General features: G+C 63.4%; 49 protein-coding genes and 1 pseudogene (2 of these 50 running past the window's edge). 14 read left to right on the forward strand and 36 right to left on the reverse strand.

The window, feature by feature from the left end; translation table 11 throughout:
• A protein-coding gene (sppA, locus tag ACB037_RS03570) for a signal peptide peptidase SppA (RefSeq protein ID WP_160838084.1) crosses the window boundary here: on the forward strand, positions 1–1,784 show its 3' portion. The gene continues 61 nt to the left of window position 1, outside the view; 1,784 of the gene's 1,845 nt are visible here — the last part of the coding sequence; its start codon lies beyond the left edge, outside the window; its stop codon occupies positions 1,782–1,784.
• A 62-nt stretch (positions 1,785–1,846) separates the two neighbouring features.
• Here the strand turns inward: sppA and ACB037_RS03575 are convergent, their stop codons facing one another.
• Both ACB037_RS03575 and ACB037_RS03580 read right to left on the reverse strand, forming a co-directional pair.
• Positions 1,847–2,404: an NUDIX domain-containing protein gene (locus ACB037_RS03575; RefSeq protein ID WP_041212486.1), complete on the reverse strand. Its 558-nt coding sequence runs from the start codon at positions 2,402–2,404 to the stop codon at positions 1,847–1,849.
• A complete protein-coding gene (locus ACB037_RS03580; RefSeq protein WP_042865069.1) occupies positions 2,401–3,204 on the reverse strand; it encodes a DUF2989 domain-containing protein in 804 nt (267 codons plus the stop codon). The genes ACB037_RS03575 and ACB037_RS03580 overlap by 4 nt, the downstream gene beginning before the upstream one ends.
• Positions 3,205–3,415: 211 nt before the next feature.
• Here ACB037_RS03580 and ACB037_RS03585 point away from each other — a divergent pair, with 211 nt between their 5' ends.
• Both ACB037_RS03585 and ACB037_RS03590 read left to right on the forward strand, forming a co-directional pair.
• Positions 3,416–4,849, forward strand: coding sequence for a glyceraldehyde-3-phosphate dehydrogenase (locus ACB037_RS03585; protein WP_043154263.1), 1,434 nt, complete (start codon positions 3,416–3,418; stop codon positions 4,847–4,849).
• A 60-nt stretch (positions 4,850–4,909) separates the two neighbouring features.
• Positions 4,910–5,203, forward strand: coding sequence for a YeaC family protein (locus ACB037_RS03590; protein ID WP_010675423.1), 294 nt, complete (start codon positions 4,910–4,912; stop codon positions 5,201–5,203).
• A 249-nt stretch (positions 5,204–5,452) separates the two neighbouring features.
• On the opposite strand, the gene ansA is transcribed toward ACB037_RS03590, so the two are convergent.
• Positions 5,453–6,460 carry an asparaginase gene (ansA, locus tag ACB037_RS03595; RefSeq protein WP_010675424.1) on the reverse strand — a complete coding sequence of 336 codons (1,008 nt, stop codon included), beginning with the start codon at positions 6,458–6,460 and terminating at the stop codon, positions 5,453–5,455.
• A 489-nt stretch (positions 6,461–6,949) separates the two neighbouring features.
• Here ansA and gltS point away from each other — a divergent pair, with 489 nt between their 5' ends.
• Positions 6,950–8,149, forward strand: a complete 1,200-nt coding sequence (gene gltS / locus ACB037_RS03600; protein ID WP_041212483.1) for a sodium/glutamate symporter — start codon at positions 6,950–6,952, stop codon at positions 8,147–8,149.
• 225 nt (positions 8,150–8,374) lie between these two features.
• Here gltS and ACB037_RS03605 read toward each other — a convergent pair whose 3' ends face one another.
• Positions 8,375–10,246 carry a methyl-accepting chemotaxis protein gene (locus ACB037_RS03605; protein ID WP_049636568.1) on the reverse strand — a complete coding sequence of 624 codons (1,872 nt, stop codon included), beginning with the start codon at positions 10,244–10,246 and terminating at the stop codon, positions 8,375–8,377.
• A 252-nt stretch (positions 10,247–10,498) separates the two neighbouring features.
• Between ACB037_RS03605 and prfB the strand changes: the two genes are divergently transcribed.
• Both prfB and lysS read left to right on the forward strand, forming a co-directional pair.
• Positions 10,499–11,597 (forward strand): peptide chain release factor 2 gene (gene prfB / locus ACB037_RS03610; RefSeq protein WP_102948437.1). Its coding sequence is split into 2 segments (ribosomal slippage): positions 10,499–10,573 and positions 10,575–11,597, totalling 1,098 coding nucleotides; the frame shifts between segments, so codons are not numbered across the junction.
• 20 nt (positions 11,598–11,617) lie between these two features.
• Positions 11,618–13,153: a lysine--tRNA ligase gene (gene lysS / locus ACB037_RS03615; RefSeq protein ID WP_371174882.1), complete on the forward strand. Its 1,536-nt coding sequence runs from the start codon at positions 11,618–11,620 to the stop codon at positions 13,151–13,153.
• Positions 13,154–13,259: 106 nt separating this feature from the next.
• Here lysS and ACB037_RS03620 read toward each other — a convergent pair whose 3' ends face one another.
• Positions 13,260–14,072, reverse strand: a complete 813-nt coding sequence (locus ACB037_RS03620; RefSeq protein WP_371174883.1) for a PhzF family phenazine biosynthesis protein — start codon at positions 14,070–14,072, stop codon at positions 13,260–13,262.
• A gap of 198 nt (positions 14,073–14,270) precedes the next feature.
• Between ACB037_RS03620 and ACB037_RS03625 the strand changes: the two genes are divergently transcribed.
• The 3 genes from ACB037_RS03625 to ACB037_RS03635 are packed head-to-tail and all read left to right on the forward strand — an operon-like array spanning position 14,271 to position 18,566.
• The gene (locus ACB037_RS03625; protein ID WP_198497689.1) at positions 14,271–16,058 is read left to right on the forward strand and encodes an assimilatory sulfite reductase (NADPH) flavoprotein subunit; all 1,788 of its coding nucleotides are present in this window, start codon (positions 14,271–14,273) and stop codon (positions 16,056–16,058) included.
• Complete coding sequence (cysI, locus tag ACB037_RS03630; RefSeq protein WP_043154273.1) at positions 16,058–17,770, forward strand: assimilatory sulfite reductase (NADPH) hemoprotein subunit; 1,713 nt, start codon at positions 16,058–16,060, stop codon at positions 17,768–17,770. The genes ACB037_RS03625 and cysI overlap by 1 nt, the downstream gene beginning before the upstream one ends.
• The gene (locus ACB037_RS03635) at positions 17,760–18,566 is read left to right on the forward strand and encodes a phosphoadenylyl-sulfate reductase (RefSeq protein ID WP_045525747.1); all 807 of its coding nucleotides are present in this window, start codon (positions 17,760–17,762) and stop codon (positions 18,564–18,566) included. The genes cysI and ACB037_RS03635 overlap by 11 nt, the downstream gene beginning before the upstream one ends.
• 97 nt (positions 18,567–18,663) lie before the next feature.
• Here ACB037_RS03635 and proX read toward each other — a convergent pair whose 3' ends face one another.
• From proX to ACB037_RS03670, 7 genes are all read right to left on the reverse strand, one after another.
• Complete coding sequence (gene proX / locus ACB037_RS03640) at positions 18,664–19,665, reverse strand: glycine betaine/L-proline ABC transporter substrate-binding protein ProX (protein ID WP_371174884.1); 1,002 nt, start codon at positions 19,663–19,665, stop codon at positions 18,664–18,666.
• Positions 19,662–20,810, reverse strand: coding sequence for a glycine betaine/L-proline ABC transporter permease ProW (gene proW / locus ACB037_RS03645; protein ID WP_319894124.1), 1,149 nt, complete (start codon positions 20,808–20,810; stop codon positions 19,662–19,664). Before proW ends, proX begins: the two co-directional genes overlap by 4 nt.
• Positions 20,807–22,003 carry a glycine betaine/L-proline ABC transporter ATP-binding protein ProV gene (gene proV, locus ACB037_RS03650; protein ID WP_214002461.1) on the reverse strand — a complete coding sequence of 399 codons (1,197 nt, stop codon included), beginning with the start codon at positions 22,001–22,003 and terminating at the stop codon, positions 20,807–20,809. The genes proW and proV overlap by 4 nt, the downstream gene beginning before the upstream one ends.
• 473 nt (positions 22,004–22,476) lie before the next feature.
• On the reverse strand, positions 22,477–22,968 hold the full coding sequence (gene folA / locus ACB037_RS03655) for a type 3 dihydrofolate reductase (protein WP_342040941.1): 492 nt from the start codon (positions 22,966–22,968) through the stop codon (positions 22,477–22,479).
• A 23-nt stretch (positions 22,969–22,991) separates the two neighbouring features.
• Positions 22,992–23,459, reverse strand: coding sequence for a threonine/serine exporter family protein (locus tag ACB037_RS03660; protein WP_010675437.1), 468 nt, complete (start codon positions 23,457–23,459; stop codon positions 22,992–22,994).
• Positions 23,456–24,253, reverse strand: a complete 798-nt coding sequence (locus tag ACB037_RS03665; RefSeq protein WP_342040942.1) for a threonine/serine exporter family protein — start codon at positions 24,251–24,253, stop codon at positions 23,456–23,458. Before ACB037_RS03665 ends, ACB037_RS03660 begins: the two co-directional genes overlap by 4 nt.
• A gap of 232 nt (positions 24,254–24,485) precedes the next feature.
• A complete protein-coding gene (locus tag ACB037_RS03670) occupies positions 24,486–24,824 on the reverse strand; it encodes a DUF3135 domain-containing protein (protein WP_010675440.1) in 339 nt (112 codons plus the stop codon).
• A 407-nt stretch (positions 24,825–25,231) separates the two neighbouring features.
• Between ACB037_RS03670 and mog the strand changes: the two genes are divergently transcribed.
• On the forward strand, positions 25,232–25,762 hold the full coding sequence (mog, locus tag ACB037_RS03675; RefSeq protein WP_041212474.1) for a molybdopterin adenylyltransferase: 531 nt from the start codon (positions 25,232–25,234) through the stop codon (positions 25,760–25,762).
• Between the two features lie 31 nt (positions 25,763–25,793).
• On the opposite strand, the gene ACB037_RS03680 is transcribed toward mog, so the two are convergent.
• Both ACB037_RS03680 and ACB037_RS03685 read right to left on the reverse strand, forming a co-directional pair.
• Positions 25,794–26,141 carry a DUF2541 family protein gene (locus ACB037_RS03680; protein WP_029314779.1) on the reverse strand — a complete coding sequence of 116 codons (348 nt, stop codon included), beginning with the start codon at positions 26,139–26,141 and terminating at the stop codon, positions 25,794–25,796.
• Positions 26,142–26,348: 207 nt separating this feature from the next.
• A complete protein-coding gene (locus ACB037_RS03685; protein WP_151028191.1) occupies positions 26,349–27,104 on the reverse strand; it encodes a DNA/RNA non-specific endonuclease in 756 nt (251 codons plus the stop codon).
• A gap of 642 nt (positions 27,105–27,746) precedes the next feature.
• On the opposite strand from ACB037_RS03685, the gene ACB037_RS03690 reads away from it, so the two are divergent.
• Positions 27,747–28,472, forward strand: a complete 726-nt coding sequence (locus tag ACB037_RS03690; RefSeq protein ID WP_371174885.1) for a carbonic anhydrase — start codon at positions 27,747–27,749, stop codon at positions 28,470–28,472.
• Positions 28,473–28,545: 73 nt separating this feature from the next.
• Here ACB037_RS03690 and ACB037_RS03695 read toward each other — a convergent pair.
• From ACB037_RS03695 to ACB037_RS03745, 11 genes and pseudogenes are all read right to left on the reverse strand, one after another.
• Positions 28,546–28,644: pseudogene (locus ACB037_RS03695) on the reverse strand (pseudouridine-5'-phosphate glycosidase); the annotation flags it as partial.
• Between the two features lie 117 nt (positions 28,645–28,761).
• Positions 28,762–29,670 (reverse strand): pseudouridine-5'-phosphate glycosidase, encoded by a 909-nt coding sequence (locus ACB037_RS03700; RefSeq protein ID WP_043154288.1) that lies wholly within the window; start codon positions 29,668–29,670, stop codon positions 28,762–28,764.
• Positions 29,664–30,755: a PfkB family carbohydrate kinase gene (locus ACB037_RS03705; protein WP_042014421.1), complete on the reverse strand. Its 1,092-nt coding sequence runs from the start codon at positions 30,753–30,755 to the stop codon at positions 29,664–29,666. Before ACB037_RS03705 ends, ACB037_RS03700 begins: the two co-directional genes overlap by 7 nt.
• Before the next feature lie 144 nt (positions 30,756–30,899).
• Positions 30,900–31,253: a nitrite reductase small subunit NirD gene (nirD, locus tag ACB037_RS03710; RefSeq protein ID WP_202044096.1), complete on the reverse strand. Its 354-nt coding sequence runs from the start codon at positions 31,251–31,253 to the stop codon at positions 30,900–30,902.
• Between the two features lie 47 nt (positions 31,254–31,300).
• Entirely contained in the window at positions 31,301–33,883 is a 2,583-nt protein-coding gene (gene nirB, locus ACB037_RS03715) for a nitrite reductase large subunit NirB (protein WP_371174886.1), read from the reverse strand.
• A 26-nt stretch (positions 33,884–33,909) separates the two neighbouring features.
• A complete protein-coding gene (locus tag ACB037_RS03720; protein WP_010675449.1) occupies positions 33,910–34,731 on the reverse strand; it encodes an ABC transporter ATP-binding protein in 822 nt (273 codons plus the stop codon).
• Positions 34,732–34,762: 31 nt separating this feature from the next.
• Positions 34,763–35,722, reverse strand: coding sequence for an ABC transporter permease (locus tag ACB037_RS03725; RefSeq protein WP_371174887.1), 960 nt, complete (start codon positions 35,720–35,722; stop codon positions 34,763–34,765).
• A 17-nt stretch (positions 35,723–35,739) separates the two neighbouring features.
• Positions 35,740–37,092 (reverse strand): CmpA/NrtA family ABC transporter substrate-binding protein, encoded by a 1,353-nt coding sequence (locus tag ACB037_RS03730; protein WP_371174888.1) that lies wholly within the window; start codon positions 37,090–37,092, stop codon positions 35,740–35,742.
• Positions 37,093–37,436: 344 nt separating this feature from the next.
• Positions 37,437–38,021, reverse strand: coding sequence for an ANTAR domain-containing response regulator (locus ACB037_RS03735; protein WP_010675452.1), 585 nt, complete (start codon positions 38,019–38,021; stop codon positions 37,437–37,439).
• Positions 38,022–38,146: 125 nt separating this feature from the next.
• Entirely contained in the window at positions 38,147–38,905 is a 759-nt protein-coding gene (gene cobA / locus ACB037_RS03740) for a uroporphyrinogen-III C-methyltransferase (protein WP_010675453.1), read from the reverse strand.
• Positions 38,906–38,933: 28 nt separating this feature from the next.
• Complete coding sequence (locus tag ACB037_RS03745; protein WP_319910418.1) at positions 38,934–41,558, reverse strand: nitrate reductase; 2,625 nt, start codon at positions 41,556–41,558, stop codon at positions 38,934–38,936.
• A gap of 286 nt (positions 41,559–41,844) precedes the next feature.
• Between ACB037_RS03745 and ACB037_RS03750 the strand changes: the two genes are divergently transcribed.
• Positions 41,845–42,348, forward strand: a complete 504-nt coding sequence (locus tag ACB037_RS03750; RefSeq protein WP_128313969.1) for an RNA methyltransferase — start codon at positions 41,845–41,847, stop codon at positions 42,346–42,348.
• 105 nt (positions 42,349–42,453) lie between these two features.
• Here the strand turns inward: ACB037_RS03750 and ACB037_RS03755 are convergent, their stop codons facing one another.
• The gene (locus ACB037_RS03755) at positions 42,454–43,197 is read right to left on the reverse strand and encodes a hypothetical protein (RefSeq protein ID WP_042016889.1); all 744 of its coding nucleotides are present in this window, start codon (positions 43,195–43,197) and stop codon (positions 42,454–42,456) included.
• 194 nt (positions 43,198–43,391) lie between these two features.
• On the opposite strand from ACB037_RS03755, the gene ACB037_RS03760 reads away from it, so the two are divergent.
• Complete coding sequence (locus ACB037_RS03760) at positions 43,392–43,823, forward strand: universal stress protein (protein ID WP_041212463.1); 432 nt, start codon at positions 43,392–43,394, stop codon at positions 43,821–43,823.
• Positions 43,824–43,992: 169 nt separating this feature from the next.
• Here ACB037_RS03760 and ACB037_RS03765 read toward each other — a convergent pair whose 3' ends face one another.
• The 6 genes from ACB037_RS03765 to gpt form a co-directional block, all read right to left on the reverse strand.
• The gene (locus ACB037_RS03765) at positions 43,993–44,628 is read right to left on the reverse strand and encodes a murein L,D-transpeptidase catalytic domain family protein (protein ID WP_042016892.1); all 636 of its coding nucleotides are present in this window, start codon (positions 44,626–44,628) and stop codon (positions 43,993–43,995) included.
• A 156-nt stretch (positions 44,629–44,784) separates the two neighbouring features.
• A complete protein-coding gene (locus ACB037_RS03770) occupies positions 44,785–46,041 on the reverse strand; it encodes a glutamate-5-semialdehyde dehydrogenase (RefSeq protein ID WP_262512438.1) in 1,257 nt (418 codons plus the stop codon).
• 32 nt (positions 46,042–46,073) lie between these two features.
• The gene (proB, locus tag ACB037_RS03775) at positions 46,074–47,177 is read right to left on the reverse strand and encodes a glutamate 5-kinase (protein ID WP_048207022.1); all 1,104 of its coding nucleotides are present in this window, start codon (positions 47,175–47,177) and stop codon (positions 46,074–46,076) included.
• Positions 47,178–47,322: 145 nt separating this feature from the next.
• A complete protein-coding gene (crl, locus tag ACB037_RS03780) occupies positions 47,323–47,715 on the reverse strand; it encodes a sigma factor-binding protein Crl (protein ID WP_039040346.1) in 393 nt (130 codons plus the stop codon).
• Between the two features lie 62 nt (positions 47,716–47,777).
• Positions 47,778–49,046, reverse strand: coding sequence for an esterase FrsA (gene frsA / locus ACB037_RS03785; protein ID WP_010675462.1), 1,269 nt, complete (start codon positions 49,044–49,046; stop codon positions 47,778–47,780).
• 174 nt (positions 49,047–49,220) lie between these two features.
• The gene (gpt, locus tag ACB037_RS03790) at positions 49,221–49,688 is read right to left on the reverse strand and encodes a xanthine phosphoribosyltransferase (protein WP_039040347.1); all 468 of its coding nucleotides are present in this window, start codon (positions 49,686–49,688) and stop codon (positions 49,221–49,223) included.
• A gap of 926 nt (positions 49,689–50,614) precedes the next feature.
• Here gpt and ACB037_RS03795 point away from each other — a divergent pair.
• Complete coding sequence (locus tag ACB037_RS03795; protein ID WP_201894393.1) at positions 50,615–52,066, forward strand: aminoacyl-histidine dipeptidase; 1,452 nt, start codon at positions 50,615–50,617, stop codon at positions 52,064–52,066.
• Between the two features lie 629 nt (positions 52,067–52,695).
• On the opposite strand, the gene ACB037_RS03800 is transcribed toward ACB037_RS03795, so the two are convergent.
• From ACB037_RS03800 to ACB037_RS03815, 4 genes are all read right to left on the reverse strand, one after another.
• A complete protein-coding gene (locus ACB037_RS03800) occupies positions 52,696–53,697 on the reverse strand; it encodes a dipeptide ABC transporter ATP-binding protein (RefSeq protein WP_323946594.1) in 1,002 nt (333 codons plus the stop codon).
• Between the two features lie 94 nt (positions 53,698–53,791).
• Positions 53,792–54,829: an ABC transporter ATP-binding protein gene (locus ACB037_RS03805; protein ID WP_324030323.1), complete on the reverse strand. Its 1,038-nt coding sequence runs from the start codon at positions 54,827–54,829 to the stop codon at positions 53,792–53,794.
• A 25-nt stretch (positions 54,830–54,854) separates the two neighbouring features.
• On the reverse strand, positions 54,855–56,672 hold the full coding sequence (locus ACB037_RS03810; protein ID WP_216987650.1) for an extracellular solute-binding protein: 1,818 nt from the start codon (positions 56,670–56,672) through the stop codon (positions 54,855–54,857).
• Positions 56,673–56,754: 82 nt separating this feature from the next.
• Positions 56,755–57,671, reverse strand: partial view of an ABC transporter permease gene (locus tag ACB037_RS03815; protein WP_164882952.1) — the 3' portion only. 127 nt of this gene lie beyond the right edge of the window; the window shows 917 of its 1,044 coding nt (coding positions 128–1,044); the start codon falls outside the window, past its right edge — the gene reads right to left on this strand; its stop codon occupies positions 56,755–56,757.

Below are 57,671 nucleotides of genomic sequence, written 5' to 3' on the forward strand. Positions count from 1 at the left end.
CCCGCTTGATGCTGGTCAACCTGCTGTTTCTTCTCGTCGTGCTGGTCATTGTCTTCAGCGTCAGCCAGAGCGAGACCCCAAGCACCCCCATCGAGGGGGCGCTCACCCTCAATCTCTCCGGTGTGCTGGTAGAACAGCGCACCCAGACCGATCCCACGGTGCAACTGCTCAGGCAGATGGACAAGGGGGACGAGCAGCCAAGCGAAATCGTCCTCTCCGATCTGCTGTGGGCCATCAAGAGCGCGGGGAATGACGATCGCATCAAGGCGCTGGTGATCAAGCCCCAGGGTCTGCAAGGAGCCAGCCTCTCCAAACTGCAGGAGGTGACGGCCGCCATCGACGCCTTCAAGGAGAGCGGCAAGCCGGTCATCGCCATGGCGGACTACTACAGCCAGGGGGCCTATCTGCTCGCCGCCCACGCCGACCACGTGCTGCTCAACCAGAGTGGTGCCGTGCTGATCGAGGGGCTGGGTGTCTACCAGACCTACTTCAAGTCGGCACTGGAGAAGCTCAACATCACCCCGCACGTCTTCAAGGTCGGCACCTACAAGTCCTTCGTCGAGCCCTACACCCGGGACGAGATGTCCCCCGAGAGCAAGGAGGCGAACCAGCGCTGGCTGGATCAGCTGTGGCAATCCTATGTGGCCGACGTGGCGGAGCAGCGGGAGATCGAGCCTGATGCCGTGGCACCGAACAAGGATCACTTCCTCGAACTGCTGCGCAAGGCCGGTGGCAATGCGGCCAGCTACGCCCTCGACAACGGTCTGGTGGATCAGCTCGCCACCCGCGACGAGATGACCCAGGCGGTGATCAAGGAAGTGGGCGAGGCCGATGATCACGGCTGGAAGGGCGTGGGCCTGAAAGAGTATCTGGCCGCCATCCCGGAGCAATACCCCCAGAGCGGCAAGGATGAGGTAGGCCTCATCACCGCCAGCGGCGCCATCATGGATGGCGTCCAGCCTGCCGGCACCATCGGCGGCGACAGCCTTGCCGATCTGCTGGCCGAAGCCCGCCGTGACGATCAGGTGAAAGCCGTGGTGCTGCGAGTGGACAGCCCGGGCGGCAGCGCCTTCGCCGCCGAGCAGATCCGCGCCGAATTGCTGGCCCTGAAACAGGCAGGCAAGCCGGTGGTCATCTCCATGGGCAGCTACGCCGCCTCCGGTGGCTACTGGATCTCCGCCGATGCGGACAAGATCTTCGCCTCCCCCACCACCCTCACCGGCTCCATCGGGGTGTTCGGCATGTTCGCCACCATCGACAAGGCGCTCTCCCAGTACGGGGTACACACCGACGGCGTCGGCACCACCGACTTCGTGGGGGTCGGGCTGACCCGTGCCCTGCCGGATCACGTGGGTGAAGCCATTCAACTGAGCGTGGAAGACACCTATCAACGCTTTGTCGGCCTGGTGGGCAAGGGCCGGGGCCTTAGCCCGGAAGAGGCGGAAAAAGCCGCCGAAGGCCGGGTCTGGACCGGGCAGGATGCCAAGGCACTGGGGCTGGTGGACGAGTTCGGCAATCTGGATGACGCCCTCAAGGCGGCCGCCGATCTCGCCAACCTCAAGAGCTGGCAGGTCACCCCCATCGCACCGGAAGAGTCTGCCAGGGACAAGTTCCTGCGCGAGCTGTTTGACAGCAGCGCCCAGGCGCTGGCCCCGCACCTGCAAAGCTGGCTGCCCGCCGGGCTTGGCAAGGCGCTGCTGGAGATGAACCGCACTCTGGACCCGCTGACCCGCTTCAACGATCCCCAGGGTACCTACGCCTTCTGCCAGGTCTGTCTCCCCTGACGCCGGGGACAGCCATAAAAAAACCGCCGACAGGCGGTTTTTTTATGGGGCAAGCGGCCTTGTCAGGTCAGCAAGCCGGACGCTTGCCAGCGGTGCAACTCTGCCAGCACCCGGGTCTCTCGCGCCGTCCACTGGGGACAGGGACCCGCCAGCTGGGTCTTGTTGGTTTGCAGTGCCTCGGCCAGGGGGAACCAGCCCGGCGTAAAGCCGAGCCGGATCTCGTAGGGCTGGGGGCGCGGTGCACTCCAGTCCTCCCCGACCCGGCAGAGGTAATAGGACGATCGGATGCAGTAGGCATCGTAATCCGGCTCGCGCGCGGCACGATACTCCCGGGTCTCTCCCAGCAGGGGGCCCACGGCCACCAACTCGGCGCCACACTCTTCCCGCAGCTCCCGGGCCAGGGCCGCATCGTGCGCCTCCCCGTGCTCGATGCCGCCACCGGGGAACATGAGATCCCCGTTGACGCTGGAGTGCACCAGCAGCAGTCGATCACCACGCATCACCACGGCCCTCACCGTGGCCCGTTCAAGCACCCTGTCCTCGCCGCGGATCTGGCCGTGGACGAGACGGATATCGAAGGGATGGGCCCACTCCCGGACCTCTGTCAGGGTCGGATTCATGGTGTGCGGTAGCTCCCCTGCCTGAGTGCATCGACGATGGTGGCCGCCTGGTCGTCCAGCGTCTCCTGCTCCTCCTTGCCGATGGCATGGTAAATGCCGAGCCGGGTGGCGGAGACCTCGGGGCTCTCCTGGAATGACTCGCTCACCTTGCCCCACAGATAGGCCTGATCAAATCGCTTCTGCCCCATGTAGAGGGTGCTGAGGGCGGTGAGGATCCGGCTGTTGACCTTGTCCCCCTCCCGATAGAGAGAGAGCGCATGGTGCATCAGCCTGATGGCCTTCTCGGGCTCGCTCTTGGCATAAATGCCGCCGAGCGCCAGTTGCAGCTCGGGCTCCTCGAGGCTCGGCGTCCCCTCCTGCGCGAGGAAGCTGGCGCGGGCCTCGGGGCTGGTGTTGTTGGTCCAGTGCCAGAGCAGCAGGTAGGGATCCCGGGAGCCCCGGGTCTGTGCATCCAGTTGCTCCAGTTGACGGCCGGCGGCCAGCATCCCTTCCACTCTGGGGCTCTTCTGCTCCCTGGCCCGCTTGTACTCGATGTTGGTGGAGTGCTCGGCGCATTGCAGATAACGCTCCAGGCCGCGCATCAGATCGTACTTGCGCCTGTCCGTCCCCTCTTCCTGGAGATAGTAACGACCGCGAATGACGTCGCTGCGCTCATAGCGACACCAGCCATCGTCCACCAGGTCCGCGCACAGGGCGGGATATTGGGAGCAGATGTTGTGGATCCTGTCGTCGTCGCAGGCCGTCAACGTCAGGCAACAAGCGAGGGAAAGCAGTAACGGACGCTGTGAGAATAGGGTCATGGTTCACATCTGGTTGATAACAATCGCAACCCGCACCGGCCACCGCCAACTAGCAAACAGGCTACATATCCATTACAATGCGCGCGCCGTATAAGGCCGCGATTGCAGAATAATATAACGAAACCATCAGCCCTACACTGATCTGCCTTCGACGAATTTCAATTTGCCCAGGCAACTTGCTTCAACAACGTGAAATAAAAGGATCTGGTTAATGACCCACGAGCACTACTTGCAGGCGTGGCAGGAGAGCCAGGAGCTCGCCGAAGCCATGCAACCCTTGATAGGTCGCCTCTACCGACAGCAAGGGATAGAGATCACCCTCTACGGACGCCCCCTGCAAAACGCCTCCACCATCGATATCCTCAAGGCCCACCGGGTCGTTCGCCGCCACCAGGGCACCCCGCTGCCCATCCAGCAAAGCTTCCCTCTCCTGCGCGCCATCGTCGCCCTGAACCCCACCGCCGCCGAAGTCGATCTCGGCAAACTGGCCGTGGGCTACTGGCAGGATCACCAGGATGAAGCCGGCATCGAGGACTACCTGCGCGCCAAGCTGGCACCGGCCCTGAACCGCAGTGCCGTGCCCGCCCCGACCGACGTGGTGCTCTACGGCTTCGGTCGCATCGGCCGCCTGCTGGCCCGTCTGCTCATCGAGCGCACCGGCGCCGCCAACTCCCTGCGCCTGCGCGCCATCGTGGTGCGCGGCGGTCGCGACGGGGATCTGGAGAAGCGTGCCAGCCTGCTGCGCCGCGATTCGGTGCACGGCCCCTTCAACGGCTCCATCGAGGTGGATGTGGAACGCAGCGCCATCATCGCCAATGGCACCTTCATCCAGGTGATCTACGCCAACAGCCCGGCCGACATCGACTACACCGCCTACGGCATCGACAATGCGCTGATCGTTGACAACACCGGCGTCTGGCGTGACGAGGCGGGCCTGTCCGAGCACCTCAAGGCCCGCGGCGCCGCCCGGGTACTGCTGACCGCCCCCGGCAAGGGGGAGATGAAGAACGTGGTGTTCGGGGTCAACCACGAGGTGATAGGTCCGGATGACAAGATAGTCTCCGCCGCCTCTTGCACCACCAACGCCATCACCCCGGTGCTCAAGGTGATGCAGGACAAGTACGGCATCCGCCACGGCCACGTGGAGACGGTCCACTCCTATACCAACGATCAGAACCTCATCGACAACTATCACAAAGGCGAGCGCCGCGGTCGCAGCGCAGCCCTCAACATGGTGATGACCAGCACCGGTGCCGCCAAGGCGGTGGCCAAGGCGCTGCCGGAGCTCAAGGGCAAGTTGACCGGCAACGCCATCCGGGTGCCCACACCCAACGTGTCCCTGGCCATCATCAACCTGTCGCTGGAACAGACCACCGATCGGGAGAGCCTCAACGCCTATCTGCAGCAGATGGCGCTGAGCTCGGCCCTGCATCGCCAGATCGACTTCAGCGCCAGCACCGAGCTGGTCTCCTCCGACATGGTGGGCTCCCGTTTTGCGGGCATCGTCGACTCCCAGGCCACCATCGCCGAGGGGGATCACTGCGTGCTCTACGTGTGGTATGACAACGAGTTCGGGTACAGTTGTCAGGTAGTGCGGGTGATGGAGCAGATGGCTGGCGTAGTCCGCCAGGATCTACCGGTATAGTCCGACAGGATCTGCCCGCCTGAACCCGTGTTCATGGCTCAATTTTCAAGGAGAGGCCGGATGTCGTCTCAGCAAGTGACGTTTCAACAAGCGATAGCGCAGATGCCCAAAGAGGTGTACGAGCGGCTCAAGACTGCGGTCGAGCTCGGCAAATGGCCGGATGGCAAGCCCCTCACCGAGGAGCAGAAGGCCACTTCCCTTCAGGCCGTGATGGCCTGGCAGGCGATGCACCTTGAGAACCCCGAGCACATGAACATCGGCCGTGACGGCGAGATCGTGATGAAGAGCAAGAGCGAGCTCAAGCGCCAGTATCGCGATGAGGAAGAGATAGTGCGGGTCGACCTTAGCCACTGAGGCAGGCCGCACGTCACCTATCGCGGTAACGAAACGAAAGAGGGGAGCCATAATGGCTCCCCTCTTTTTTCCTCTCTATGCAGGATGACTCATCCCCCTCATCCCCGGCCCTTCTCCCACCAAGGGAGAAGGGAGCTGGCACGCACCTGCGAGCAGTCAGCGGGCCACCTGCCGGCGATCTTCATGGCAAACCTCGCCACCTCGATCTATCCCCTCTCCCGCTGGGAGAGGGTTAGGGTGAGAGGGAAGTCAGGGGGTCAGCTCCCCGCGCAGAGACTGCTGCATCAGCTCGCGGATGCGCGGCGCCGGCAGATCCTGGCTCAGCAGGAAGTGCAGCTTGGTGAGCGCCGCCTCGGCGGTCATGTCAAAGCCCGAGATGACTCCCGCACGGGAGAGGGCGTTGCCGGTGGCATAGCCCCCCATGTTGACCTTGCCGTGCAGGCACTGGCTCAGGTTGACGATGATGACGCCCCGGGCAGATGCCTCGGAGAGCAGCGCCAGCATGGCCGGGTTCTGGGGCGCATTGCCCACCCCGAAGGAGAGCAGGATCAGCGCACGCACCGGCTGTTGCAGGATGTTCGCTATCACCTCCGCCGATATCCCCGGATAGAGGGTCACCACCCCGATGGGCTGGGGGGTGATGTCGTGCAGCACCAGGGGGCGATCGCACGGCACGCCCAGCTCACCTGCCTCCAGGGAGATGGCGATACCGGCATTGAGCAGGGGCGGGTAGTTGGGCGAGTCGAAGGCGTGGAAGCCGTCAGCATGCACCTTCTTGCTGCGGTTGCCGCGATAGAGCTGATTGTTGAAGAAGAGCGTCACCTCGTGGATCGGGTAGTTGGCCGCGATATAGAGGGCGTTGAGCAGGTTCTGCTGACCGTCCGAGCGCAGCTCAGCCAGGGGGATCTGGGAGCCGGTGATGATGACCGGCTTGTGCAGATCTTCGAGCATGAAGGAGAGCGCAGACGCGGTGAACGACATGGTGTCGGTGCCGTGCAGAATGACGAAACCGTCGTACTTGTCGTAGTTGCCCTTGATATCCTCGGCGATGCGCTGCCAGTCTGCCGGCGTCATGTCGGAAGAGTCGATGAGGGGGGCATATTCGTGGATATGGTAATCGGGCATTTCCGGTCGATGGAACTCGGGCATCCGTGCCAGACAGTCCTCCATGAAGCCCGCCATCGGTACATAACCGTGGTCGGAACGCTGCATCCCTATGGTGCCGCCTGTGTAGGCAATGTAGATGGACTTCTTCACACCCTCTCCTCTCTCTGGACTGGAAACCGGCAAATCAAACAGGGCTCAACCGATACAGCCCCCGTCCTTCAGATGGTGCGGGCGGGCTCAATATCGGTCATCAGCAGACCTCTTGAGGGTCTGTGTCCTCCCGTGGGGGCGGAACCGGGCGAATTATAAAGAGTGCCGCTGCAAATGACAGCCGCGGCAGCATTGTTGCGATCCGGAGCACACTCGGCGAGGCAGTTTTAAATTCCATGTTAACACCATGTTTTAATCATTAATGTGACATATGTGGATGTACTTGGTGTTTTTTGCTAGTATCCGGCGGATTTTTCACAAATCTCATCTGGACGCCCGACGAACACGGGCTCGTGTCGACCCCCTCTTTTGCAGAGGGACGGGGCTGCGGCCCCTCTGTCACTGGCGCGTTCGCCACTCTGTTTCATCCCGGCTGGATCCGTGAGTCTTTCTCGCCAAAGACACAGCCGATCAACATGGGAGCACTGAATGCTACAACTTGATGCCTACGCCACCCTGGTCGCCGCGACCCTGGTGCTGCTGCTTGGCCGCTTGCTGGTCAACAAGATAGGACCCCTGCGCACTTTCAACATCCCCAAACCCGTGGCCGGTGGCCTGGTGGTTGCCCTGGTGCTGCTGGTGCTGCGCTCCACCCTGCAGATCGAACTGCAATTTGATACCAGCCTGCAGACGGCCCTGATGCTGACCTTCTTTGCCTCCATCGGCCTCTCCGCCGATCTGGGCAGCCTCAAGCGCGGCGGCAAGGCGGTGGCCACCTTCCTGCTGGTGGTCACCGGCCTGCTGCTGGTGCAGAACAGCCTGGGGGTGGGTCTGGCCACCCTGCTGGGGCTGGATCCCCACATGGGGCTGCTGGCCGGCTCCATCACCCTCTCCGGCGGCCACGGCACCGGGGCGGCCTGGGGCTCCATCTTCACCGAGAAGTACGGCGTGCAATCCGCCGCCGAGCTGGCGATAGCCTGTGCCACCTTCGGCCTGGTGCTGGGGGGCCTCATCGGCGGCCCGGTGGCCCGTTATCTGGTGAAGAAGGTGCAGGTGCCCGGTGAGGAGCACAACCGTGACGGCGCCCCCCAGGGCTTCGAAATGCCGGACATGGAGCGCCCGCTCACCACCTTCAGCCTGATCGAGACCCTGGCACTCATCGCCATCAGCCTGAAAGGGGGCGAAATGCTGGCCCTCTATCTCAAGGGCGGCGTCTTCGAGTTGCCGATCTTCGTCTGCGTGCTCTTTGTCGGCGTGCTGCTGCGCAACCTGCTCACCCTGCTCAACTGGCACGAAGTGAGCGACCGCGAGGTCTCCCTGCTCGGCAACGTCAGTCTGTCGCTCTTCCTCGCCATGGCGCTGATGAGCCTCAGGTTGTGGGAGCTGGCAAGCCTGGCCCTGCCCATCTTCATCCTGCTGGCCGTTCAGACGGTGGCCATGGCGCTCTACGCCATCTTCGTCACCTTCCGGGTCATGGGGCGCAACTATGATGCAGCCGTGCTGGCGGCGGGTCACTGCGGCTTCGGCCTCGGCGCCACCCCCACTGCCATTGCCAACATGCAGGCCATTACCCAGCGCTTCGGCCCCTCCCACCTGGCTTTCCTGGTGGTGCCCATGGTCGGAGCCTTCTTCATCGACATCATCAACGCTGTGGTGATCAAGCTGTTCCTGGCCCTGCCCTTCCTGTGATCCCGGACGCAGGCCCCGTATGACAGAGCCCACCTTGCGGTGGGCTCTTTGTTTGCTGGCCCCTGGACGCTGCCCCGACCCCCACCAAGGGGCCGACGGCAGGCAACAAAAAGCCCCGCACCAAGGTGCGGGGCTTTTTACTGACGCCACGGTAGGACTGCGGCCTGACCTTCCTTACAAAATAAAGGCCAACACCAGCTGGTTCAAATTGCGGCCTGACCTTCCTTACAAAATGAAGGTCGACACCTGCTGGTTCAGGTTGGTGGCACGCCCCTTGAGGTTGTGCGCCTGATCCAGGTCGCGCATGGCGGAAGCGGTGATCTCGTCGCTCACATCCTTGATGGCGGTGGTGTTCTGGGTGATTTCACCGGTCACCTGGGTCTGCTCCTCGGCGGCGGTGGCGATCTGGCCCGCCATGTCGGAGATGAGGCTGACGGCCTGGGTGATCTCCTCCAGAGCCGCAGCGGCAGCGTCGGCATCCTTCACGCTGTTGTCCGCCAGCCCCTGGCTGGTCTGCATCAGGCTCACCGCGCGGGCCGTGGTCTGTTGCAGGGTTTCGATGGTGGACTGGATCTCCTGAGTGGAATCCTGGGTACGGCGCGACAACACCCGCACCTCGTCCGCCACCACGGCGAAACCGCGACCCTGTTCACCGGCACGGGCCGCTTCAATGGCCGCGTTCAGCGCCAGCAGGTTGGTCTGCTCGGCGATGCCCTGGATGGTGGAGAGGATGCCGGAGATGGCCTGAGCGTGACGGCTCAGTTCACCGATGACGCCGGTCGCCTGCCCCACTTCCTCGGCCAGGTTGTTGATGGACTGGCGAGTCTGGTTCACCAGGATCTTGCCCTGTTCACTGCTCTGGGCAGATTGCTGGGCGGCGGCAGCGGTGTTCTCGGCGTTGCCCGCGATCTCCATGGTGGCACTCGCCATCTCGGTGACGGCGGTGGCGACCATGGTCACCTCCTGTTGCTGGCGTTGCAGCTCTTCCACCGCGGCCTGGTTGGTCACCAGACTGCGTTCGGCATCGGCGTTCAGCTCGTTGGCAAGCTGACGGATGTTGGCGATGAGCTGATGCTGGCTGCCCACGAAGCGGTTGAAGCTGCCGGCGAGCTGGCCCACTTCGTCATTGGCGTCGATCTTGATGCGCTGGGTCAGATCGCCGTTACCGTCGGCGATGCGGGCCAGGGCCTGGGACACCTTGGTGAGGGGACCGAGCAGCAGGCTGACCAGCCAGGAGATGGCGAGGATGCTGCCCACCAGCACCAGCAGGGCCAGGCCGAGCTGGGTCATCAGCAGGGAGGAGAGCGGCGCCTCCAGGGTGCTCTTGTCCAGTACCAGCACCAGCTCCCAGTCGGTGTCCGGAATGTCCGTCGCCCACAGCAGCTTGTCACGCCCCTCGCTGTCGAAGAAAGCAGGCACCAGGCTGTTGCTCGCCTTGCTCTGCTCGATCAGGGCATTGGTCAGATCGTTGTCGATCTCGCTGGCCGGCTTCATCGCCTTGGCCGCATCCTTGTAGGCGATGACGGTGCCATCCTTGTGCATCAGGATGGCGAAGCCGTCCGCCGGCAGCTTCATCTTGGTGATGTCATCCACCAGGGAGGCGATGGAGAGATCCCCCCCCACCACGCCGCCCTGGGCTGGCTGGGCCAGGGTCACCACCAGAATGTTGTAGGCCACGTCGAGGTAGGGTTTGGTGACGATCATGCCGCCCTTGGCCATGGCTTCCTGATACCAGCCACGGGAGCGGGGATCGTAACCGTCGCGGTTGATGGAGGGGTCGGAGTCGTTCATCTTGCCGCTGCCCTCACCAAAATAGGTGAGCTGGAAACGGCCGGACACCTGGGCCTGTTGCAGGGCGTTGAGGGGCTCGGCACCGGCCTTGTTGCCAAGGGCCTGGATGACGTCACGACGGGCGGCAAGCCAGTCGCTGACGCTGGCGGCCTGCTGGCTGCCAAGGCGCTGCACCTGTTCCTGACTGCCTTGCAGCAGCATGGACTTCTGGCTGGTGTAGCTCTGCCAGGAGAGCAGCAGGATCACCAGTGACAAGGCGATGACCACAGACAACAGTATCTTCTGCTTGAGTGATAGGTTTTTCATCGTGTTTTCTTCTTGTGGGGGTCGGGAACAGGATCAATCGGGAGTGCGTGGCACTGTGTGTTGTTAGCGGCCAATCCGCGCAAAACTGAAGCGGAGAATGGCGTGAGTGACGATATTTTACGCGGAAATTTTAAAAATGCTGCGGAAAATTGGAGCAGGAAAAAGAGCGGGGCCAGCCAACCCTGTTTATTCCTTCTGCAATTGGCTAGAATATCCCGTTTTTAAATCACATCGACCCCGAGAGTTTTCACGATGTTTGAAGTCAATCCTGTATTAAACAAGCTTAAGGAGCTGTCTGAGAGGACCGAGCTGCTTAGGGGGTACCTTTGACTATGACGCCAAGAAAGAGCGTCTAGAAGAGGTCAATGCCGAGCTGGAACAGCCGGATGTCTGGAACGAACCCGAGCGCGCACAGGCGCTGGGCAAGGAGCGCGTCTCCCTGGAGAACGTCGTCAGCACCATCGATACCCTGACCCAGGGCGTCGATGACGTCGAGATGCTGGTCAGCCTGGCCGTCGAAGGTGAAGACGAAGAGACCTTCAACGAAGCCGTTGTCGAAGCGGACGAGCTGGAGGCCAAGCTGGTGGATCTCGAGTTCCGTCGCATGTTCTCCGGTCAGCACGACGGTTCCGACTGCTACATCGACATCCAGTCCGGTTCCGGCGGCACCGAGGCCCAGGACTGGGCCAACATGGTGCTGCGCATGTACCTGCGCTGGGGTGATGCCCACGGCTACAAGCCCGAGCTCATCGAATGCTCCGAAGGCGACGTGGCCGGCATCAAGTCCGCCACCATCAAGTTCACCGGCGAGTATGCCTTCGGCTGGCTGCGCACCGAGACCGGCGTGCACCGTCTGGTACGCAAGTCGCCGTTCGATTCCGGCGGCCGTCGTCACACCTCGTTCTGCTCCGTGTTCGTCTACCCCGAGATCGATGATGACATCGAGATCGAGATCAACCCGGCTGATCTTCGCATCGACGTCTACCGCGCCTCCGGTGCCGGTGGTCAGCACGTCAACCGGACCGAGTCCGCGGTGCGTATCACCCATGTGCCGACCGGCGTGGTGGTGCAGTGCCAGAACGACCGTTCCCAGCACAAGAACAAAGATCAGTGTATGAAGCAGTTGAAGGCCAAGCTCTACGAGCTGGAAATTCAAAAGCAGAACGCTGAGAAGCAAGCCCTCGAAGAGACCAAGTCCGACATCGGCTGGGGCAGCCAGATCCGCTCCTACGTACTGGATGATTCCCGTATCAAGGATCTGCGCACCGGCGTCGAAACCCGCAATACCCAATCGGTACTCGACGGCGACTTGGACAAGTTTATCGAAGCCAGCCTGAAATCAGGCCTGTAAACAGAGCAGCAGGAATCACCATGTCTGAACAAACCACCACCCCGGAAGTCGACCAGACTCTCGAACTGAACAACGAGATGCTTGAGCGTCGCTCCAAGCTGGCCGCCTTGCGCGCCCAGGGCAACCCCTTCCCCAACGATTTCCGTCGTGACAGCCTCTCCGGCGATCTGCACGCCGAATTCGGCGACAAGAGCAATGACGAGCTGGTCGCCCTGGGTAAACAGGTGAAGATTGCCGGTCGCATCATGACCCGCCGGATCATGGGCAAGGCGTCTTTCGCGACCCTGCAGGACATGGCTGGCAAGATCCAGATCTACGTGACCCGTGACGATCTGCCGGAAGGCTTCTACAACGAGCAGTTCAAGAAGTGGGATCTGGGTGACATCGTCGGTGTCGAGGGCACCCTGTTCCGCACCAACGCCGGTGAGCTCTCCGTACACGTCTCCACCATCCGCCTGCTGACCAAGGCCCTGCGCCCGCTGCCCGAGAAGCACAAGGGGCTGACCGACCAGGAAGCCCGCTGCCGCCAGCGTTACCTGGACCTGATCGCCAACGAAGAGTCTCGCAAGACCTTCGTGACCCGCACCAAGGTGGTGGCCGGCATTCGCAAGTTCCTGAATGACAAGCGCTTCATGGAAGTGGAAACCCCCATGATGCAAGTCATCCCGGGTGGCGCCTCCGCACGTCCCTTCATCACCCACCACAATGCGCTGGACATCGACATGTACCTGCGTATCGCTCCGGAACTCTACCTGAAGCGTCTGGTGGTCGGTGGTTTCGAACGTGTCTACGAAATCAACCGCAACTTCCGCAACGAAGGCATCTCTGTTCGCCATAACCCCGAGTTCACCATGCTCGAGTTCTATATGGCCTACGCCGATTACATCGATCTGATGGATCTTACCGAAGAGATGCTGCGCACCCTGGCACAGGACATCCTGGGCGACACCAGGATCCGTTACGCCAAAGAGGGCGAAGAGGGCCTGACCATCGATTTCGGTCAGCCGTTCCAGCGCCTCTCCATGGTCGACTCCATCCTGAAGTACAACCCGGGTGTGACCCGTGACGATCTGGCCACTCTTGAGAAGGCCACCTCCGTCGCCAAGGGTCTGAAGATCGAGCTGATGAAGAGCTGGGAGCTGGGCCACGTGATCACCGCGATCTTCGAAGAGACCGTGGAACACATGCTGCTGCAACCGACCTTCATCACCGAGTACCCGGCCGCCGTCTCCCCGCTGGCCCGTCGCAACGACCAGAACCCGGACGTCACCGACCGCTTCGAGTTCTTCATCGGCGGCCGCGAGCTGGCCAACGGCTTCTCCGAGCTGAACGATGCGGAAGATCAGGCCGAGCGATTCCAGGCCCAGGTTGACCAGAAAGCCGCAGGGGACGACGAAGCCATGTTCTACGACGCCGACTTCGTCACCGCGCTGGAACACGGTCTGCCGCCGACCGCCGGTCAAGGTATCGGTATCGACCGTCTGGTGATGCTGTTCACCAACAGCCACACCATCCGCGACGTCATCCTGTTCCCGGCCTTGCGTCCACAAAAGTAAGAGCCGCAGAAACAGAGCCGTAGCAAAACGCTGCCGTCCATGGCAATCAAAACGCCCCGCAATTGCGGGGCGTTTTTTTATGCAGAAGTCACACCGTGACGAGCGGTCATCGGTCCGCTGGTGCGACAGGGGGCAGCAGCCACTCCCCCTGCCACAGGGTCAGCGCCCGGCCCGCCATCAGCACTCGCTCCTCCTGCAATTCCAGCCTGAGATCCCCGCCCCGGGCCGAGATCTGGCGGGCCCGCAATTGCCGTTTGCCGAGCCGCTCGGCCCAGAAGGGCACCAGGGCGCAGTGGTTGGAGCCGGTCACCGGATCCTCGTCCACCCCGACCCAGGGGGCGAAATAGCGGGAGACGAAGTCGTCCTCTCCCCGGCTCGATGGCGCCGTCACCATGATCCCCCGGCCCGGCAGCGCCCGCAGAGCGTGAAAATCGGGGGTGAGCGCGCGGACCACCTCCTCGCTACCGAGCTCAAGCAGGAACTTGGCCCCGGCCGCCAGGGTTTGCAGCGGCTGGCAGCCAAGAGCCGCCCCATAGGCAGGGTCCAGCTCGAGGGGCGCCAGGGCAATGCGCGGAAAATCGAGCCAGATCCACTCCCCTTCCCGCCGGGCCACCAACTCACCGCTGCGGGTCACGAAGCGGATGGGGAGCTCCCCTGACACCTCCCCCGTCTGCCACAGCACATGGGCCGCCGCCAGGGTACCATGGCCGCACAAGTCCACCTCCACTTGCGGGGTGAACCAGCGCAACCCGTAATGCCCCTCTCCCAGTTGGGTCAGAAAGGCGCTCTCAGAGAGGTTGAACTCCGCTGCCATGGCCTGCAGCTCGGCGTCGGGCCGCGCTTCCCCCAGCACCACCACGGCGGGGTTGCCTGCGAAGGGGTGATGGCTGAAGGCGTTGACATGATAGAGACGGGACATGGTTGCTCCTTGAGGCATGAGAGATCCCCGGGACAGGGGGCTCGGCAAGGCCATTTTTATATCACGGGCCCCCCCGGGCTGAGATGGATTTTGGCTTTATAAATTCATAAATCGCATAAAGAAGAAATTTTTATTCTTTGTTGTTATTCATTACACCCCTTACCCTGACCAAAAATCAGACCATGGAAGACATGTGTGATGCCATTGACAGCCCCCACCCTGAGCCCGCTCTCTGACGAACAGCAGCGCCAGCTCAACCAAGTTCTCACCACCCTCAATACCCAGCAACTGGCCTGGGTCAGCGGTTATCTCTACGGCCTCTCCCAGGCGGGCGTCCAGCCCGTGGCGAGCGCAGGCGCAGAAGTCGCGGCACCCGGCGGCAGCCTGACCATTCTCTACGGCTCCCAGACCGGGAATGCCAAGGGCGTGGCCAGCGCCATCAAGGCCCAGGCCGAGGCCCGCGGCCTGCCGGTGACCCTCACCTCCATGGCGGACTACAAACCCAAGCAGCTCAAGAAAGAGAGCCACCTGCTGGTGGTAGTGAGCACTTACGGGGAGGGGGAGCCCCCCGAGAGCGCCGTCGATCTGTTCGAGCAGCTCAAGAAGGGCAAGGTCGGCAAGCTGGAAGGGCTCAAGTTTGCCGTGCTGGGGCTGGGTGACAGCTCATATGAGTTCTTCTGCCAGACCGGCAAGGATTTCGATGGTTTCCTCGCCAAGGCAGGGGCAGAGCGCATCCATGAGCTAGCTAGCCTCGATGTGGATTATCAGGATGCCGCCAAGGCCTGGGGCGAGCAGGCCGTTGCGGCGGTCGCCGCCACCCTCTCTGCCGGCGCCGCGACTGCCAGCGTGGCGGGCTCGGTGCAGGCCGCCGTCGGCCACAGCCAGTACAACAAGGAGAACCCCTTCCCGGCCAGACTCTCGGTGAACCAGAAGATCACCGGCCGCGACTCCACCAAGGACATCCGTCACATCGAGATCAACCTGGAAGAGTCCGGCATCACCTATCAACCGGGGGATGCGCTCGGCATCTGGTTCGACAACGACGCCGATCTCGTGGGGGAAGTGCTGGCCCTGACCGGTCTGACCGGTGACGAGGCCACCCCCCATGGCAGCCTGCGCGAGGCGCTGACCCGTCACTACGAACTGACCCGGCTGCACGGGGGCCTGATCACTGGCCTCGCCGAGATCACGGACAACGCGGCGCTGAAGGATCTGGCCGGTGACAAGGCCCAGGTCAACGCCTTGGTGGCCAGCGCCCAGGTGGTGGACGTATTGAAACGCTTCCCGGCTTCCTTGAGTGCCGATCAACTGATCGCACTGCTGCGTCCCCTCACCCCCCGCCTCTACTCCATCGCCTCCGCCCAGAGCGAGGTGGAAGAAGAGGTGCACCTGACCGTCGGCGTAGTGCGCTACCGCCAAGAAGATGGCACAGTGCGAAGCGGCGGCGCCTCTTCCTATCTGGCGGACCGTCTGCCGGAAGATGCCGAGGTCCGGGTGTTCGTGGAGCACAATGACAACTTCCGCCTGCCCGCCAATCCCGACATCCCCGTCATCATGGTGGGCCCGGGCACCGGCATTGCCCCGTTCCGCGCCTTCCTGCAGGAGCGGGAAGCACAGGGGGCAGAGGGCAAGAACTGGCTCTTCTTCGGCAACCCCCACTTCACCCAGGACTTCCTCTATCAGGTGGAGTGGCAGCGTTATGTGAAATCGGGCCTGCTGTCCAAGATCTCCCTGGCCTTCAGCCGGGATCAGGCCAACAAGATTTATGTGCAGGACCGTCTGCGCGAGGCAGGGCTTGAGCTCTACCAGTGGCTGGAAGCAGGCGCTCACTTCTATGTGTGTGGCGACGCCAACCACATGGCGAAGGATGTGCAGGAAGCCCTGCTGGAAGTGATTGCGGAACACGGCCACAAGAGCCGTGAGGAAGCAGAAGAGTATCTGAGCGAATTGCGTCGTGCCAAACGTTATCAAAGGGATGTCTATTGATGAGCAAACAACTTATTCCGGGACCGGTCGAAGGGCCGCTGGCTGACAACGAACGCCTCAAGCGCGAGAGCAACTTCCTGCGCGGCACCATCGCCGAAGATCTGCAGGACCCGCTCACCGGCGGCTTCAACGGCGACAACTTCCAGCTGATCCGCTTCCACGGCATGTATCAGCAGGATGACCGCGACATCCGCCCGGAGCGCGCCGCCCAGAAGCTGGAGCCCCTGCACAACGTCATGCTGCGCGCCCGCCTGCCCGGTGGCATCATCACCCCGGCCCAGTGGCAGGTGATCGACAAGTTCGCCGAAGAACACAGCATGTACGGCAGCATCCGCCTGACCACCCGCCAGACCTTCCAGTTCCACGGGGTACTGAAGCGCGACATCAAGCTGATGCACCAGACCCTCAACAGCACCGGTATCGACTCCATCGCCACCGCGGGGGACGTGAACCGCAACGTGCTCTGCACCAGCAACCCGGTGGAGTCCGAGTTGCACCAGGAGGCCTACGAGTGGGCCAAGAAGATCTCCGAACACCTGCTGCCCAAGACCCGCGCCTACGTGGAGATCTGGCTGGATGGCGAGAAGCTGGGGGGTGACGAGGAGCCGATCCTGGGCTCCAACTACCTGCCGCGCAAATTCAAGACGACCGTGGTGATCCCGCCCCACAACGATGTGGACATCCACGCCAACGATCTCAACTTCGTGGCCATCGCCGAACACGGCAAGCTGGTGGGCTTCAACGTGCTGGTGGGGGGCGGTCTCGCCATGACCCACGGCGACACCACCACCTACCCGCGCAAGGCGAGCGACTTTGGCTTCATTCCGCTCTCCCACGTGCTGGAGGTGGCGGCCGCCGTGGTCAGCACCCAGCGCGACTGGGGCAACCGGGTCAACCGCAAGAACGCCAAGACCAAGTACACCCTTGAACGGGTGGGGGTCGAGGCCTTCAAGGCCGAGGTGGAGAGCCGCGCCGGCATCCAGTTCGGGCCGGTTCACCCCTATGAATTCACCAGCCGTGGCGATCGCTTTGGCTGGGTGGAGGGGATCGACGGCAAGCACCACCTGACCCTGTTTATCGAGAACGGCCGCCTGCTGGACTTCCCGGGCAAGCCCCTCAAGACCGGCATGCTGGAGATCGCCAAGGTGCATCAGGGGGACTTCCGCCTCACCGCCAACCAGAACCTCATCATCGCGGGCGTGCCTGCCGGCGAGAAGGCTCGCATCGAGGCGCTGGCACGCCAGTACGGTCTGCTGGATGACGGCGTGAGCGAGCAGCGCAAGCAGTCCATGGCCTGCGTGGCCCTGCCCACCTGCCCCCTGGCAATGGCCGAGGCCGAGCGCATGCTGCCTGCCTTCGTCACCGACATCGAGGGGCTGCTGGCCAAGCACGGCCTGGCGGATGACGCCATCATCTTCCGGGTCACCGGCTGCCCCAACGGCTGCGGCCGCGCCATGCTGGCGGAAGTGGGTCTGGTGGGCAAGGCGCCGGGTCGCTACAACCTGCACCTGGGGGGCAACCTCGAGGGGACCCGCATCCCGCGCCTGCATCTGGAGAACATCACCGAGCCGCAGATCCTGGCCGAACTGGATGCCCTGATCGGCCGCTGGGCGAGCGAACGCAACCCGGACGAGTGCTTCGGCGATTTTGTCATTCGCGCCGGGATCATCGCCCCGGTTATCGACTCCGCGAGGGACTTCTATGCAGCCTGAACAGACTGATACAGCCCGGCTGGCGCGCACCGCCGACGGCCGGCTCGACCTCGACGCCCTCCTGGCCCTGGGCCGGGAGGAGCAGGTCGAGGCGCTGGCCCCCCTCAACCGGGCGCTGGACGCCATGAGCGCCCCCGAGCGGGTGCGCTGGGCCCTGGCCAACCTGCCGGGGGAGCATGTGCTGTCGTCGAGTTTCGGCATCCAGGCGGCGCTCATGCTGCACCTGGTGAGCCGCGAGCGGGCCGACGTGCCCGTGGTGCTGACCGACACCGGTTATCTCTTCCCCGAGACCTACCGTTTCATCGACGAGCTGACCGAGCGTCTCGCGCTCAACCTCAAGATCTACCGGGCCGAACTCAGCCCGGCCTGGCAGGAGGCCCGCTTCGGCCTCCTGTGGGAGCAGGGGGTGGAGGGGATCACCCGCTACAACCAGCTCAACAAGGTGGAGCCCATGGACCGCGCCCTGAACGAGCTGGGTGCCCGCACCTGGTTCTCGGGCCTGCGCCGTGAGCAGTCCGGCAGCCGGGGCAAGCTGCCGGTGCTGGCCATCCAGCGCGGTCGCTTCAAGTTCCTGCCGGTGATCGACTGGAGCAACAAGGACGTCTTCTACTACTTCAAGGAGTTCGACCTCCCCTACCACCCCTTGTGGGAGCAGGGTTACCTCTCGGTCGGCGACGTGCACACCACCGCCAAGTGGGAGCCCGGCATGAGCGAGGAGCAGACCCGCTTCTTCGGCCTCAAGCGCGAGTGCGGCCTGCATGAGGAAGGTGGCGAGAGCGACGGCTCCGGCATCTGATCCCCCGGCCCGGCCATGTGCTGCGCCCGCCCACAAAAAACGCCAGGCAACTGCCGGGCGTTTTTCTTTGCGCAAAAGGGTGATGTACCGCCCTTCATTACATGGCGGCGGCGCGCGCCTGATTCAGCCAGTCGTTCACCAGTGCCTCGTGGCCCTTGAGCCAGGCGTCGGCATGACGTTCCACGTCCGCCGGCTTGTTCTGCCCCTTGTTCATCAGGCCGTTCTGCACGTTGATGTCATTCAGCGGCAGCTTGACGATGGAGAAGAGCTTGGCGGCGGCCGGATTGGCCTCGGCAAACCGCTTGTTGGCAACGATGTGCATGGTGTTCACCACAAAGCCGTAGTTCTTACCGTTCGGCAAACGGGTCTTGGCCGCATCCGGGGCGTCGGCGGGGACTTCCAGCCACACCACATCCTTGCCCGGCACCAGTTCGCTGCTGAGCCAGTAGGGGGTCCAGGTGTAATAGAGCACCGGCTTGCCGGCCTGGTAGCGAGCCAGGGTATCGGCGATCAGCGCCGCGTAGTTGCCCTGCTTGTGGGCCACCGTGGGGGTCAGACCAAAGGCGTCGAGGTGATGGTTGATCGCCCCCTCGCAGCCCCAGCCGGGGTTGCAACCGATGAGGTCGGCCTTGCCGTCGCCATCCCCGTCAAACAGCGCCGCCACCTCGGGATCCTTGAGCTGGCCCAGGTTGGTGATGCCGTATTGGGTCGCAGTCTTCTTGTCGATGAGGTACCCCTGGGCGGCACCGGCCACATAGGTGCCCTCACGGAAGAACACCTTGTCGCCCCCCGCCTGCTCGTACTTGTTGTCCTGCAGCGGCACCCAGTTGAACGCGAGGAAGGTGCCGTCTCCCTGGGCCACCGAGGCATAAGCCACGTTGTAGTCCACCTCCTGGGCGGGCTGGACATCGTAACCCAGACGCCCCATCAGCTTGCTCACCAGCAGGCTCTGGAAGGCCTCTTCCGGCAAGGAGCTCTGCAGGGGCTGAACGCGAACCCCCTCCCCCGGCAACTCGGCGCTGGCCATGGCGAGCGGGCTCAGCAGTTGGGTACTCAGCAGCAATGTGCCCAGGGTCAATCCTTTGGTGGTCTGTCTCATGCATTTACTCCTTTGTAATCGATTTTCTTGTCACGACCGGCCAGGCGCAGCAGCAGGGCGGCGGGGCCGTGCTGATACCAGCGGCCGGTACGGGTGCGATCCGGTTGCCCCATCGCCTGGGTGAGGCGGTCGAGCACGATGGCCAGCAGCACGATGCCGAGGCCGCCGATGGAGGCGAGCCCCATGTCGAGCCGGCCGATGCCGCGCAGCACCATCTGGCCGAGGCCCCCCACCGCGATCATGGAGGCGATCACCACCATGGAGAGCGCCAGCATCAGGGTCTGGTTGACCCCGGCCATGATGGTGGGCATGGCGAGTGGCAGCTGTACCTTGAACAGCAACTGGGAGGGGCTGGCACCGAACGAGTGGGCCGCCTCCACCAGATCCGTGGGCACCTGGCGAATGCCCAGCATGGTGAGCCGGATCATGGGCGGCAGGGCGAAGATGACGGTCACCACCACCCCGGGCACGTTGCCGATGCCAAACAGCATCACGATGGGGATGAGGTAGACGAATGCCGGGGTGGTCTGCATGGCATCCAGCAGCGGCCGGGTCCAGGTGGAGAGCCGCTCGCTGCGGGCCAGCAGGATGCCGGTGGGCAACCCCAGCAGCACGCAGAAGAACAGCGAGGTCAGCACCAGGGACAGGGTCACCATGGCATCGGACCAGGCCCCGATGAGCCCGATCCCCACAAGAGATACGAGCGTGCCGAGCGCCATGCGGCCGTTCACCAGTTGCCAGGCAAGCAGGGCCAGGAGCCCCATCATCAGGGTGGAGGGCACCGTCTGCAGCAGATGGGTCATGGCGTTCAGGGTCAGCTCCACCGGTGCGCGGATCAGCTGGAACAGCGGCCGCAGGTTCTCCACCAGCCAACCGATGCCCCCTTCCACCCAGGTATCCAGCGGCACCAGCGCCTGCTGGAAAGGATCCAGCCAGTCGATGGCGGTTGTGGTGTCGGCGGCTTCGATCTGGTTCTGCCAGTCGGTGACCTGGGTGTCGGTACTGCCCCAGGGATCGGTCACCTCGGCGGACGCAGGCGCGCTCCAGGGGTCTGCCGCCACCTCATCGGCCCGCAGGGAAGGGCTCGCCAGCAGCACCAGGGCCAGCAGCCCGCTCAGCAAGAAATGGGGATTCATCAGCTTCATGCCGGGGTACTCCTGTCCAGGGTGTTAAGCAGATTGGCCTTGGAGATGAGGCCGAGGTAAGTGCCATCCTCCTCGACCACGGGCACCTGACAGGGAGCGGCCGCCACCTGGCTGATCAGTTCATTGAGGGCGGTGTCCGCCAGAATGGGCTGGATGTCCGCCAGCAACGCCTGCTCCAGGCTGCCTTTGGTCCTTACCGCCTGACCGAGCGACTCCACCGAGACGACCCCGAGGAAGCGACGACTGCGATCCACCACGTAACCGAACTCCCGCTCAAGCTCCTTGAGCTGGCGCAGGGCGTTGCCCGGCCCGTCGGTGGTGTGTTTCTTGATGAGGGGCACCTGCTTGCGGCTGGCCACGTCGCGGGCGCTGAACACATGGGCCAGATCCACCCCGCGAAAGAAGGCGCGCACATAGTCGTTGGCGGGCTGGTTCAGGATCTCGTCCGGGGTGCCCACTTGCACCAGCTGGCCATCCTGCATGATGGCGATGCGATCGCCGATGCGCATCGCCTCGTCCAGATCGTGGGAGATGAAGACGATGGTGCGCTGCTGACTGGCCTGCAGCTTGAGCAGCTCGTCCTGCATCTCGGTGCGGATCAGGGGATCCAGCGCGGAGAAAGCTTCGTCCATCAGCAGGATGTCGGGGTCATTGGCAAGGGCCCGGGCCAGCCCGACCCGCTGCTTCATGCCGCCGGAGAGGGCATCCGGATAAGCCTCTATCCACTGTCCCAGCCCCACCTGATGGAGCGCCTGACGGGCGCTCTGCTGGCGCTCCGCCAGCGGTACACCGGCCAGCTCCAGCCCGAAGGCGGTATTTTCCAGCACACTCAGGTGCGGCATCAGGGCGAAGGACTGGAATACCATGCTGATCTTCTTGCGGCGCACCTGGCGCAGCTCGCGCTCCGAGATAGCGGCGATGTCCTCGCCATCGATCAGCACCTGGCCGCGGGTCGGCTCGATCAGCCGGTTGAAGAGACGCACCAGGGTGGACTTGCCCGAACCGGAGAGGCCCATCACCACGAAGATCTCCCCTTCGTTGATGGCCAGATTGACATCCTGGACCCCCAGAGTCTGTCCGGTCTTTTTCAGGATACTGGCGCGATCATGCCCTTTCGCCAGCAATTTGAACGCTTTATCCGGCTGATCGCCGAAGATTTTGTAGAGGGATTTGACCTCGAGTTTGACTGTCATATTGTCCTTTTTTCTTGGCCGACGCCTTGCCTGGCAAACCGTCGAACGTGAGCCAATTACTTTTAACACTAAGTAATTTCACACCCAAATAAAAGAACCAATTGAAGCCACCTTAGAGAGGTTAAATTTAACTTATTGATTTTTATTGGTTATTTTCATTCATAAAAATCCATTAAATCACGATAAAAACGCCTATAACAGACAGGTCCGCCACAGTAGCGATGCACTTTCAGCATATTTCATTAATGATTAAAAGGCGTTAGCAGCAGGCGAAAAGAGAGGGTGGGGACGACGGCGCCCATCGGGGCGATGAATGGCTTATTCATTACATAACTAATCATTTTAATGTCACGCATTCCGGATATTGCTTCAGGCACCTTCAACCATGCCGGTTCAGCCCCCTTCTCTTTGCAGCAACAGGGCACAAAAAAGCCCCCGGCTGTCGCAAGGGGCTCTTCATGGCATCAGAGGGCTCAGCGCCGCTGCCAGGTCTCGAAACAGTAGGGATGGGGGTTCTTCTCGTCGGGGTGATGGGACTCGCGCTCGATGCACGACCAGTCATTCTCGTCGAAGGCCGGGAAACGGGTATCCCCCTCCACCGCCAGATCGATACGGGTCAGATAGAGCCTGTCGGCCCGTGGCAGCAGCTGGCCGTAGAGATGACCGCCCCCGATCACCATCAGCTCCGCGACGTCACTATCCGCCAGCAGGGCCAGTGCGGCCTCCACCGAGTCGATAACCTCCACGCCGTCGGCCCGGTAGTCGGGGTTGCGGCTGATCACCAGGTTGCGGCGCCCGGGCAGCGGTCGTCCGATGGATTCAAAGGTCTTGCGCCCCATCAGCACCGGCTTACCCAGGGTGACCCGCTTGAAGTGGGCCAGATCCGCCGGCAGATGCCAGGGCATCTGGTTGTCCAGGCCGATCACCCTGTCCTGGGCCATGGCGGCAATCATGGAAATCATCATGGGGTCAACCTCTCGCACCGTCGTCAGATAATGGGGCGGTTACGGTACACGACCAGAGAGGGGATCGCCAAACCGAAACTCAGGGCCCCCACGATAAACAGCGCCTTGAGGCCGTTCTCCACCGCGCTCTGAAGCAGCTCCATGGTCACCCCGGAGATATTGAGCTCCACGATGGCGATCATGGTCTTGAACGCGTAGCTGCCCGGGATCATGGGGATGATGGAGGCGACGCTGAACACCGGGCGTGGTGCCAGCAAGCGGCGCGACCAGTAGACACAGACAAAGCCGACCGTGGTCGCCGCTGCCAGGGTGGCCCACTCGATGGGCATGCCGTAGTGGATGAGCAGGGTACGCAGGCTGTGGGCCAACGCGCCCCCCATGGCGCAATATTTGAGCATCCGTGGCGGCACGTTGAACAGCATGGCAAAGCCCACCGCCGGAATGGCCGACCAGAAGGCATCCTTGGCCAGCAGCCAGAGCAGTTCCATCATACCTTCCACCCCCAGATCCCGGTGACCGACATGGCGAGAATGATCCCTATGGCCGCGCTGATGGTCAGCAGTGTCGCCGTGCCCCAGCGGGCCAGCCCCATGTTGAAGTAACCCTTCACCATGTCGGAGACCGCATTGATGAGCGGGAACCCCGGCACCAGCAGCAACACGCTGGCGGCCATGGTGAGATAGGGTTGTTCGCCCCAGCCGAAGAAAGTGGCGCTGGAGGCGAGCAGGGTGGCGATGAAACCGGTGGCGGCAAAGTTGATGAGTGGACTGTGGTGATGGCGGGCAATGAGCTGGCGCACCCGCATGGCGACCGAGGCCGAGCAGCAGGTCACCAGGAAGATGGGCCAGTCACCGCCAAACAGCAGGCTGAAGGCACCGCAGGAGAGCCCCACCATGGGCACCACCAGCCAGGGGTGATAGTGGAACGGCGTGATGGCCTCGAGGCGCTGACGTACCTCGCGCGCGCCGATAAGCGACTTCTCCGTCATGATGCAGATGCGCTGGATTTCGCACACCACCTGCATGTTGATGCCGTGCTCCCGCACCCGGCGGGTGGTGGTGACGCAACTGCCCTGGTAGAGGCTGGTGAGGACGATGGCGCTGGAAGAGATGGCCATCTCGACGCTCTCCAGCCCGAGCGCCATGCCCAGGCGGACCGTGGTCTGCTCGATGATGCGGCTCTCCGCCCCAAACTGGGCCAGCATCTGGCCCGCCTTGACGATGATCCGGGTGATCTCCGTCTGCTGCTCTCGCGACAGCACCCTTCCTGGTGTGATGCTTCTCATGATCCCTTTGAGTCATAGCAAGATGAAATGTGTCTGGATATTACCCCAAAATAAATACACCTTCATCCATCTCTATCGGACTGCGGGCACTGGTCACTATTATTCAGCCGCCCGGGGAATATTTGCAGCAAATAAAAAACAATTTACCCAACTTGCTTAACAACTTGTTTGAGAAGGGGTTAAACAAATTAATAAATACCCTGTTTTTTTATATCTTGAACAGGGCCGTGAATTATTTCCGTTTCAGATAACTGGAAAACGCTATCACATTATCCGGCAGCGGGGGCTCTGCCATTTCCTGACAAGATTCGTTCTGCAGATCCAGAATGTGCTGGCGCATGGCGTAGACGGAGTCATGCATCATGTTGGCTATCCGGATGCAGCTGTCGAGGTTGTTTCTGGCCAGGCGGCGCTGGCAGTCGATGCGAAATTGCAGACCTCGCAACCGACGTTGCCGCTCTGGTCCCACCTGGGCGATCAGGGTCTCTATCTGCTGGTGCAGCAGCGCGTCGAGTCGCTCCGGCTCGGCCAGCGCCCAGTACTTCAGGGTATCGAAATCAGGCAGCTCCATATACCCTCCTGGCCGGACCTCGCCCATGGAATGGAACGACGCCGGGCACATCACTATTTCACTGTCCCTAGGGAAGGTTATATAGGATGGTGGCGATTTTGGGCCATTCACCGCCGAGCCACAGGAGTCCGGTTTTTGGCACGGATTGCGCATCGTTGGCGGAAAAAATCATTTATTCCTTATGATTCATGAAATTAACCGAATCCGGCCTGCGTCAGTTTTTTTATAAAATTTCAGCGCCATTTTTCTCGGCCTTATGCCTTATTAAGGAACTTTCCTCAAAATTGTTTTTCATTCGACTCTCTCCCAGGCTCGACGCCCTCCCCTTGTACCATCCGGCGGTTTAACATATCTCACTGATTATGTTATTTTATTTACCACTTTATTGCGGCAACCAAGGGCAGACCATGAGCAAGGCAAGAATCGGTATCGTCACCGTCAGCGATCGCGCCAGTGCAGGCATCTACGAAGATCTCTCCGGCAAGGCCATCATCGACACCCTGAACGCCTACCTGACCTCGGAATGGGAGCCCGTCTATCAGGTGATCCCCGACGAGCAGGATCAGATTGAGGCGACCCTGGTTCGGCTGGTGGACGATGAGCAGTGCTGCCTTGTCGTTACCACGGGGGGCACAGGGCCGGCCAGGCGGGATGTGACCCCGGAGGCCACCGAGGCGGTGTGCGATCGCATGATGCCGGGCTTTGGCGAGCTGATGCGGGCCGAGTCCCTCAAGTTCGTGCCGACCGCCATCCTGTCGCGCCAGACCGCCGGCCTGCGCGGCAGCTCGCTCATCGTCAACCTGCCGGGCAAGCCCAAATCGATCCGCGAGTGCCTGGATGCTGTCTTCCCCGCCATCCCCTACTGCATCGACCTGATGGAAGGGCCCTATCTCGAGTGCGACGAGGCCATCATCAAACCGTTCCGCCCGAAGAAATAAGCACTGGGCGGGGATTTCCCCCGCCCTTTGCTCATTTGCGCCCGTACACCTTGACCCCCGCCCTGCTCCCTTCCGAATTGCCGTACACCTCGATGCGCTTGATGCAGAGTCGGCTGCCGAGGGATTGCCACCCCGACTCCTGATCCTCTCTCAACACCTTGTCGAAATAGAGGGTCTTGCTGCGATCGTTGCCGTAGAACACCTTGACCCGCTCCAGGGTCAACTCCCGCCCTGCCTTGACCATGATGGATTTGGTCGGCCGGCAGGCGAGCATGGGAATGATGGCGGGATGATCGCCGACCCCGAGCAGAATGGTCTGCCCCAAGCGGATATCCTCGTCGGCCATGGCGGGGGGAACAGCAGCCCCCAGCAACGCCATGGGTACGCAGATGCGCAACGCGCGGGCAAGAGTGGACGAGGAGTGAAGGGAAAACAGCGCTGACATGATGCCTCCTGAAAAAAGGAGTCATGATAAGGGCCCGATGCCAGACCCAAACTGTACTGGCCCTGTACCAGGGGCCATGGCAATGGCCGGAGGCCGTGTGGGTAACGGGGGCCTGGGCCCCCGTTACCCCTGCCGGACGCGCTAGCTGCCCCACATGGCCGACAGCCGCGACTCCATGGCCTCTTCCTGCTCATCCGGCAGCTCGGTGAAGAAGTCGAGTCCGGTCTGCTCCTCCACCTCATCCACCGTCACCACATAGTCCGCCAGCCGACTGGCCGAGACGTTCTCTTGCGGCAGGATGAAGGCGATGGCCCGCTTGCCCGCCAGATCCATCACCACCCGGTAGTAGGCGTGGGGCACGGTCACGCCGTTGCCGATGGCGCCATCGGAGTGGGTGAAGATGGGGCCGGTGATCACCTGCACGCTCTTGTAGGTGATGGCCCACTGCCGGGTCTTCTCCTCCAGGATGCGCCAGGCCCCCTGGTTGAGCGCCGGCAGTTGCGGGGTCATGTTGGTCAGCAGGAAGCTCTGCTTCATGGTGTTGGCGGTGGAGCGCATGTCCGCCGCCGGTGCCTGGTGGCCGCGGTCATAGCCCGAGCCCTTGTAGTCCGACAGGGTGGCGCGAAACTGCACCGGCACCTCCTTGTCCTCGGCGAAGGCATCCTTGCGCGGCACCTGACCCTGGGCGCTGGTCGCCGTCATCCGGTAAGAGACCCAGTCAGAGACCTTGGTGTCGTAGTTGTACCCGGCGGCATAGCCCTCCCGGCACAACAGCTGACTGGATTGACCGGGTACCCCCAGGGTGACGTGCTCCCCGCACTGGAATCCCGCCGCCAGGCTCGGGAAGGTGGTGAGAGTGAATCCGATAGCCAGAACTAATTTATTGATATTATTCATTATTATGCCACTCCTTGTGTTAGGCGGAGTGATTTGACACCAGGTCGGATGAGTAAGGCAATCGCACAAATAGCGAGCAATCCGGAAATGTGAAGAGGACGGCAAAACCGCAAACAAGGCGCCGCCAACCGGGGGATTGTCATCCCGCCGTCACTGTGCTGAGGGGGGAATTTCTCCAGCACTATCAGAGAGATAAGGGGTCAACACCGAGGCACTCTGTCAGCGCAGCGCCCGGCTCCCACCACGCACGCCCCTGGCCGGGTCAGGGAATATCGAAAAAACCCAACGAAATAAGGGATCCTCAAGCCCGATAATTAGTCCGCGCTTGTTTGCTCGAGATCAAACGAAGCCATGAAAAGCCCTCTAGAATCAGCCCGTCATCTATTTGGGGCGCCATGAAAGGGGGCCGTTCATTGCGAAAATGCCCGCAGGATTTCTCCTTCATGAATAAGCGTGCCCCGTTGCCGGAATACATCATGGCGCCGCCTCATGCCACGCTTCAAATAACGATGACGACAGACCTTTCATAACAATTAATCCGGTCTGGCACCGCGTACCCTGCGTTTCCAACGATGCCATTCCTGGCCTTCCTGCCGGAAGGCCAGGAATGGCCGTGCTTTTCAATCAGGATAAGGATGCATGATGAAAAAGTCCCTGCTGGCTGGCGCCCTGCTGCTCTGCCCTGCCGCCTTTGCCGCCACCACACACTGGGAATACAGCGGCGAGGCCGGCCCGGCGAAATGGGCCAGCCTGACCCCGGAATATGGCCAGTGTGCCGGCAGCAACCAGTCGCCGGTCAACCTCTCGGGTCTGGTGAAGGCCGATCTGGCCCCCCTGCAGTTCCACTATCAGGCGGGTGGCAAGACGCTGGTCAACAACGGCCACACGGTGCAGGTCAACTATGCCCCCGGCAGCACCCTTGAGCTCGACGGCATGCACTTCGAACTCAAGCAGCTCCACTTCCACGCCCCCAGCGAAAACCTCATCGAGGGCAGGTCCTACCCCCTGGAGGGTCACCTGGTCCATGCCAATGACAAGGGGGAGTTGGCGGTGGTCGCCGTGATGTTCGAGCCGGGCCAGGCCAATGGGGCCCTGAGCCAGGCCTGGCAGGTGCTGCCAGCCAAGGCGGGGGAGATCCATGCCTTCAAGGAACCCATCTCGGCAGAGCAACTGCTGCCCGCCCAGCACGACTACTACCGCTTCAGCGGGTCCCTCACCACCCCACCCTGCTCGGAAGGAGTGCGCTGGCTGGTGATGAAGGAGCCGGTCCAGGCCAGCCAGGCCCAGATCGATGCCTTCAAGGCGGTGATGCACCACCCCAACAACCGCCCCGTCCAGCCTCTCAACGGGCGACTGGTGCTGGAATAAGAGGGTTATCTCACCGATTCGCGCAATAAAAAGAGGGCCTATTGGCCCTCTTTTGCATCTTTCGCAAAGGTGTTTACAGGCTGGCAGCGATGCGTGCCCCCAGCGCGGCGTTGTTCAGCACCAGCTGGATATTGGCTGCCAGGGAGTTACCACCGGTCAGCTCGCACACCCTGACAACCGATCACAGGCTGGCAGCGATGCGCGCCCCCAGCGCGGCGTTGCTCAGCACCCGCTGGATATTAACTGCCAGGGAGTTGCCGCCGGTCAGCTCGCACATCCGGACGACCGATCACAGGCTGGCAGCGATGCGCGCCCCCAGCGCGGCGTTGTTCAGCACCAGCTGGATATTGGCCGCCAGGGAGTTGCCACCGGTCAGCTCGCACACCCGGGCCAGCAGGAAGGGGGTGGACTCCTTGCCCTTGACCCCCTGCTCGTCCGCCTCTCGCAGTGCCTGGGCAATGGCGGCGTCGATGTCGGCCTTGGGCATGGCAAACTGGGTCGGAATGGGGTTCGCCACCACGGCGCCCCCAGCCAACCCCAGCTCCCACTTCAGACGCAGCGCCTCGGCGATGGCCGCCGGGCTCTCCAGGCGGTAATCCACCTTGAAGCCGCTTTCCCGGGTGTAGAAGGCGGGCAGCTCCTCGGTCTGGTAGCCGATCACCGGCACCCCCTGAGTCTCCAGGTACTCCAGGGTCAGACCGATGTCGAGGATTGACTTGGCACCGGCGCAAACCACGGCCACCGGGGTCTGGGCGAATTCCTGCAGGTCAGCCGAGATGTCGAAGGTCTCCTGGGCGCCGCGATGCACGCCGCCGATGCCGCCGGTGGCGAACACCCGGATCCCGGCCATGGCGGCCACTATCATGGTGGAGGCCACCGTGGTCGCCCCCAGCCCCTTGTTGGCCAGCACGAAGGGAATGTCGCGGCGGCTGCACTTGGTGGCGGCATGACCGGCCCGGCCCAGCGCCTCCAGGGCCCCCGCATCCAGACCCACCTTGAGGCGGCCATCGATGATGGCGATGGTGGCCGGCACGGCGCCGTTGTCCCGCACCACCTGCTCCACCTGGCGCGCCGTCTCCACGTTCTGCGGATAGGGCATGCCGTGGGAGATGATGGTGGACTCCAGGGCCACCACCGGCTTGCCGGCAGCCAGCGCGGCGGCAACTTCAGGTTGGATATCGAGGTAAGCGTTCAACATGGGTACTCCTCCAGCATGCGTTCAACGGCGGCCTTGGATAGGCCGGAAAAGACGGTATCGGAACAATTGACGGTGAGGGCGGCGCAACCGAGGGCGAACCGGGTTGTCTCCATGATGCCCTGCTCCTGCAACCAGGCGTGGGCCAGCCCTGCCATGAAGGCATCGCCGCCGCCGGTCACGTTGACGACCGGGCTGCCGAGCACGGGCAGATGGCCCTGGCAGGCCCCGTCGCTATAGAAGATCCCCTGATCGCCCAGGCTCAGGAAGAGCCGCTGCACCCCGGCGCGGTGGAACCAGGCCGCCGCCATGGGCCAGGTGTCGGGCCCCCCGATGGTGAAGCCGCACAGCTGCTCCGCCTCGGTGCGATTGGGTTTGAGGGTGTGGATGCGGTGCAGCCAGGGGCGGATCTTCTCCACCTTGGCCACCGACACGGTGTCCACGAAGATGATGTGCTCCCCCTGGCGCTCGAACAGCCAGTCCAGGGTGTGGGTGGCGAGGTTGGTGTCGAGCACCCAGAGCCGGGCCGCACCGAGAAAACCGCTCAGGGGGGTGAGCCGGGCCGGGGTGAGCTGCTCGATGATCCCCATGTCGTTGACGGCGCAGCTCATCTCGCCGCTGCCATCGTGCAGGCTGAGATAGCAGGAGGTCGACTGACCCTCCAGTACCAGCACCTGGCGCACATCGACCCCGGCGCGCTGGCTCACCTCCAGAAGATGATGGCCGTACTGATCGTTGCCCACCGCGGTCAGTAGCCGGGTGTCGGTGCCAAGGCGCGCCAGGTTCTCGGCGATGTTGCGCCCTACCCCGCCGGCGGAGGTGCGTACCCGGCCCGGGTTGGAGTCGCCGATGCGCAGGTTGTCGTGGCTGCAGCCACAGATATCCATGTTGGCGCCGCCGATCACCACGGCGTAGGGGCCTTCGCGCAGCACATAGCCGCGCCCCTGCACATAGCCCTGGCGCATCAGGCTGGAGATGTGGCTCGCCAGCGCGGAACGGCTGATGCCGAGCCTGTCCGCCAGCTCCTGCTGGGCAATCATGGGATCCTGGCGCAGCAGGGCGAGGATCTCTTGCTCACGTTCCGTCATAGACAAACATCCAGTTGCAAACGTTTGTCTATTATTTCCGAAAAACGTTTTCCCGCCATCCTCTCGTACAAGAAATGTCGGGTCGCGCACAAAAAATCACCGGGCAGTGCCCGGCGATCACAACATGGTTTTCAGATGGGCCACTCACCCCAGCTGTACCCAGACCTCGCTCCCCTCCAGCCGCACCGGCCAGCAGGCGACGCTCAGGGCAGGATCGTCCAGACAGCGACCGTCCATCAGGGCGTAGCGCTGCTTATACAGCGGCGAGGCCACCACGGGCTCCCCACCGGCATCCCCCACCAGGCCACGCCCCAGCACGGCGACGCCGGCCAGGGGGTCCACCCCGTCCAGGGCATAGATATGCTCCCCGAGGCGAAACAGCGCCAGTACCCGCCCCTCCAGCCAGGCGCTGCGCCCCCCCTGCTCCGGCAGCGCCGCCAGCTCGCACACCCGGTGCCACTGCCCGCAGAGCTGTGTACCGTCCTTGTCATCCTTCATACCACCTCCTTGATACTGATGGCGGGCGTGCAACCCGTTGCCCCCGCTCATACCACCTCCTTGACAGCGATATCCGGCACCCATTGCCCCCGCTCCTCACGGCGCGGCGGCGTCTCGTCCTCGGGCCGGTTGACGAAGGCCTCGAACAGCTTGAGCTTGTCCGGATCCGCCAATGTGCTCTTCCACTCGCACTGCCAGGTGCCGACTATCCCCTCCATCATGGCCTCCAGCTCGGCACCGATGCCGAGCCTGTCCTCGATGATCACCGACCTGAGATAGTCGAGCCCCCCTTCCATGTTCTCCATCCAGACCGAGGTGCGTTGCAGCCTGTCCCCGGTGCGCACATAGAACATCAGCAGCCGGTCGATGTAGCGGATCAGGGTCTGCTCGTCGAGATCCGTGGCAAAGAGGTCCGCGTGGCGCGGCCGCATGCCGCCGTTGCCACACACATAGAGGTTCCAGCCCCGCTCGGTGGCGATGACGCCGATGTCCTTGCTCTGGGCCTCGGCGCACTCCCGGGTGCAGCCGGAGACCGCAAACTTCAGCTTGTGTGGCGCCCGCAGCCCCTTGTAGCGGTGCTCCAGGGTCTGGGTCAGGGTCATGGAGTCCTGCACCCCGTAACGACACCAGGTGGAGCCCACGCAGGACTTCACGGTGCGCACCGACTTGCCGTAGGCCTGACCGGTCTCGAAGCCCGCCGCCACCAGCTCGCCCCAGATGGCGGGCAGCTGGTCGACCCGGGCGCCGAAGAGATCGATGCGCTGGCCGCCGGTGATCTTGGTGTAGAGCCCGTATTTGCGCGCCACTTCGCCGATGGTGATGAGCCCCTCCGGGGTGATCTCCCCCCCCGGGATGCGCGGCACCACCGAATAGGTGCCGTCCTTTTGCAGGTTCGCAAGGAAGGCGTCGTTGGTATCCTGCAACGCGCGGTGGGGCTTCTCCAGCACGTGCTCGTTCCAGAGGGACGCCAGGATGGAGGCCACCGTCGGCTTGCAGATGTCGCACCCCAGCCCCTGGCCATGCTTGTCCCGCAGCGCCTCGAAGCTCTTCAGCTCGCCGACCCGGGCCAGGTGATAGAGCTCCTGACGGCCGTAGGCGAAGTGCTCGCACAACCCCTTGTCCGCCTCGACGCCAAGGTCCGCCAGGGTCTGATCCACCACCTGCTTGAGCAGGTTGCTGCAACCGCCGCAGCCGGTGCCGGCCTTGGTGCAGCTCTTCACCGCCGAGAGCTCGTGATTGCCCGCCCGAACGGCGGCCACCACGTCCCCTTTGCTCACGTTGTGGCAGGAGCAGAGGATGGCGCTGTCCGGCAGCACCAGGGGTGCCGGAGCGGCCCCGACCTCCCCCACCAGCAGGGAGAGCGGCGGCTGGGGCAGCGCCACCCCGTTCTGGTAGTACTGCAGCAGCCGCTCGTAATCGGCCCCGTCCCCCACCAGGATGGCGCCGAGCAGCCGATTGCCCTCGCCGTCGGTCACCAGCTTCTTGTAGATGCCGTTGACCCTGTCCAGCAGCAGCAGCTCCTGGGCGCCGGCGGTGCTGGCGTGGGCATCGCCGATGGAGCCCACGTCCACCCCCATCAGCTTGAGCTTGGTGGACATGTCGGCCCCGATAAAGCGGGTCTCGCCGCCGCACAGACTGGCCACGGCGGCCCGGGCCATCTGGTAGCCGGGGGCCACCAGGCCGAAGATGCGCCCCTGCCAGAGCGCGCACTCGCCGATGGCGAGGATGGCGGGATCCGAACTGTGGCAGCCGTCGTCGATGCAGATGCCGCCGCGCTCCCCGACCTCCAGCCCGGATTGCCGGGCCAGGGTATCGGCGGGGCGGATCCCCGCCGAGAACAGCAGGACATCGGTCTCGAGATGAGTGCCGTCCTTGAAACGCAGGCGGTGGCGAGCCTGCTCCCCCTGCTCGATGCACTCGGTGGCTTTCTCCACCAGCACCTCGACCCCGAGGGCCTGGATCTTGTCCCGCAGCACGGCGCCGCCGCTCTCGTCGAGCTGTACCGGCATCAGCCTGGGGGCGAACTCCACCACCTGGGTCTTGAGGCCGAGCAGGCGCAGGGCGTTGGCCGCCTCCAGCCCCAGCAGGCCGCCACCGATCACCACGCCGCTGCGGGCCTGGGCGCAGGCATCGCGAATGGCGGCGAGATCTCCCAGGGTACGGTAGACGAAGCAGCCCTCCCGCTGATGACCGGGGATGGGGGGCACGAAGGGCACGGAGCCGGTCGCCAGCACCAGACGGTCGTAAGGGAACTGCTCGCCGTTGGCCAGCGTCAGGGTGCGGGCCGCCCGGTCGAGCACCTCCACCTCGGCCCCCAGCCGCAGCGCAATGCCGCTCTCCTCATACCAGGCGGGATCCGCCATGCGCAGGGCCTGGGGCGCCTTGCCGCCGAATACCTCGGAGAGGTGCACCCTGTCGTAGGCGGCGTCAGGCTCGGCGCCAAACACCGTCACGTCGAACCGCTCGAGGCCGCCCGCCGCCACCAGCTGCTCGACGAAGTGATGACCCACCATGCCGTTGCCCACCACCAGCAGCCGTTGCTTTTCGGCCGTGTCGGCGGAACCACTGTTCTGGCGACCGAGCAGGTCCATGCCGCCCCCTGTCACCCACTGTTGCTCTTTGTCAGTCATGTCTCTCTTCCTTGAATCCGGCGGGCTCAGGCGCGCAGCTTGCTGCGCACCTGCCCGGCTGCCTTGAGGGGGGTCACCTTGCGCTGCTTCTCGTAGAGGAAGCGCAGCACCTGCTGGCGCAGCTTGTGGTAGTGGGGGTCATCCGCCAGGGCGACCCTGTCTCTGGGCCTTGGCAGGTCGACGGTCAGGATCTCACCGACGGTGGCGCTGGGGCCATTGGTCATCATGACGATGCGATCGGAGAGCAGCACCGCCTCGTCCACGTCGTGGGTGATCATGATGACGGTGTTGCCAAGCTCCGCCTGGATCGCCATCAGGGCATCCTGCAGATGGGCCCGGGTCAGGGCATCGAGGGCGCCGAACGGTTCATCCATCAGCAGCACCTTGGGGGAGAGCGAGAGGGCGCGGGCGATGCCGACCCGCTGCTTCATCCCCCCCGACAGCTCGTGGGGCATCTTCTGGCTGGCGTGATCCATCTGCACCAGGGAGAGGTAGTAGTCCACCCGCTCCGCCACCGCCCGCTTGTCAGACTCCACCTGGGCCACCGCCAGCGCCACGTTCTGCTGGACGCTGAGCCAGGGCAGCAGGGCGTGGTTCTGGAACACCATGGCCCGCTCGGGCCCCGGGCCCGCCACCTCGCGACCATCGAGAATGATGCCCCCCAGGGTCGGCTCCAGCAGCCCGGCCACCAGGTTGAGGACGGTGCTCTTGCCGCAGCCCGAGTGACCGATGAGGGAGACAAACTCCCCCTTCTCGATGCGCAGGTTGACCCGGCTCAAGGCCTCGAAGCTGCCCTGCTCCGTCTCGAACGAGATGCCGACGTCGCTTATCTCCAGATAACTCTTCATTGGCTCTTCTCCTGCCTGAATAGAAATGTGATTAACGCAGCACCTGGCGCTTGTCCCAGGACAACCACTGCTGCAGGGCCAGCATGCCCCTGTCCAGGGCGCAGCCGATGAGGCCTATGGTGATCACCGCCACCATGATGCGGGCCAGGGAGGCCGAGCCGCCGCTCTGGAACTCGTCCCACACGAACTTGCCGAGCCCCGGGTTCTGGGCCAGCATCTCCGCCGCGATCAGCACCATCCAGGCCACCCCCAGGGAGAGCCGCAGCCCGGTGAAGATCATGGGCAGGGCCCCGGGCAGCACGATGCGCCGCACATGGGTCACAAAGGAGAGGCGCAGCACCCGGCTGACGTTGTGCAGATCCCCATCCAGCCCCGCCACCCCCACCGCCGTGTTGATCAGGGTCGGCCAGAGGGAGCAGAGGGTCACCGTCAGGGCCGAGGTGAGGAAGGACTTGGCAAGCCAGGGGGTGGGGTTTGCATACAGAGCGCTCACCACTAGCGTGATGAGGGGCAGCCAGGCCAGCGGCGACACCGGCTTGAGCAGCTGGATCACCGGGTTGGCTGCGCGATAGAGCCCCTGGTTCATGCCGAGCAGCACCCCGCACGGAATGGCGATCAGGGTCGCCAGCGCGAAGCCGCACAGCACGGTGAGCAGGCTGGTGGCTATCTGATCGAAGAAGGTGGGGCGCCCTGTGTAGGGACGCAGCTTCACCTCGGCCGCCGGATCCGCCGCCAGTCGCTCGGCGTTGCGCATCTGCTGGCGTTCGAGGAAGGCCGCCGCCTTCTCCCGCTCCTGCAGATGCTCCTGCCCGAGGGACCAGAGCTGGCTGGCGGTGGCAAGCGGCCCCGGCAGGGTGCCCAGACTGGTCTGCACCTGGCTCGCCCCCCACTGCCAGAGGCCGAGGAAGAGCAGCACGCCGAGCAGGGGCTGCACCGTGATTTTCCAGTTGATGGCTTTTAAATGGATGAGGGGCCATGTGTGTCGTTTCATCGGGATCTCCTTGCTCATTACACCCGCTCATCGCCCTTGAGGCCGATGGCGAACTGTTGCAGGTAGGCGTTGGGGTGGCGGCCGTCGTAGATGAGGCCGTCGATGAAGCCATCCTGGGGGCCGCGATAGCCCTGCTCGCTGGCAAAGTCCGGGAAGTCACTGGCCTTGAGCTTGCCCTCGGCGATCAGCGCCTCGGCGGCCTGGCGATAGACATCTGGTTGATAGACGGCCTTGGCCACCTGCTCGAACCAGGCGTCCGGTCTGGCTTCGGGGATCTGGCCCCAGCGCCGCATCTGGGTCAGGTACCAGATGGCGTCGGAGTAGTAGGGATAGGTGGCGTGGTGACGGAAGAAGACGTTGAAATCCGGCACCTGGCGCTTGTCCCCCCTGGCGTACTCGAAGGTGCCCGTCATGGAGTTCGCGATCACCTGCTCGTCCGCCCCCACGTACTCGGGTTTGGCCAGCAGCTTGGCCGCCGCGCGCCGGTTGCCGTTGTCGTCTGCATCCAGCCACCAGGCCGCCCGCAGCAGCGCCTTCACCAGCCGCACATGGGTGTTGGGGTGACGCTCGGCCCACTGCCGGGTGACGCCGAACACCTTCTCCGGGTTGTTGCGCCAGATCTCGTTATCCGTGATGACGGGCACCCCTATGCCCCTGGCGACCGCCTGCTGGTTCCAGGGCTCCCCCACGCTGTAGCCGGCGATGGTCCCCGCCTCCAGGGTGGCGGGCATCTGGGGGGGCGGCGTCACCGACAGCAGCACGTCCGCCTGGCGCTGGCCCGAGTTGTCGCCGAGCCGGGGCGCATAGAAACCGGGGTGCAGGCCACCTGCCGCCAGCCAGTACCTCAGCTCGTAGTTGTGGGGGGAGACGGGGAAGACCATCCCCATGTTGAAGGGCTTGCCCCCCTGGCGATACTCCGCTACCACGGGCTTGAGGGCGGCGGCGCTCACCGGGGCCGGCACCTGGCCCGCCACTGGCTTGGGCAACTGGGGCGCCATGGCGGCCCAGACGCTGTTGGCCACCGTGATGGCGTTGCCGTTGAGATCCATGGCAAAGGCCGTCACCAGCTCGGCCTGGGTGCCGATGCCGATGTGGGCAGCCAGGGGCTGGCCCGCCAGCATCTGGGCACCGTCCAGCTCGCCGTCTATCACCCGATCCAGCAAGATCTTCCAGTTCGCCTGGGCTTCGAGGGTCACGTAGAGCCCCTCATCCTCGAAATAGCCCCGCTCGTAGGCCACCGCCAGCGGCGCCATGTCGGTCAGCTTGATGAAGCCGAGCCTGAGCTCCTCCTGCTCCGGGGCTCCCAGTGCCAGCACCGGCAGCGACAGCGCCGCCAGCAGCAGCCCCGCACATCCTTGTCGTCCGTTCATTGCATCTCCTCCCTCGGTTCCGGGTCAGGGCCATGGCGCCAGGCTGCCTGGAATCGCAGTGCCACCTCGTTGCAGCGCTGCGACCCAAGGTGCGTCGCGACCAAAAAAAAGCCCCGCCGATCCGGGATCGGCGGGGCTTCTTTGCCCTGTTGCGGGTGAGTGACCTGACCGGCCCCTCACTGCGCATCGTTACTTCATTGCTATCGTGTTTTTGTTATTCACTTTCCGTGCCAGCTCGTCCAGGGTGCATCAGGCGGCCCTTTGCGGCCTGTGGTGCCCTGATCCTCCCTCAAATTTGCCTCAATTAGGCGCAGTTGCACCAAAACGGTTGGCCACTGGAGCGCTCAGGCGGGCAAAGCCTGCAGCAGTTGCCGCGCCAGCTCCCCCAGGCTCAGGTGACGGCTCATGGCGGTGCTGCGCATCAGGCGATAGGCCTCGTCCTCGTCCAACCCCTGATGGCGCATCAGGCGTCCCTTGGCCTGCTCGATGAGCCGCCTATCCTCCAGCTTCTGGCGTAGCTCGCTCTCGGTCTGCATCAGGGCCTGCACCATGGCGAGCTGACTGCGGGCCAGGCGCAGCCACTGCTCCACCGGCTCACGCTCGCCGCAAGGGTGGGGCACCAGCAACACCCCCTGCTGCAACAGGGCGAGCTGGGTATCGCCCCCCAGCCGCTCGCAGAACAAGAGCCGCGGCATGTCGGGCCAAAGGGAGAGGCCAAGGCGTACCTCGGCGCTGAACTGGCGGCAACTGACGAGCAGGGCATCCCCCCTCTGCGTCGGAGTCAGCAACTGGCGGGTATCGAGGATCCCGGGCTGATGGCCGTAGTGACTGACCAGCAGGGCCAGGCGGTTCGCCTGGCCCGGGTCATCGGCGTGGATCAACAGCCGGGAAGCGGGGCCGTCCTGGCCCCGGGTGGAAAAAGTGGTCATGGCGCTCCTTGCCGGCGACGATCGCGTTCTGTCTGGCGAAAATGCCGCAACATGAAGGCCAACTCTTTGAATCTACCTCCTTTTTATCTATCAGGAGGTAGTGGGGGTAGAGGGAAAATCGCCCCTCAGGCGACCCGTTCCAGGGCCTCCGTCAGCAGCCCCTGCAGCTCGGCGCGCAGCCGCACCACCTCCCCCATGATGATCAGCACCGGGCTCTGGCCCAGCAGGGCACGGGCGGCCTGCTCCAGGCCATCGAGCGTGGCCTCGTGCACCTGCTGGCGGGGGCTGCAGCCAGCCACCACCAGGGCCACCGGCAGCGCGCCCGGAGCCCCCGCCCTCAACATCCCTTCCCGAATGCGGGCCGCCCGCTCCAGCCCCATGTAGAACACCAGGGTGTGGCCCGCCCGGGTCAACCCCTGCCAGCCCTGATAGTCGCGCTCGTCCATCAGGTGCCCCGTCACCAGGGTCAGGGAGCGGGCCAGCCCCCTGTGGGTCAGGGGAATGAAGCTGCTGGCGGCGCACCCCAGGGCCGCCGTGATCCCCGGCACCAGCTCGGCCTCAATGCCGTGCCGGGCCAGGTGCAGCGCCTCCTCGCCACCGCGCCCGAACACCAGGGGATCCCCTCCCTTGAGGCGCACCACCCGCTTGCCCGTGCGGGCCAGGGCCAGCAGCAGGGCGTTGATCTCCTCCTGGGTCGGGCTCGGTTCACCACAGCGTTTGCCCACGTCGAAGCGGGCCGCCCCGTGGGGAATGCGGGCCAGGATCTCGCTCCCCACCAGGCGGTCATAGACCACGACCTCTGCCGCCTCCAGACGGTGCAGGGCGCGCAGGGTCAACAATTCGAGGGGCCCGGGGCCCGCTCCCACCAGACTGATTTGGCTCATCTCAGGCTCCTTGTGTCCTGGCACCGCACTAAGCGGATGCCAGGAAAACATGTTTGATCAACAGCTTGTCGATTTCGGGCAGACAGGTGCCGCAGTTGCTGCCACAGCCGAGCAGGGCCTGCAGCCCCGCCAACTCGCTCACCCCCTGCCGGGTGATGGCATCGACGATGCGCTGCTCCGAGACCCGCAGGCAGGAGCAGACCAGCCGGCTCTCCCCGGCCAGGGCCTGGCTCAGGGTCTGGCTCAGGGCCCCCGCCTGGAGCGGCGTGCCGAGCAGACTGGCCAGCAGGTCGACCTTGATGTCCGGGCGCCGCGCCCCCACCAGCAAGATGCCCTCGATACGATCTCCGGCCAGGGCCACGGCCAGCCACCCCTCCTTCATGGGCAGCCTGAGCCAGTGCCCCTCGGCCCCAAGCCGTTGCCACAGGCTCTCTGTGCTCTCTGACCAGGAGGCCAGCAGGGTGCAGTTCCCCTCGGGCAGGGGACGCCTGGCCCACCAGTCCACCGGCTCGCGCCACTCACCACGGCCACACCAGATCCCTTGCCAGCGGGTGAGCTGCGCCCTGGCCTGCACCCGCCCCTGTTTGAACATCGGCTGGCCGGAAAGGGGATCCACCACGGGGGCGATGAGGCGGTTGACCGCCCCCTGGCTGCACTGGCTGTCGGTCCAGTGCATGGGCAGGAAGGCCTCCCCCTCCCTGAGCCCCTCATCCAGCCCCACCAGCAGCAGCGCCTCCCCGAGCCCGTTGCAAAGGCGCACCAGATCCCCCTCCTTCACGCCAAGCGCCAGCAGGCTGGCGGCCCCCATCCGCACCCTGGGCCAGGGCTCGGCCTCCTGCAACCGGGGCACGTGGCCGGTGCGGGTCATGGTGTGCCACTGATCCCGCAGGCGGCCACTGTTGAGGAGCAGGGAGACAGCCCCTGCAAGCAAGGGCGTTTCTGGCTGCTCGGGGAAGCGCTGGGCCAGGGGAAGCAGGCGGGCCCGGCCATCCGGGGTGGCGAAGCGTCCGTCCTCGAACAGGCGATCCCGCCCACGGGGCCAGTCGGCGTTGACGGGCCAGCGCAGGGGAGAAAGCGCCTCGAATTCGGCACGGGTGAGACCCGCCAGCCCGGAGATGTCGAACTGGCGGGATCCGTCGTTCTCAAACCCGGAGAGGGCGGCATGCTCGCAGAAGATTTCGTGCTCGTGCTCATAGGCGAACCCCTCGCCAAAGCCGAGCCGACGGGCGAGCCGGGTCAGGGCCCACCAGTCTGGCCTGGCCTCCCCCGGCAGGGGCAAGAAGGCGCGCTGGCGGCTGATGGTGCGCTCGGAGTTGGTGACGGTGCCGCTCTTCTCCCCCCAGGCGGCGGCAGGCAACAGCAGGTGGGCGAGGCGCGCCGTGTCGGTGTTGGCCGTCACCTCGGAGACCACCAGCAGCTCGCAGCGGCTCAGGGCCTCGCGCACCCGGTTGCCGTCCGGCAGGGAGACCGCCGGGTTGGTGCCGAGCACCCAGAGCGCGCGGATCTCCCCCCGGTGCACCGCCTCGAACAGCTCGACGGCCTTGTGCCCCGGCCCGCGCACCATGGTCGGGCTTCCCCAGAAGCGCTGTACCCGATCGCACTCGGCCTCGCCAAAGCCCATGTGGGCGGCGAGCTGGGTCGCGAGCCCTCCCACCTCACGCCCTCCCATGGCGTTGGGTTGCCCCGTCATGGAGAAGGGAGCCGCCCCCGGCTTGCCGATGCGACCGCACATCAGGTGGGCGTTGATGATGGCGTTGGCCTTGTCCACCCCCTGGTTGGACTGGTTGATCCCCTGGCAGAACAGGGTGACGGTCTTGGGGGTGCGGGCAAAGAGCTGGTAGAAACCGAGCAGATCGCTGCGGGAGAGGCCGCAGCTGCGGGCCACCTCGTCCAACTGCCAGGCCGGATCGTCCAGCGCCCCCGCCAACGCCTCGAAGCCGCTCACGTGCTGCGCCACATAGGCCTTGTCCCAGCCATCGACATCGAGCAGGTAGCGGCACAGGCCGTTCCAGAGCGTCACGTCGCTGCCGGGTTTGAGTGCCAGATGCAGATCCCCCTGCTCCGCCGTCATGGTGCGGCGGGGATCCAGCACCACCAGCCTGAGCTCGGGGCGCCGCGCCCTGGCCTGCTGCAGGCGGCGAAACAGCACGGGATGGGTCCAGGCGGTGTTGGCACCGGTGAGCACCACCAGATCGGCGAGCTCGAGATCCTCGTAACAGGCGGGCACCAGATCCTCCCCGAAGGCGCGCTGGTGGGCCACCACCGCCGACGACATGCAGAGCCGGGAGTTGGTGTCCACGTTGGCACTGCCGAGGTACCCCTTCATCAGCTTGTTGGCGACGTAGTAATCCTCGGTGGTGAGCTGGCCCGACAGATAGATACCGATGGCATCCGGCCCGGACTCGGCCAGGATGGCGGCAAAGCGCTCCGCCAGGGTGTCCAGGGCCTCCTCCCAGCCGATGCGCTGCCCCATCCAGCGCGGATAGAGCAGGCGGTCGGGAAAGGCCAGGCTCTCCAGCAGGCTGGCCCCCTTGACGCACAGGGCGCCGCCGTTGGCCGGATGCTGCTCATCCCCCTGCAACTGCCAGTTGTCACCCTCCCGGCTCAGCCGGATGCCGCACCCCACTCCGCAATAGGCACAGGTGGTCTTCATTCCCTTGCTCCTTGTCATGTGTCTGACGAGGGGCCCATAAAAAAAAAGCGTCCGCCCCCCTGCGGGGACGGACGCCTTTGTCCGGATGCCTCATCGTCTTGTATGGGGAAGTGACTGCAAACCCCGCGCCAGGATGCAAGGGGCGCCGCCATTGCGTATCAGGGTGTCTGGCTGCGCCGCCACGGTGCAGCCGCCCCCTTGTTGGGCCCGCCTTGCGGGAATCCGCCCCGCACGCTGGGCAAGGGGCCCACCGGGGGTATAATGCGCCGCCACACAGGAGAGAGAGATGAAAGTGTCAGATGAAGGCGCTGCCGGGCAGCACCGGGCAGATGCCCGGGAGAGAGGGGACTATTGCGCCATCGGGCTGGTCAATCCCAAATCCCCGGAGAACGTGGGCGCCGTGATGCGGGCCGCCGGCTGCTACGGGGCGGACGAGGTCTACTACACTGGGCAGCGCTTCGAGCTGGCGAGGCGTTTTGTCACCGACACCAAGCAGATGGTGGAGAAGATCCCCCTGCTCGGGGTCGAGGAGCTGCTGGACTTCGTGCCCGAGGGCTGCACCCCTGTGCTGGTGGACTTGATCGAGGGGGCCACGCCCCTGCCGGATTACGTGCACCCCGAGAGAGCCTTCTACATCTTCGGCCCGGAGGATGGCACCCTGGAACCCGCCCGCTTCGCGGCGGTGAAGGAGGTCATCTATGTGCCGACTCAGGGTTGCATGAACCTGGCCGCCTCGGTCAACGTCATCCTCTATGACCGGTTGGCCAAGACGCTCAGAGCCAAAGACTAAGGGCGGGGCAAGACGTTATCTATTACGACCGGCTGGCCAAGACGCTCAGAGCCAAAGACTAAGGGCGGGGCAAGAGGGGCCCGATGACGGCATCAGGCCCGACAGCTAGGGCTGTGGCTTGTTCGCCCGCACCACCTGCTCCCTGAGAAAGTCCTGGTAGTAGTCGTAGAGCTTGTTCTGCCGATAGATCTCCGCCAGCTTGCCCTGCCTTATCAGGGTACGCATGCCGGGATCCCAGAGCCCGTGCAACTCCCTGCCCTTCGGGGTATCGGCGAAGATGGGGTAGGTCGGGATCCAGCGCAGGAATACCTGTACCAGCTCGGGGGGAAGGGAGCCTTCGGGGTAGAGGGCGCCGTCGGTCAGGTAGTAGCGGTAACGCCCCTTGATCAGCAATTGCAGCGCCATCTCGTGGCTGTCTATCTCGAACCAGCGCATCGGCTCCGGGATGAACTTGTCAAAGGCCCACCCCCTCAGCCAGAGCACCTCCTGCTCCTTGAGGCTGTGCTCCCCTGCCCAGTGCGGCAGCCAGCGCTTTTGCATCACCACGCTCACGTAGTCCGCCGAGTCGGGGTAGTCGGGCTGATGGACCCCGGGCACTTCTCCCCGATAGACCCCCATCGCCATGTCCCCCTCCTTTTGCGACACCACCGCCAGTGCCCGTTTGTAAGGCACCATGTGAAGCTTCACCTCGTGCCCCAGGGGTTCATAGATGGCTCGAACCACATCCAGATAGACCCCCTTGCCGTCCCGGTGACAGAAGCCGGGCCAGTCGTCGCAATAGACGTGTATGGTGTCTGCCCGCACGAACGAGGTGATCAGCAGGCAACAGAACAGAAAAAGACGAACCATGAATATCCTCAGTGATATGGCACTCGGCAGATGCTCACCGCCGGACGGCCCGTTCAGGCATACAGATAGCATAGAAAAACAGAGTCCCGGCCGACATTTTCCCCATTTTGCGAGCGGGTCGAGGGTTATTGTCGCCCCACAGCGTATCATGGCAAACAAGATTCATTAGTAGCCCAACTTGAGGGGAGATTCTCATGCCAACCATCAAATCCCTGCTCTGCCCCGTCGATTTCTCCGAGATGTCCAGAGCGGTACTCGACTACGCCGTCTTCATGGCCAACACCCACCAGGCCGAGCTCAAACTGGTCCACGTGGTGGATCAGCTGCACGGCTTCGACAGCTACAAGATCCTGCACATGACGGCCATCGAGATCACCCACGAGATGGAACGCCAGGCCAAGAGTCAGCTCAAGGAACTGGTCGCCTGCCTGCCCATTCCGGCCAAGTTCGAGGTCCGCTTTGGCCGCGCCGCCGATGAAATCGTCCTCCAGGCGAAGGAAGACAAGGTGGATCTCGTGGTCATGGGCAGCCATGGGCGCTCCGGCATCACCCACCTGCTGGTGGGCAGCGTGGCGGAATCCGTGGTGCGCCACGCCCCCTGCCCTGTGCTGGTGGTCCGCAAATAATCCCCGCCTGATGCGCCAAGGCCAGCATATGCTGGCCTTTTTGCTGTTGATTGCCATGGGATGCTCATCTCAGAACCGATGCACGAGGGATAACGAGAGGTCGTCGGCAAGGTAGAGCGCCGCCCACCAGTCCTGGTGACGCCCTCGCAGCAGGCTCGCGGGCAGGGTCTCAGCCATGGGCATAGATGACGCTCCCTCCCTTGATGGTGTCGATAATGGCCCTGGACTGCTCCCTTGGCAGGGCCGGGCATCCCCAGCTGCGCCCCAGCTTGTCAAACTTCTGCAGATGCCTGGGGCTGGCGTAGTCCGCCCCGTGCACCACGATGGCGCGCTTGCGGGCATTGCTGTTCTTGCCGGGACTGAGGCCGTCGAGACGCAGGGAGTAACCGTGCTTGCCCTGATAGGTCTCGGCGGTGCGGTAGACCCCCAGGGAACTTTGCCGGGAATTCATCTGATTGGAGAACTGGCGGGCGGCCAGCTCCCCCGAATTGCGGCCGTGGCTGACCCAGGTGTGGTAGAGCAGCTTGTGGCGCTTGACGTCGATGACGAACAGCCGGCGCATGGTCGAGGGCTTGCTGTAGTCGATGATGGTGAGAATGGGTTTTCGCTTGTGGCGCACGCTCTGGTAACCGTCCAGGGCCTTGCGAAACACGCGGCTGTCGAGTTTGCCCGCCAGCCCGAGCTGACGATAGAGATCCTGGTCCCAGCTGGCGTGGCTGGCGCCGCTGAAACAGAGCGCCCCCAGCAGCAGTGGCAGGCTCAGCCAGAGGCTGCCCCACCACGCACTCCTATCCTGTCCCTTCATCCTTGAAGTTGCTCCCCTTGCTGTCGCTGGCCTGATGCCCCGGGTGACACCGCATCCTGCTGGATAGTTATATGCAAGCCATTGATTGCGAGCAATAAAAAAGCACAAAAATGCCGACCTGAGTCGGCATTGTCCTGCTTGCTGAGCGTGCCTGGATCAGGCACGGCTGAGATAATCCGCCTGCCCCACCCACTTGTAGCTGGTGAGTTCGGTCAGCCCCATGGGGCCACGGGCGTGAAGCATCTGGGTCGAGACCGCCACCTCGGCCCCGAGGCCAAACTGGCCGCCGTCGGTAAAGCGGGTGGAGGCGTTGACATAGACCGCCGCCGAACCGGCCCCGTTGACGAAACGCTCGGCATTGGCGAGGGAGTTGGTCAGGATAGCATCGGAGTGGCCGGCGTTGTGCTCGCGCATATGGGCGAGCGCCTCGTTGACGTCCGCCACCACCTTGACCCCCAGGGTCAGCCCCAGCCACTCGGTGTCGAAATCTTCCGGCCCCGCGTCGCACAGGTTGTCGCTGCCAGCCAGCAGCGCCATGGCGTTGGGCGCCCCCACCAGAGTCACCTTGCGCTCGTTCATCAGAGCCACCAGTTGCGGCAGCAGGGTGGCCGCCACCTTCTCGTGTACCAGCAGGGTATCGAGGGCGTTGCAGGCGGAGGGGCGCTGCACCTTGGCGTTCTCGATGACCGCCAGGGAACGCGCCAGATCGGCGCTCTCGTCCACGAAGATATGGCTGATACCGAACCCGCCGATGATGACGGGGATGGAGCTGTTCTCCTTGCACATCTTGTGAAGACCCGCGCCACCGCGGGGGATGATCATGTCCACGTAGCGGTCGAGGCGCAGCAACTCGGCCACCAGCGCCCTGTCCGGGTTGTCGATGTACTGCACCGCCGCCTCGGGCAGGCCGGACGCCGCCAGGGCATGCTGGATCACCCGCACCAGCTCCAGGTTGGAGTGGAAGGTCTCGCGACCGCCGCGCAGAATGCTGGCGTTGCCGGTCTTGAGGCAGAGGCTGGCGATGTCGATGGTGACATTGGGGCGCGCCTCGTAGATGACGCCGATGACCCCGATGGGCACCCGGCGACGGGAGAGGCGCAGGCCATTCTCCAGCACCCGGCTGTCGATTTCGGCCCCGACCGGATCATCCAGGGTGATCACCTTGCGCACATCCGCCACGATGCCGGCAAGGCGCGCCGGGTTGAGCAGCAGGCGATCCAGCATGGCTTCCGTGAGCCCCGCCTCGCGCCCGGCGGCAATGTCTTTCTCGTTGGCCGCCAGGATCTGGGCACTGCGTGCTTCCAGTTCATCGGCGATGGCCGCCAGCGCCCGGTTCTTCTGTGCCGTACTGACGGTGGCCAGTTGATAGGCGGCTTCACGGGCCGCCTGCCCCATTTTCTCCAGACTCATCACAGTTCCCTTTTGTTCATGCGGTGCCGCCCTGTTCAGAGCAGCACCATGTCATCACGGTGGATGGCCACGGCCCCATAGCCGTAACCCAATACCTGTTCAATCTGATCCGAGTGGACACCCCGCAGCCGATCCAGCTCCAGATGGTCGTAACGGCAGATACCGCGAGCCAGCTCGCTCCCCTTGGGATCCAGGATACGCACCACGTCGCCGCGCACGAAATCTCCCTTCACCGCGACGATGCCCTTGGGCAGCAGGCTGGAGCCCTTCTCCTGCATGGCGGCCACGGCCCCCTGATCCACCTGCACTTCGCCGTGAGGAGGGGGCCCTGCCAGGATCCAGCTCTTGCGCCCTTCCAGGGGGGATGCCAGGGCCGGGAACAGGGTCCCCACCCGCTCCCCGGCGGCGAGGCGGCCGATCACTTCCGGGATCTGGCCGGTGGCAATCACCACGTCCACCCCGGCGCGGCGTGCCACGTCGGCGGCCTGCAACTTGGTGGCCATGCCACCGGTGCCAAGGCCGCTCACGCTGTCACCGGCAAGGGAGCGCAGAGTGTCATCTATGGTCTGCACCTCTTCGATGAGCTGGGCATCCGGGTTGGTGCGCGGGTCGGCGGTGAAGAGCCCCTTCTGATCCGTGAGCAGGACCAGCAAGTCCGCATCCGCCAGGATGGCCGCACGGGCGGAGAGGTTGTCGTTGTCCCCCACCTTGATCTCGGCGGTGGCCACGGCGTCGTTCTCGTTGATGACGGGGATGATGCGGTGATCGAGCAGAGTGCGCAGGGTGTCGCGGGCATTGAGGTAGCGCTCCCTGTCTTCCAGGTCGGCGCGGGTCAGCAGCATCTGGCCGATGTGCAGCCCGTAGAGGTTGAACAGGTCCTGCCATACCCGGATGAGCTGGGTCTGACCCACCGCCGCCAGCATCTGTTTGTTCGGCAGGGTAGGCGCCAGCGGAGGGTGGCCCAGATGCTCACGACCGGCGGCGATGGCCCCCGACGTGACCAGCACGACACGGTGCCCGTGTCGATGCAAGGCGGCACATTGTCTGACCAGCTCGACCATGTGGGCACGGTTGAGGCGGGCAGATCCCCCGGTGAGCACGCTGGTGCCCAGTTTGACGACTATGGTTCTGTTTTCCATGGGAACGAAGGGTTAGAAAAGTAAGGAATCCCTTTATACCCACGGCCCCCCTGCCCTGCAAGGCAATTAAGCCTCGCCAGGCAGTTGCGGGCTCGGTGACAAAGCATCGGGGTACCCCGCACCGGGAAGATGCGGGGCTTGGGGATCAGGCTGCCGTCACGCTCAGTTCGGCGGTCACCTGCTTCGCGGGGGAGAGGGTGCACTCCAGCTGGGTCAATTTGCCGCTGATGAGCTTGTAGAAATGTTGCAGGGTGCGTTCCACTTCCGCCTGATGCTTCTTGGGCAGCGCCTTGTCGATCCACTCCCCGTCCGCGTTGTAGAACCCCGTCTGATAGTGGTAGCTGAAGCTGTGATCCGCCTGCTCCAGCACCAGCCACCAGCCCCAGAACTCCCGCTTGTCCGGGGCAGGCTTGGCGCTGACGCAGACGGACAGGCAGTCAAAGCGGTAGCGGCCCTCCTCGCACAGGTCTTCACGCAAATAGGGGCCAATGGCCGCGAACTGCCGCAGCAATCGCTTGTAAGTCACTCTTTCTGACATGCTAACCTCCCTGTTGAACAAGCCATACCATCACATGGTGATGTTACATTTTTAGTTTTATATCATGTACATAAGTGCTTTTTGAGCCAATCTACCGTCTCTTTCAGTGCCTCGTCATAGACCTCGAGCAGTGGCTGCTTGTCAAACACCACCGCCTTGCCGTTGCGACTCGCAGCGGCCAATGCCCGGACATCCTGCTCGGGACAAATAAAATCTTTCTTGTGCCCGATACTCAATATCGGCACGGAAGTGCGACTCCCCAGCAATCCCTGGGTCTTGAGGGAGAAGACCTGACACTTGGTGCGCAGCAGATCCCACTGGGCCGCGTCCGCCCCCAGCCGGTTCGCCAGCCCGTCGCGCATCATGCGCGGGCAGCGGGCGAACATCTCCTGATTGGTGAACACCTGGTTGATGCCGGCACCGATGCAGACCACAGTCCGAAGCTTGAATGGCTCGACGAAGGCGAGACGGGCCGCCACATTGCCGGCGAGGCGGAACCCCACCATGGCGATGCGCTGGTGATCGACCCAGGCCACCTCCGAGAGGTAGTTGAGCACCGCCTGGTGCAGGCGGCTGGTGTCCTGCACCAGGGGCCAGTGCTCGGCATAGCCGGTGCCCGGCATGTCCAGGGAGAGCATCCCGATGCCGTGGGGCTCGAGACACTTGAAATAGAAGTTGAGGAAGTCCACCTGAAGCGAATCGATGCCACCACTGACGATGACCAGGGGCACAGGTTTCTCGGTGGTGGGCAGATGCAGGTAGCCCTGGATGGTCTTGCCCCGAAACGGGACCTGCAACTCCTTGAGGGGCACCTTGAACAGGCGTCCGGCCTCGCGATAGGCCATGTTGCCAAGCAACTGGGCCTGATCCGCCAGCTCGTCGTGCTTGAGGTGGGGGTAGCTTGCGATGGAGTAGTAGCGCACGGCCTTGAGCAGGCTCTTCAGCGCCGCGGCGCGATCCCCTTCCCCCAGCAGCGTCCTCCCCGTATTGAAATAACGGCCGGCGAGCTGGCTCCACTCATAGACCCAGTTGCCGGGCACATAGCCCTTGATGGTGTCCAGATAGCGTTCGTGACTGCGCTCCCCCTGCCCCATGGCGATGTGCGCCAGGGTCTGCTCCACCTCGACGGGATCGGCCCCCTGCCAGGCCCAGGTCGGTCTGCGCAGCAGGCGATACCAGCGGGGCGACAGGGCGCCATCGATGAAGCTGTCAGACAGTGCGCTGTCTTGCTCGTCGACGGGGCTAGAGTTGGAGACTTCGGAAGTTTCCAATACCTTTTTGACCCGGGTAAACAGCTTTTCCGTCAGATTGGTATCGTCGTTTGGTTCCAAAATGGTGGCTCTTCTGTCTCAAACAATGTCCCATCTTAACCACTTTTCACATCGAGCAGCCACACCATAAACGCATTGAGCCCCAAAAGGGGCTCAATGTGGTCAACCTTGCATAACGACGGATCAGTCCGCTCCCGAATGCCGGGGAGTCACTGGTCGCGATCGGTGCGGCGATTACGCTTCGTCGCAGATCGGCTTGGCGAACTCCAGCGCCATGTCCCAGGGCTGTTCAATCCAGGTATCCTGCGGAATGGCGACTTCGAAGTCATCCACCAGAGGTTCGCCCATGGGCTTGGCGAAGATGGTGATGAACTTGGCTCTGGGGTAGAGCTCGCGGATCGCCTTGGCAGTGCCGCCGGTGTCCACCAGATCGTCCACCACCAGCCAGCCTTCGCCGTCACCTGCGGTGGTGGCAGCCTTCACCACCACCAGCTCGCGCTGGTTGTCGTGGTCATAACTGGAGATGCAGAGGGTTTCGACATTGCGAATGCCAAGTTCGCGGGCCATCAGGGCCGCAGGCACCAGACCACCGCGACTGACGGCGATGATCCCTTTCCACTGGCTGACAGGCAGTTGACGACGGGCCAGACGGCGCGCTTCGCGTTGCAGGTTATCCCACGATACATAGAACTTTTTTGGCATGCTATCGATCTCAACGAGTTATAAAGCAATCACTTATGAGGCGAAACCCGGCAAAGAGACGGGTTCAGGTCAATTCTGGCACCCCGTTTCCCGAATTTTGCTTGCACTTTTTCGGCCTCGGGGCTGACGCCTCGGCGGCAAAAACGGATGCAATGCGAACAGGGATGGGGTGTAGCTGGCGGCCATGTCGGGTGGACTCCCGAGCTCGGGCCGGCTGTTGGGCCGGTATGATAGCACTCTTTATGGATAAATTGAGCGGCAAACGTATGCGAAAAACAGGAAATGTCCGCCATCTCCCGCTCTGTCGCCCTTTTGGGAGGGCTCCGGCGACACCGACAGGTTGGCCGTTTGAGACAAATGCCATGACATTCGGGCAAAAAAATAGCAGGGGGAGGAGAGGATCCTCACGCACCTGCTGCTGTTACCTGTGACGCCTGCGAGCCTTAACGGCGGGTGGCGTAGGGATTCGGGTAGTTGAAGCCCTGGGTATAGAGAGATTGGGCAAACCAATAGGTTGAATTGCTGCCTGACATCATAAACTCCTGATTGCTTAACAAGTTACGTACCTTAATGCGGGTTCACATCCTTGAACTGACACTCGGTTCCATGGAGGCGCACTTGCTTTGCTTCGGTTCCCTGGAGGCATTGATTGTCATCCTGACAAGTGGGCTGGCCACGGCGGCTAATTTACCACCCGGCGCCCAAAAGACAATATTTTTGTGACTGACATCACAAAATTGATGTTGTGCTGACACGAATAAGGCAGGTAGTGAAGTTCGCCATCCATGCTCCCTTTCCCAGCACAAGCAGAGCGTCATTTGCGCTGATCGCTCACATTTTTGCGTGATTGACTGTATTATCGTTATCCTCTTCCCCGGCCCGCAGAGTGGGGCCCGACATTTTCCATGCTGGTAAGGAGTCCCGACGTGGCACAGCTCAGTTCTCTGTCTCCCAAGTTGATTTGGCAATTCTTCGAGCAGATCTGCTCCATCCCCCACCCCTCCAAGCACGAAGCCCAGCTGAGCGCCTGGATCGTGGCGTGGGCCCAGGGAGAAGGCCTGGCGGTCAAGCAAGATGCCGTCGGCAACATCATCATCAAGAAACCGGCCACGCCGGGGATGGAAAACCGCAAGGCCGTGGTGCTGCAAGCCCACATCGACATGGTGCCCCAGGCCAACGCCGACACCCAACACGACTTCACCACCGATCCCATCGATGCCTACATCGATGGCGAATGGGTCACCGCCCGTGGTACCACCCTGGGTGCCGACAACGGCATGGGCATGGCGGGCTGCCTGGCCGTGCTGGCCGACAAGACCATCAAGCACGGCCCGCTGGAAGTGCTGCTGACCACCGACGAAGAGACCGGCATGACCGGCGCCTTCGGTCTGGAAGCGGGCTGGCTGGAAGGCGAGATCCTGCTAAACACCGACTCCGAAGAAGATGGCGAGGTCTACATGGGCTGCGCCGGCGGGGTGGATGCCAATATCCGCTTCCCCCTGGAGCGGGTCGCTGCCACCGAGGGTGAAGGTTTCGAGCTGCAGGTCAAGGGCCTGCGCGGCGGCCACTCCGGGGTCGACATCCATCGCGGCCGCGGCAACGCCAACAAGCTGCTGGTCCGTCTGCTCAAGGCCGCCGAACCGCTGGGGGTGCGCCTTGGCGATCTCAGCGGCGGCACCCTGCGCAACGCCATCCCCCGCGAGGCCCGTGCCAGCCTGCTGGTGCCCGCCGCCAGCGTGGCTGACTTCAAGGCCCTGGTGGACCGCTACGCCGGCATCTATCAGAGCGAGCTGGCCGCCACCGAGGCCAACCTCACCGTGCTGCTCACCGCCCGGGAGAAACCGGCCCAGCTCATGAGCGAGTCCCTGCAAAGCCGCCTGCTGGATGCCCTGATGGCCTGCCCGAACGGGGTGATGCGCATGAGCGACGCCATCCCGGGCGTGACCGAGACCTCCACCAACCTGGGTGTCATCAAGACACTCGAGGGGGAAGTCTATGTGCAGTGCCTGATCCGCTCCCTCATCGATTCCGGTCGCGAGAACATCGAGCAGATGACCCGCTCCCTGTTCACCCTGGCAGGCGCCAGCTGCGAGTTCACAGGCGCCTACCCGGGCTGGGCACCGAACGTGGACTCACCGGTCATGGCGCTGGTACGCAACAGCTACCAGACCCTGTTTGGCGAGATGCCGAACGTCATGGTGATCCACGCAGGCCTCGAGTGCGGTCTGTTCAAGAGCGCCTACCCGGACTGGGACATGGTCTCCTTCGGCCCGACCATCCGTGGCGCCCACGCGCCGGGAGAGAAGGTACACATCCCGGCGGTCGAGCGTTTCTGGCAACTGCTGGTTCACGTGCTGGAACATATCCCGGCCAAGTAAGCCAGCTCACGACCATACCGATGCCCCGCCCCGTGCGGGGCATCTTTTTTGTGCTCCCTCCTCGGCCACCTCTCTCATATCCCCGATTCCATACGTGGCCCTGGCTTGAAATCGTATCCATGAACAGGTCTGCATTTGAAAACCTTTTCCATGATTTATGTAAATTTACAACACAAAAAGTTGATCCAGCTCACATATGCCCCTAGGATCAGAACGTGACCAAGGTCACACAACCCATGAACCACAGAGAAACGAGGTCATCATATGTTCGAGAATCTGGCAGTGCTGTTCCACCTGAAGGGTGCAACCAGCAAGAAAGGTGCTGAAGAGAAAGACACTTATGCGCCTGCAACCCGCAATTACTACTTCCGTTATGGCGCCTGATATCGCCTGTCCGGAAGTTGAAATTGGTAACGTAATAAAACTACAAAACAACTCAGCAATCCACACAGCAGCCACCCCCATCGGGGCGCTGTCCTGCCCGGGCCAGAATTTCCACGGCCAAACCTGAACTCCAACCATGAAGATGGGGCCCGCAGGCCCCATTTTTTTATCCCGTTTCCGCCTCTATTGCGCCTCCTCGGTGCCACCTTGCAGCGATGCCGGTTGCGACGTGGCGGGCGCCGGCATCATATCGCCTTTCCCAGTGGCACCGCCTCCTGCACGGGCAAGGGGAAATGGCAGGCCACCTGATGCCCCTGCCCGCCGCACGCCTCAAGGGCGGGCGAGCGGGTGTGGCACAGATCCGTTGCATGGGGGCAGCGCTGGTGAAAGTGGCAGCCACTCGGCGGCGAGATGGGGGACGGCACATCCCCCGTCAGCAGGATGCGCTGGCTGCGCCGCCGCGGATCCGGCACAGGAATGGCGGAGATGAGGGCCTGGGTATAGGGATGGCGCGGTGCCAGGTAGAGAGCCTGGGCCTCGGCCAGCTCGACGATCCGGCCCAGATACATCACCGCAATCCTGTCCGAGATGTGCTTGACCACCGACAGGTCATGGGCGATGAAGATGATGGCGAGGTTCATCTCCCGCTGCAGATTGAGCAGCAGGTTCACGATCTGGGACTGCACCGACACGTCGAGCGCCGACACCGCCTCGTCACACACCAGCAGCTTGGGCTTGAGGGCGATGGCGCGGGCGATGCCGATACGTTGGCGCTGGCCACCAGAGAACTCATGGGGGTAGCGATCCACCGCGCTGCCGGGCAAGCCGACTTTCTCCAGCAGCTCCTGCACCCATGTCCGGCGCTGTTCGGCGTTGCCCTTACCGTGGATGATGAAAGGCTCCTCCAGGATCTGCCCCACCGTGTGGCGGCTGTTGAGGGATTCTGCGGGATCCTGGAACACGATCTGCATCTCCTGACGCAGGGATCGCATCTCCTTGGGCGAGAGGTGGGTGATGTCACGCCCCTCGAAGGTGATGGAGCCGGCGCTCGGCTCGAACAGCTTGAGCAACGAACGCCCCAGGGTGGACTTGCCGCATCCCGACTCCCCCACCAGGCCAAGGGTCTCCCCCTGCTTGAGATCAAAGCTGATGCCATCCACCGCGTAGACGGTGTATTGCTTGCGCAAGAAACCGCCACCCATCTTGAAATGCTGCTTTAAATTGCTTACCGACAACAAGCTGGTCATGACTTCCATCCCCGACGATTCATGGCAGCAGACGACCTGGTCGCCTTCCCGCCGCCTGGCTGCCCTGCGACACCCCGTCCCCACACCATACCGTTCATAGGCTCACCTCCTTCCAGTGGTGGCAGGCCACCCCGTGGTGTTCGCTCAACTGCTCGGTCACCGGTATGGTCTCCACGCAAAGGGGCGTGGCATGGGGGCAGCGGTTGGAGAAACGACACCCTGCCGGCATCTCGTGCAGGGCGGGCACCTGACCCTTGATGGTCTTGAGCAGGCTCTTTGGCACATCTTCCAGACGCGGGATCGAGGCCATCAGACCATGAGTATAGGGATGTCGCGGGTGGTCAAACAGTTCATAGATATCGGCCCGCTCCACCGCACGCCCGGCATACATCACCACCACCTCGTCGCACAGCTCCGCCACCACCCCGAGATCGTGAGTGATGAAGATGATGGCCATGCCGGTCTGGGCTTGCAGCTCCTTCATCAGATCCAGGATCTGGGCCTGGATGGTCACATCGAGCGCCGTGGTCGGCTCGTCGCAGATGAGCAGGGCCGGTTCGCAGGCCAGCGCCATGGCGATCATCACCCGCTGGCGCATGCCGCCGGAGAGATTGTGGGGATAAGCCGCGAAACGCTGGGCAGGCTCGGGGATCCCCACCTTCTTCAACATGGCGATGGCGGCGTCACGGCGCTGGGCCTTGCTGTAATCGGGGCGGTGGAGGCGAAACACCTCCATCAGCTGATCGCCGACCGTCTGCACAGGGTTGAGGGCCGTCATGGGCTCCTGAAAGATCATGGAGATACGGTTGCCACGCACCTTGTACATCTGCTCCGGCGGCAGATTGAGCAGCTCCTCCCCCTGAAAGCGGATGGAGCCCGCCACCACCTGACCGTGAGGCCTTGGCAGCAACCCCATGATGGCCAGCGAGGTGACGCTCTTGCCGCAGCCGGACTCGCCGACTATCCCCAGGGTCTTGCCCGGGGCGACCTGGAAGCTGACCCCGTCGAGCACCTTGATCTTGCCGTCGTCGACGGCGAACTCCACCTCGAGATCCCGCACCTCGAGGATGGAGGACAGAGGTTGCCCCTCATGATCTCTGGTGCCGGGGGCGGTGGCCTGTGTGTTGGGCATGACTGCTGCTCCCTTCTGGGCCACATCAATGATGTGCATAGGTCTTGTCGATCAGGGTGATGGGGGCCAGCGCCTTGCCGTCAGCCTTGGCCTTCTGGGTCTCCTCCTTCACCTTGGGATCGATCCAGAGCAGGCCGCCACTGCTGTGGGGGTAGCCATCCATGGGCCAGTAGAGCAGATCCGGGGTGTTGCGGGTGGCGGGCACCTCCGGCAGCATCACATAGCGCCAGCTGCTGGCTCGCACGTAGTTGAGCTGAACGCCGGGCACGAAGATGGCGAGATCATAGATGCGCTGCTGGATCTGGTGGGAAAGCGCGGCCCGCTTGTCCATGTCGAACTCGACGTTGTAGGCGTCGATCAGGCTGTCGAGCTCTTTGTCAGCCACGTTGAACAGGTTGTTGGTCTGGGGCTTGTTGGCGTTGTCGGAGTGGAAAGACTCCCAGTATTGCGGATAGAGACCACCGCCCCCCCAACCAAGCCAGGCCGCCTCGTGTTTCTTCTCCAGCATCACCTTGAAGCCGGTGGCGCCATCCACCAGATTGAGCTCCAGATCCAGGCCCGCCTTCTTGGCCTCTTCCTTGAGCACGGTCAGCCGCTTGGAGTGCTCCTGGCTGGTGTAGGTGAGTGCCAGGGTGAGCCGCTCTCCCTTGTCGTTTTGCAGGATGCCGTCCGGTCCCTGCTTGCCGTAACCACCCTTGGCGAAGTACTCCCGTGCCTTGGCGATGTCGTAGGCCCGCTCAGGGAGCGCGATGTCGGTGAAGGCCCCGAAGCCTGAGCCGAAGGTGGTAGCGCGGTCATAGTCGCCGTGCAGCACCGTCTCTATCATCTTGTCGATGTTGAAGGCGTGCTGGATGCCGAGCCGCACGTTGAGATCCGCCAGCTTGGGATTGGCCACGTTGAGGTGAACCCCCTGCCCCCCCTGCTTGGTGTCGGTCATGGCCATCACCTTCTGCACGTATCCCTGCTTGTACTCCGGGGTGACCGCCTTCTCATGCCACCAGTTGGGCAGGATCATCTCGAAGGTGTCCAGCTCCCCCTTGAGGAAGTGGCGGAACGCAATGTTGTGGTCGCGGATCACCTGCACCTTGATGGTGTCGAGGTTGAACCTGTGCTGGTTGTAGCGATCGTCTTTTGCCCACCACTCCTTCTGCTTGCTGAAGGTGACGGACTTGCCCTTTTTTACGTCGCTCATCACGTAGGGGCCCGTGGTGGGTACCACGGCCCAGTTGTACTGCTTCACCCAGTTCGGGCCCATCTTGTAGTAGTGCTTGGGCTGGGGCCACAGTTCGGTGGTGTTGAGGAGATCGAGCTTGGCCTTGCGGCTGCCCGCTTTGACCAGGATGGTGTGGTCGTCAATCTTCTCCACCGCCACCACCTCGGTGGTGTAGTAGTTGTTGAACCAGGGGCCCTTGATGTCCTTGGAGCGCATCATCTCGTAGCCGAAGGTGTAGTCATCGGCGGTGACCGGCTTGCCGTCGGACCACTTGGCGCGCGGGTCGAGCTTGAAATAGACGGTCTGGCTGTCCGGCGCGATGGCCCAGGCATTCGCCAGGGCCGGAATGGGGTTGCCCGTGTTGGGATGGAAGCTGATGAGCCTCATCTGGTTGTCGAGGATGAAGGAGCGGAACGAACCGTTGGAATCCGGCCCCACGGTGCGAAACGTCAGCGGGAAGCTGTCGACGAAGAGATTGAGGTTGCCGCCGGGCAGCGCCTTGGGAGAGGCGAACACGGGGTCGGTGTCGTTGGTCTCCCACGTCAGATCCGCGGGCAGGCTGGCCGCCCACACCCAGGATCCGTTCAACAGCAGAAAGAGAGCACCTGTCCATTTGATTTTATTGTTCATGTTTGACTTCCTGGTCATGCCCCTGCACTGGGGGCGTCTTCATTAAGGGTCCTGTCGATGTGCCCTGGCAAGGCGCCACCGCTCACTGATAACGGGTAAATTTGCGCGGATCGAACGCCTCCCGGATGGCCTCCCCGATGAAGGAGACCATGATGAGCACCAGGCTCACCGCCGCCACCACCGAACTCACGATCCAGATGGCGTCGAGGTTGTTGATCCCCTGGGAGAGCAGCTCCCCCCAGCTCGGGGTCGGCGGCGCCAGGCCAAAGCCCAGGTAGTCCAGCGCCGTCAGGGTGGAGATGTTGCCCACCACGGCAAACGGGGCCAGGGTGACGATCATCATCAGGGTATTGGGCAGAATGTGGTTGAAGATGATGCGCCTGGTGCTCGCCCCCTGGGCCCGCGCCGCCATCACGTAGTCCCGCGCCCGCTCCTTGTAGGTGAGGGTGCGCATGTACCAGGTGATCCCCATCCAGCCGAACAGCACGTTGATGCCGACGAACAGGCCGAAGTTCGGCTTGGCCAGGGAGACCAGGATCATGATGACGTAGAGGAAGGGCACCTGGGACCAGATCTCGATGAAACGCTGCATCAGGAGATCGAACCGACCGCCGAGGAACCCCATCATGCAGCCGATGCTGACCCCGATGACATAGCTCGCCACCAGCGCGATGAAGGCAAAGCCGATGGCAATGCGAAAGCCGTAGACCAGCCGTGCCAATACGTCGCGACCGCTGGTGTCGGTGCCGAGGAAGTGGCGCTCCGCCAGGCTCGGGGCATAGGGCGGATAGGCTTCCTCCTTGAAGTCCTGTTCATAGGGGTTCCAGGGGACCAGGGGCAGCAACACCCAGTCCCCCTTATCTTCCTTCGCAAATTGGCTCTTGAGCTGGCGATAGTTGGTCTCGTACTCGTAGTCGAGCCCGAAGTGCTGGCCCGGGATCACGTCCCCATAGGTGGGGAAATAAAGCTCCCCCTGATAACTCACCGCCAGTGCCCGGC

Origin of the sequence: Aeromonas sp. S19(2024) (assembly GCF_041402625.1) — a bacterium.
GTDB lineage: Bacteria > Pseudomonadota > Gammaproteobacteria > Enterobacterales > Aeromonadaceae > Aeromonas > Aeromonas caviae.

Coding starts and splice junctions, on each gene's coding strand:
- ACB037_RS03620 (WP_371174883.1), bottom strand. CDS start 14,072: ATGTCCCGTCTCTATCATGTCAACGCCTTCAGCCATCACCCCTTCGCA.
- ACB037_RS03745 (WP_319910418.1), bottom strand. CDS start 41,558: ATGAAGACCACCTGTGCCTATTGCGGAGTGGGGTGCGGCATCCGGCTG.
- ACB037_RS03625 (WP_198497689.1), top strand. CDS start 14,271: ATGCCATTGACAGCCCCCACCCTGAGCCCGCTCTCTGACGAACAGCAG.
- cysI (WP_043154273.1), top strand. CDS start 16,058: ATGAGCAAACAACTTATTCCGGGACCGGTCGAAGGGCCGCTGGCTGAC.
- ACB037_RS03685 (WP_151028191.1), bottom strand. CDS start 27,104: ATGAATAATATCAATAAATTAGTTCTGGCTATCGGATTCACTCTCACC.
- ACB037_RS03705 (WP_042014421.1), bottom strand. CDS start 30,755: ATGACGGAACGTGAGCAAGAGATCCTCGCCCTGCTGCGCCAGGATCCC.
- ACB037_RS03760 (WP_041212463.1), top strand. CDS start 43,392: ATGCCAACCATCAAATCCCTGCTCTGCCCCGTCGATTTCTCCGAGATG.
- gltS (WP_041212483.1), top strand. CDS start 6,950: ATGCTACAACTTGATGCCTACGCCACCCTGGTCGCCGCGACCCTGGTG.
- ACB037_RS03755 (WP_042016889.1), bottom strand. CDS start 43,197: ATGGTTCGTCTTTTTCTGTTCTGTTGCCTGCTGATCACCTCGTTCGTG.
- ACB037_RS03800 (WP_323946594.1), bottom strand. CDS start 53,697: ATGACCAGCTTGTTGTCGGTAAGCAATTTAAAGCAGCATTTCAAGATG.
- ACB037_RS03635 (WP_045525747.1), top strand. CDS start 17,760: ATGCAGCCTGAACAGACTGATACAGCCCGGCTGGCGCGCACCGCCGAC.
- nirB (WP_371174886.1), bottom strand. CDS start 33,883: ATGACTGACAAAGAGCAACAGTGGGTGACAGGGGGCGGCATGGACCTG.
- ACB037_RS03590 (WP_010675423.1), top strand. CDS start 4,910: ATGTCGTCTCAGCAAGTGACGTTTCAACAAGCGATAGCGCAGATGCCC.
- gpt (WP_039040347.1), bottom strand. CDS start 49,688: ATGCCAAAAAAGTTCTATGTATCGTGGGATAACCTGCAACGCGAAGCG.
- folA (WP_342040941.1), bottom strand. CDS start 22,968: ATGATGATTTCCATGATTGCCGCCATGGCCCAGGACAGGGTGATCGGC.
- ACB037_RS03750 (WP_128313969.1), top strand. CDS start 41,845: ATGAAAGTGTCAGATGAAGGCGCTGCCGGGCAGCACCGGGCAGATGCC.
- proW (WP_319894124.1), bottom strand. CDS start 20,810: ATGAAGCTGATGAATCCCCATTTCTTGCTGAGCGGGCTGCTGGCCCTG.
- ACB037_RS03580 (WP_042865069.1), bottom strand. CDS start 3,204: ATGACCCTATTCTCACAGCGTCCGTTACTGCTTTCCCTCGCTTGTTGC.
- proB (WP_048207022.1), bottom strand. CDS start 47,177: ATGGAAAACAGAACCATAGTCGTCAAACTGGGCACCAGCGTGCTCACC.
- ACB037_RS03605 (WP_049636568.1), bottom strand. CDS start 10,246: ATGAAAAACCTATCACTCAAGCAGAAGATACTGTTGTCTGTGGTCATC.
- cobA (WP_010675453.1), bottom strand. CDS start 38,905: ATGAGCCAAATCAGTCTGGTGGGAGCGGGCCCCGGGCCCCTCGAATTG.
- proV (WP_214002461.1), bottom strand. CDS start 22,003: ATGACAGTCAAACTCGAGGTCAAATCCCTCTACAAAATCTTCGGCGAT.
- ACB037_RS03730 (WP_371174888.1), bottom strand. CDS start 37,092: ATGAACGGACGACAAGGATGTGCGGGGCTGCTGCTGGCGGCGCTGTCG.
- mog (WP_041212474.1), top strand. CDS start 25,232: ATGAGCAAGGCAAGAATCGGTATCGTCACCGTCAGCGATCGCGCCAGT.
- ACB037_RS03805 (WP_324030323.1), bottom strand. CDS start 54,829: ATGCCCAACACACAGGCCACCGCCCCCGGCACCAGAGATCATGAGGGG.
- lysS (WP_371174882.1), top strand. CDS start 11,618: ATGTCTGAACAAACCACCACCCCGGAAGTCGACCAGACTCTCGAACTG.
- crl (WP_039040346.1), bottom strand. CDS start 47,715: ATGTCAGAAAGAGTGACTTACAAGCGATTGCTGCGGCAGTTCGCGGCC.
- ACB037_RS03680 (WP_029314779.1), bottom strand. CDS start 26,141: ATGGCGTTGCTGGGGGCTGCTGTTCCCCCCGCCATGGCCGACGAGGAT.
- ACB037_RS03670 (WP_010675440.1), bottom strand. CDS start 24,824: ATGGAGCTGCCTGATTTCGATACCCTGAAGTACTGGGCGCTGGCCGAG.
- ACB037_RS03735 (WP_010675452.1), bottom strand. CDS start 38,021: ATGACCACTTTTTCCACCCGGGGCCAGGACGGCCCCGCTTCCCGGCTG.
- ACB037_RS03690 (WP_371174885.1), top strand. CDS start 27,747: ATGAAAAAGTCCCTGCTGGCTGGCGCCCTGCTGCTCTGCCCTGCCGCC.
- ACB037_RS03810 (WP_216987650.1), bottom strand. CDS start 56,672: ATGAACAATAAAATCAAATGGACAGGTGCTCTCTTTCTGCTGTTGAAC.
- ACB037_RS03720 (WP_010675449.1), bottom strand. CDS start 34,731: ATGAAGAGTTATCTGGAGATAAGCGACGTCGGCATCTCGTTCGAGACG.
- ACB037_RS03660 (WP_010675437.1), bottom strand. CDS start 23,459: ATGATGGAACTGCTCTGGCTGCTGGCCAAGGATGCCTTCTGGTCGGCC.
- ACB037_RS03725 (WP_371174887.1), bottom strand. CDS start 35,722: ATGAAACGACACACATGGCCCCTCATCCATTTAAAAGCCATCAACTGG.
- ACB037_RS03765 (WP_042016892.1), bottom strand. CDS start 44,628: ATGAAGGGACAGGATAGGAGTGCGTGGTGGGGCAGCCTCTGGCTGAGC.
- nirD (WP_202044096.1), bottom strand. CDS start 31,253: ATGAAGGATGACAAGGACGGTACACAGCTCTGCGGGCAGTGGCACCGG.
- ACB037_RS03700 (WP_043154288.1), bottom strand. CDS start 29,670: ATGTTGAACGCTTACCTCGATATCCAACCTGAAGTTGCCGCCGCGCTG.
- ACB037_RS03665 (WP_342040942.1), bottom strand. CDS start 24,253: ATGAGAAGCATCACACCAGGAAGGGTGCTGTCGCGAGAGCAGCAGACG.
- ACB037_RS03575 (WP_041212486.1), bottom strand. CDS start 2,404: ATGAATCCGACCCTGACAGAGGTCCGGGAGTGGGCCCATCCCTTCGAT.
- ACB037_RS03585 (WP_043154263.1), top strand. CDS start 3,416: ATGACCCACGAGCACTACTTGCAGGCGTGGCAGGAGAGCCAGGAGCTC.
- proX (WP_371174884.1), bottom strand. CDS start 19,665: ATGAGACAGACCACCAAAGGATTGACCCTGGGCACATTGCTGCTGAGT.